Source organism: Candidatus Pelagibacter communis, assembly GCF_001179845.1.
Classification (GTDB): domain Bacteria; phylum Pseudomonadota; class Alphaproteobacteria; order Pelagibacterales; family Pelagibacteraceae; genus Pelagibacter; species Pelagibacter ubique_Q.
On sequence record NZ_CVSB01000035.1, the window covers coordinates 1 to 57,671 of the forward strand.

Below are 57,671 nucleotides of genomic sequence, written 5' to 3' on the forward strand. Positions count from 1 at the left end.
CGAGAGCATGGTCATCAATGATTGTAAAAAGAATGGAAGATTTAAATAAAATTGATTTTAGAGCTGATGGATTTCCTGATGAGCTTGTGGATAATGAACCAGAAGAAAAAGGCTATGAAATTTAATTAATATGTTAAGATTAATAAATGTTAGATAAAAGAAAATTTTATATAAATGGAAAATGGGTTGACCCAGTAGAAAAAAATGATTTTGAGGTAATCAATCCTTGTAATGAAGATCCTTGTGCAATTATTTCATTGGGTTCAAAAAAAGACACAGATAACGCAGTTAAAGCTGCAAAAACTGCATTTGAAACCTGGAAAGAAACTAGCAAAGAAGAAAGATTGGATTTGCTGGAAAAATTATTAGTAGTTTATAAAAAAAGATTTGGAGAAATGGCAGAAGCTATTTCACTAGAAATGGGAGCTCCAATGGATTGGGCTACTGATGTTCAAACTGGATCAGGACAAGCACATTTAGAAGATTTTATTTTAAGATTGAAAGAATTTAATTTTGATGAACACTTTGATCAAAAATCTAATAACCACATTTGTTATGAACCAATTGGAGTATGTGGATTAATTACTCCATGGAATTGGCCAATAAACCAAATAGCTCTTAAAGTTGTCCCCGCATTTGCAACTGGGTGTACAATGATACTTAAACCATCTGAAATAGCTCCTATTTCTGGAATGTTGTTTGCTGAGATGATTGATGAAGTTGGGTTTCCTGATGGTGTATTTAATTTAGTAAATGGTGATGGTGCGGGTGTTGGAACACAAATATCTAGTCATCCTGATATTGACATGGTTTCTTTTACAGGATCAACTCGTGCTGGAAGACTTATTTCAAAAAATGCAGCAGAAACTATTAAAAGAGTTTGTTTAGAGCTTGGAGGCAAAGGTGGAAATATAGTTTTCGCAGATAGTTACAAAAATGCTGTTCGTGATGGCATAAGAAATGTAATGAGTAATTCTGGTCAATCTTGTGATGCGCCTACTAGAATGTTGGTTGAAAAATCTATTTATAAAAGAGCAGTTGAGGAGGCAGTTGATGAAGCAAATAAAATAAATGTAGATCAAGCCTCAAAGAAAGGTGATCACATAGGACCTGTAATATCTAAAACTCAATATGACAAGATCATCAATTTAATTGAAAGCGGAATTTCTGAAGGTGCAACGTTAGCAGCCGGTGGTCCGGAGTTACCTAACGGATTAAATAAAGGTTATTTCATAAAACCAACAATTTTTACAAATGTTACAAACGACATGAGAATAGCTAAAGAAGAAATCTTTGGTCCAGTTCTATCTATTATTCCGTTTGAAACTGAAGATGAAGCAGTAAACATTGTTAATGATACTTCTTATGGTTTGGGAAATTATTTACAGACAGAAGATACAAATAAAGCACATAGAGTTGCTAAAAAATTAAGATCTGGTTGTGTTTATATTAATGGCAATGCAGCTGATGCCGGAACCCCTTTTGGAGGTTACAGACAATCAGGAAATGGTAGAGAGGGCGGTGTTTGGGGTCTTGATGAGTATCTAGAAGTTAAAACTGTTACCGGATGGAAATAAAAATTTATGCATTTAATCCATCGTGGGATTGTAAACAAAAAATATAAAGAAAACCTTTTAAATTCATTTAAACAATCATTTAAAAAAGGATTTGGAATAGAAACCGATATACACGCAACTAAAGATAATAAATTTGTCTGTTATCACGACTTCACTTTAACAAGGATTTTCAAAAAAAAACAAAGTATTAAAAACTTAAATTATCAACAGTTAAAAGAATTAAGTCTCAAACAAAATAAACCAATTCCCCTACTCCAAGATTTATTAAAGATATCAAAAAATAAATTCTATTTATTTATTGAAATTAAACCCAAATTCTCAACAAAATTGCTTAAAAAACTAGTTAATGAAACATCTAAATATTCAAAATGTGTATTTATTTCGTTTAAACATCAAAATATTTTTAATCTTTTAAAACTAAATAAGAAAACAAAAGTGGGTTTATCTTTTTCACCACCAACAACTGTGAAATCAATAGAAAAAAAATCAATAATTAAAAATATAGATTGCTTTATTCTTGATAAATCATACATCAAAAACAAAAAAATTCAGAAACTAAAGATTAAAAAATACTTTTATACAATTAAAAATAATTCTGAATTCAAAAAATATAAAAACAATAATCTTATATTCGAAAACTTATAATTGTTGCTTAAGATAATTTAATCTTCCAATTATTTCGTCCCTATCCATATAATAACCTTGAAGATGCCTGTGTCCTGAGTTTGGATCAAATTCTGTTCTTCCATGAAGAAGTCTTCTGTTATTAAATGAAAAAATATCACCTGGTTCTAATCTGAAATTAATTTGGAATTTACTGTCATGTAAGAGATTACCAAATCGATGATGCGCTTTATAAACTGAGTCCATTACATCTGGATGACAATCTAGTGCATCTAAAGTTGCAATACTGTAACGAATATCATTATAATCTCCATCTTTTGTAAGTGAGATTGCTGTTCCATGAACACTTCTAATTGCTTCTTGGGTGTAATCTTTATCTCTAAATTTCAGTGGAGTATTAACTAAAATATCAAAAGTCTCTTTTTCATTTTTTCTTAAAAAGTCTGCCACTGCAAAAGCATCAACTGCAGAAGAGTCTCCTCCTTTTGCAGAATTTACCAAACAATGTAAAAATTGATATCCTGGAGGATTTTCAAACCAGGGTAAATCCATATGATTTCTCAATGCATGAGCTGTGTATGCCGAATTATTTGGTTTTGGAATGTTAATTACTTCAAAAGGTGTTTTAAAAAATGTTTCACGAGTATGACTTATTCGATTTAATACATTTAATCCTGAATTTTTTTCAACTGGTGAATTCTTTACAATGGCTATCCCGGTGTGATGCAAAAGTTCCAACCATTTAATTAATCCCTCATCAGAACTTATAATTTCGTCATGATCGATTTGAATAGACTCTAAATTTTTTTCAAGTGAACTGTCCCAAAGTTTATAGGGAGAAATATATTTTTGTTTGTGTTTTAAGGTATAACAATTTTCTCTTAGCCATTTAGGGTCATAATAACTTGTATGATCTCCTTCACTCCATTCAATCTCTAATTTTCCGTCTGCACTTAGAGAATATTTTTTTGGATTAATATTTTGTGATACATTCAAGATATTAAACATTCGATGTCTTGAGTCTTTGTCATGAGCTGTTGGACAATTATCTCTCAACCAAAGATAATTGAATTTGCTCTCTTCGCCATCACTCCAAATAACTTTTAGATAAGTAGAATTTTTTTCTAGTTTAGAAATTGCACTCACTCTTAATCTTTATATAAATGGATATCCAAATCAACTCAATTGTGGGTTGTATTATAAATTCAAGGCTTGTTTTTTGTCTTTATTCATTATTAAATCTTTGAATTAAAACTTAACCCTAAGGAGATAATTTAATGAAGTTTTTAAAAAGATTAACTATCTCAATTTTCCTTTTATCATCGTTAGTTATTAGTAATGCTAATGCAGGTGACTGTAAGGCTAGATTGGGAGATTTCGACTGGAGTAGTGCGAACATCCATACTGCAATCACACAGTTTATTCTTGAAAAAGGATATGGTTGTGAGGTTTCAGTAACTAAAGGAAGTACTACACCTATCATGGCTGCACACTACGATAAGCAATTAGATGTCATTACTGAAGTATGGTACGACAATATTATCGCAAACTACGAGCCACATGAACAAGCTGGAACAATTCAAAATATTGGAGTGAACACGCCAGACTCACAACAAGCGTTTTATGTTGATAAGGCAACAGCTGATAAATACAACTTAAAATCTGTAGAAGATATGAAAGATCCAAAAATAGCTGCGCTATTTAAAGATCCTGAAGATCCATCTAAAGGTAGAATGACTAGCTGTATTTCTGGTTGGACTTGTTACACAGTTAATATGGTTAAACAAATAGAGTATGGTTTAGACAAATACTATACTAACTTTGACCCAGGTTCTGGTGGTGCGTTAGATGCTGCTATTGCTGGTGCTTTCGCTAAGAAAAAACCTATCTTTACTTACTACTGGGCACCAACTGGTTTAATGGGAAAAGTTGACCTTGTTAGACTAAGCGAACCTGCTTTTGATTCTGACTGCTGGAATAAAATGTCTGCAGTTGTAGAAGATATTAAAGCAAACGGTCCTGATGCTTATAAAAAAAGCTGTGCTTGTGAATATAGAGATATGGCTTTAACAAAATCTGTTTTAACTGATTGGGCAAAAGCTAACCCAGCTGAAACTGAGTTTTTAAAGAAATACACTATTCCAACAGCTACCGTTAACAAAATGTTAGCATTCTACGAAGATGAGTCGGATGGTGACATGGAATTAACTGCTAAGGAGTTTTTAAAAACAGAATCAATGTGGAAAAGCTGGGTTCCAGCTGATGTAGCTTCTAAAGTTACAGCTGCGTTGTAATCTATAATTAAATTTTGAAAGAGCCCTTTTTCGAGGGCTCTTTTATTATTAGGATTAAAAATTCATCTAATGGATATAAAAAAAAATAAAAAACTATTTTTTAATATAGGTCTTTTAGTCTTTTTTGTTTGGCTACTAATAATTAGTTATAGCTCTTCAAAAAGAAAGCCAGAAAATGTAGGTGAATTACTAAACGATTTTTCTTGGCTACAAAAATGGCCCAAATGGTTAGACCTTCCATTAATGAAGTGGATAAATATTGGTTTTAAAAAATTAAATGAAACTTATGGTTTTATTTTTGAAGCAATAAATAATTTTTTACTAGCAATGCTGATGGCTTTAAAGAATTTTTTAATATTAGCTCCATGGCCAGCTGTAGTTTTAGGGGTTACAGTTATAGCTTATTTTGCAAGTGGAAGAAAAATAAGAACAACTGTATTTGTTGGTTTTTGCACTTTTTTTATTGGCTTCTTACATCCAATATTTTGGCAAAAAGCAATAGAAACCACAGCCATCATGTTAATAAGTATTTTTCTTTGTTTGATATTTGGAATGCCTGTGGGAATTTTAATGTCTAGAGCTGAAAGGATTAGAAACAAAATACTCCCAGTTCTTGACTTAATGCAAACTATTCCAGCATTTGTATATTTAATTCCTGGAATAATGCTTTTTGGATTAGGTGCTGTTCCAGCAATTATTGCTACATTTATTTATGCAGTACCTCCTTTGGTCAGACTAACAGATCTAGGAATAAGACTCGTAGATAAAGAGGTAATTGAAGCCGCAGATGCTTTTGGTGCAAGTAAAAAACAAAAATTATGGGGTGTGCAAATGCCATTAGCGTTACCCAATATTATGCAAGGTATAAACCAATGTACAATGATGGCTTTATCTATGGTGGTTATTGCATCAATGATTGGAACAAGAGGTTTAGGTGACGAAGTTCTGCTGGGTTTACAGCAGCTAAATGTTGGTAGAGCTGCAGAAGCAGGAATTGCGATAGTGCTTTTAGCTATTGTACTTGATAGAATAACTCAATCTTACGGAGAAACTTTACAAGAAAGACGGGCTCCAGAAAAAAAGAAAGGTAAATAATGTCTAAAATAGAGATTAAAAATGTTTACAAAATTTTTGGAAATAATCCTCAATCTGTAATGCAGATGGTCAGAGATGGTGCAAACAAAGAAGAGGTTTTGGAACAAACTGGACACACAGTTGGACTTGATAATGTTTCATTGAATATTGAAGAAGGCGAAACGTTTGTATGTATGGGTCTTTCAGGATCAGGAAAATCTACACTGATTAGACATCTTAACAGACTGATTGATCCAACTGATGGTGAAATTTTTGTTGAAGGTACAAATATAATGTCATTCAATAAAGAACAGCTCATTGATTTTAGAAGACACAAAATGAGCATGGTGTTTCAAAGATTTGGTTTATTTCCTCACAAAACTGTTTTGCAAAACGTTGGTTATGGTTTGGAAATGCAGGGCAAACCAGAAGATGAAAGAGACAGAACTGCTATGGAAAAAATTGAAGCTGTTGGCTTAACTGGTTTTGAAAATCAATTTCCTAATCAATTATCAGGTGGTATGCAACAACGGGTTGGTTTAGCAAGAGCACTTGCAACCGATAGTGACATAATGTTGATGGATGAAGCGTTTAGTGCTTTGGACCCTTTAATTAGAAGCGATATGCAAAAACAATTACTTGATCTTCAATCGGAACTAAAAAAAACAATCGTATTTATTACACATGATTTAGATGAATCATTAAGACTTGGAGATCATATTGGAATATTAAATGCTGGTAAATTAGTTCAAGTAGGAACGCCAGTAGATATTATAATGAATCCAGCAGATGATTATGTGAAAGCATTCGTTAAAGATGTAAATAGAGCAAAAGTAATTAAAGCTAAAGTGGTTATGAAAAAAACTGACGAAGCTAATGATATTGATAAATCTAATTTAATTAAAGTAAATGAAGATCAATTTATTGAAGAATTTTTACCTCAAATTGTATGTTCAAATTCAAACTGTGAAGTAGTTGATAAAAGTGGAAATGTTAAAGGATATATATCTAATAAAGAATTACAGACATCACTAACAAAATCTTAATTAATGGTTAACCAATCATTAAAGAATAAAAAAATAATAATTTCTGCAGGAGCATCTGGGATAGGTTTAGCTACGGCTAAAGTATGCCTTGCGCGTGGAGCATATGTTTATCTTTGTGATATTGACACTAAATCTTTAAACAAACTTAATAAACATCCTTTAAAAAATAAAAGATTGTTCTCATATGCATGTGATGCCTCAGATGAAAATCAAGTTTCAGATTTATTTAAGAAAATAAATAAGAAAACAAAAAAAATTGATGCTTTAATAAATAATGTTGGAATCGCTGGACCAACCGGATCACTAGAAAAACTTAAATCTGAAGATTGGGAAAGAACCATTCAAGTAGATGTTAATAGTCATTTTTATTTTACTAAAAAAGCCATACCTTTAATTAAAAAATCTAGAAATGGATCAATAATAAATATTTCATCAACTGCTGGCATATTAGGTTTTCCTTTAAGATCCCCATATGCGGCGAGCAAATGGGCAATCATTGGAGTTACCAAAACATTGGCAATGGAACTAGGTAAATTCAATATAAGAGTTAATGCAGTATGTCCTGGTTCAATAAAAGGCGAAAGAATGAAAAGAGTAATAAGAGATAAAGCAAAGTTTACAAAAGTTTCTTCAAAAAAAGTTGAAAAAGAATTTATTTCAATGAGTTCTATGAAAAAATGGATCCTAGAGGAAGATATAGGAAAAATGTGTGCTTTTTTAATATCCGGTGACTCAAGTAAAGTTTCAGGACAGGTAATTTCTGTAGATGGTCACACTGAAAGAAATGATTAATTTACCTAAGTTTTTTTTCGTATTTCTTTCTTAACTTTTGAATATCAACCAAATACTGATCTCTTATATTGGATATCATTGCAACCGATTTACCTTTAGCCTGTTTTACTGTTCCTGAAATAAGTCTAGAAGATAATTTTTTTGATAACTTAGGGGCCTTTAATTTAGTCCATGGTAATTTTAAAGCAGGTCCAAATTGTTCCAACATATGTTTCATTCCAGTTTTTCCTCCCGCAAGATGAAAGGTTAAAAATGTACCCATCAAAGACCATCTTAATCCTGGGCCATCTTCAATTGCTCTATCTAATTCTTCCGTAGTTGCATATCCCTCATTAATAATATGTAGCCCTTCCCTCCACAAAGCTTCTTGTAATCTATCAGACAAATATCCAGGTAATTCATTTTTAACCATAATTGGATTCATAGAAATTGATTTGTAAAATTTTTTAGCCAAATTTAAATTTTTTTTTGAGGTTCTTTTGCCTGGAACAATTTCTACTGCAGGCAATAAATAAACAGGATTAAATGGATGTCCAATTATTCCCCTTTCTGGATTTTTACATTTTGAATAAATCCTCGTTGGCAACAAACCCGATGAGCTTGAAGCAATTATTGAAGTAGATTTTGCATATTTTCCAATAGTGCTCATTAATTTAGTTTTTAAAGAATAGTTTTCAGTTGCACATTCCTGAATAAAATCTGCGTCTTTTAATGTTTGTTCTATTGAGGTAAAAAAATGAAAATTATTTAAATTTAATTTTTTTTTATTAAATAGTTTTTTTACAAATGGCCAAGTTCTTTTTATTTCAGATAATAAATTTTTTTTTAACTCGAGGTCTTTATCAAATGCATAAACAATTTTGTTATGAGCCAGACAACGAATGATCCAACCTGCTCCGATTACCCCAGTTCCAATTATTGCAACTTTTTTAATTGATGACATTACTTGTGTTTAACAAGTTTTAATTTTTCTCTAGTTTCTGCTGGTGTCATTGGGGTATATCCAAGTTCATCTATAATTCTTACAGCTTTTTCTACTAATTGAGCATTAGTAGCTAATTTACCTTTAGATAAATATAAATTATCCTCTAAACCGACTCTTGGGTTACCTCCCATCAAAACAGTTTGAGCAACAAATGGCATTTCATTTTTTGAAATTGCAAATCCTGACCAAACACCTTCTTTTGGCATTATATCTTTCATGGCTTGCATAGCTAATGTTGTAGCAGGTGCTCCCCATGGAATTCCTAAACACATTTGAAACATCGGTGGATCACTTAATAACCCTTCTTTATATAGTTGTGCACCAAACCACATGTTTCCTAAATCAAAAGCTTCTATTTCTGGCTTAACTTTTATCTCTTTTAATTTCTTTGCTGCTTTTCTTAAATCATTTGGTGTATTAACTGTGATTACTGAGCTATCACCAAAATTTAAAGTACCTGCATCTAGAGTACAAATTTCTGGGAGAAATTGTTCAGCATTTGCAATTCTTTCCATTACATTTGCCATATCAGTCATTGGTCCAAACTCTAACGGGTCTTTGCCTTGACCAATGTCTAAATCTCCACCCATTCCAGTTGTTAAATTTAATATTACATCTGTATCGCTTGATCTAATTCTGTCGATTACCTCTTTATATAACTCTAATCTTCTACTTGGAGTTCCATCTTCCTCCCTCACATGAATATGAGCAATAGCAGCTCCAGCTTTTGCAGCTTCAATTGATGCTGTAGCAATTTGTTCTGGTGTTTTTGGTAAATCTGGATGCTTACTTGCGGTATCTCCTGACCCCGTCACAGCACATGATATGAATACCTTGTTGTTCATTTTAAGTAAGATTTATACTATTATAAAAAGGACGAGGGAATAAAAAAATGTCTTTTCATATAACAAACCAAACAATCAAAAAAGAATGGACTGATTATAATAATCATATGAACATGGCTTACTATGTCTTAGTTTTTGATCAGACTTGGGAGATAATTCTAGAAAAATTTAAGATGGGTGAAAAATCTGCAAAGAATACCCAAAGAAGTACCATGGTTGTTGAAACTCGCACTACATATGATGGTGAAGTTAAAGAGGGAGATGAAGTTGAAATTGTTTTAACTTTCTTTGATCATGATAGAAAAAGATTACATTTCAAGATGGAAATGATTGAAAAATCATCAAAAAAATTATCAGCAACTATTGAAATGTTAGCGCTTTATATTGATCTTAGTAAAAGAAAAGTTACAGAATTTGAAGATGAAAAAATTAAAATTATGGATGATTTTATAAATGAAAATAAAAATGAATTTAATTATGACAATTTATCCATTATTGGAAAGCTTAAAAAATGATTGATGTAAAATTATTATCAGGAGCATTAGGTGCAGAAATAAATGGAATTGATTTAACTGATGTATCAGATGAAAATTTTAAGAAAATAAACGACCTATTGTTAGAACACAAAGTTATTTTTTTTAGAGATCAACCTTTAGCAACAGAACAACACATAGCTTTGGCTGCAAAGTTTGGGCCTCTAGAAACGCATGCTTATGTTAAAGGCCGAAGTGAATTTCCTGAGATAGTAAGAATAATTAAAAAACCTTATGAAAAAACACAATGGGGCGAAGGTTGGCATTCAGATGTTAGTTACAATAAAAAGCCAACAAAAGCTGTTGTTTTAAAATCAATTAAAATTCCTCCAGTTGGAGGGGATACTGTTTTTTCAAATATGGAACTTGCTTGGGAAACATTAGATGATGAAATAAAAAATAAAATTAAAGATAAAAAAGCGGTTCATTCATCAAGAGGTGGGGGATTTTTCCTTGATAAATATAAAGCAATGGAGAGCAATGGAAATATGGATGAATACTCAAATACTCATCCAATCTTAAGAACTCATCCAGAAACAGGTAAAAAAATTCTTTTTGTTAACTGGACCTATACAAAAGAAATAGTTGGAATAGATAAAAAAGAAAGTGATGAGATATTAAATTATTTATTTGAACATCAAGCTAGATTAGATCTTACTTGTAGATTTAAATGGACAGAAAATGCAATTGCGATCTGGGATAATAGAAGTGTTCAACACTATGCGATCGCTGATTTTTACCCAAATAAAGGACTTGGTTTTGAAAGAATAATGGATCGTATTGCTATTGAAGGGGATCATCCACAATAATAAATGAAAATAATTTATAAAATCATTTCAAATTTTATAAACAACAAATCTTTGTACATTGGTGAAAAAGTGACTATGTCGGAACATATGATTCAATCAGCTATGCTAGCTGAGAAAGCTAAGTGTAGCGATGATTTAATTTGTGCATGTTTACTGCATGATTATGGTCACTTTCTTTTAGAAGATCCTGATGAATTGGTTAAAAATAAATTAGACGGAGAGCATGAAAATATTGGATATCAATATCTAAAAAAATTTTTTGGACAAAAAATTGTTGAGCCAATTAAATACCATGTTTTAGCTAAACGTTATTTAGCTAGAGAAAAAAAATATTTTGATTTTTTATCAGATGCGTCAAAAATTAGCCTTAAGTTACAAGGAGGAGTTTTAAATGCTAAAGAGAGTAAAGAATTTGAAAATAAATCTTACTTTAAGCCATCTATTCTTCTTCGAAAATTTGATGAAGCTGCTAAAAGAACCGATATGAAAATGAAATCTATTCATGACTATGAAAAATTGTTAAGTTCCAAACTTATATGAATTTCGATTATTTAATAATTGGTGCTGGAAGTGCAGGCTGTGTACTTGCAAATCGATTAACAGAAAACAATCAAAACAATGTAGCGATATTTGAAGCTGGGAAACCCAGTGATATTTGGAAAGTCAACATGCCACTTGCGATTTTATATACAATGCATGATCCAAAATATAATTACAAATATTATTCAGAACCAGAACCTCATTTACATAATAGAAGATTATTTTGTCCAAGAGGAAAAATGATTGGTGGATGTTCTGCTCATAATGGAATGGTATTTGTAAGAGGAAACCCAAATGATTATCAAAGGTGGGCATCTTTTGGATTGGATGACTGGTCGTATGAAAAAGTCCTTCCTTATTTCAAAAAAATCGAAACCTGGTCTGAAGGAGAAAATGAATATCGAGGTGGTAGTGGAATATTGCCAGTAAACCAATCTAAAAATAAAAATCCTTTATTCAAAGCGTTTGTCGATTCAGCTGGCGAAGCTGGTTATAAAATAAACAACGACATGAATGGTAAAGAACAAGAGGGTTTTGGAATGTACGATGTTACTATTCATAAGGGAGAAAGAGCAAGTGTATCTAAGTATTATTTAAATCCTGCTAAAAAAAGAAAAAATCTTAAAGTATTTACAGAAGCTTTTGTTGAAAGAATTATTTTTGATGGAAAAAAAGCAATTGGAATTGAGGTAAAAATTAAAAATAAAATAGAAAAGATTTTTGCCAACAAAGAAGTAATTTTAAGTGGGGGTGCAATCAATTCACCACAATTATTAATGCTTTCTGGAATTGGTCCAAGCCAACACTTAAAAGATAAAGGAATTGATGTTGTTCATAACTTAGAGGGTGTTGGAAAAAACTTACAAGATCACTTAGAAACTTATGTTCAGCAAGAATGCAAAACTAAAGATACCTTATATTCTTACGTTAATAAGTTAAATATGGTTAGAATTGGAATTCAATGGTTTTTGAACAGAAGTGGTCCATGCTCTACCTCTTTTTTAGAAGCTGGAGGTTTTTGTAAATCATCTCCAGAAAGAGAATATCCAAATATTCAATTTCATTTTTTTCCTGCTTTCGTAATTGATCATGGATTAGTTGATCCAGACAGGCATGGTTACCAATTACATGCTAGTCCAAACCATCCAAAAAGTAGAGGTCATATAACTTTAAACAGCTCAAACCCCTATGATTATCCAAAAATTCAATTTAATTATCTAGAACATGAGGATGATTTAATGCAAACCATAGAATGTATTCATGTAGCTAGAAAAATTTTAGGTCAAGACTCTTTGAAGCCTTTTGCAGGAAAAGAAATTGGACCAGGAGAACATGCTCAATCTAATGAGGTATTTGAAGAATACATTAGATCTAAAGCTGAGACTGCTTACCACCCATCTTGTACTTTAAAAATGGGAGTAGACAATATGGCTGTTGTAGATCAAAAACTAAAAGTTCATGGTGTTGAAAATCTAAGAGTAGTTGATGCGTCTGTAATGCCTGAAATTACAAGTGGAAACCTTAACGCTCCAACATTAATGATTGCTGAAAGAGCATCCGAATTTATTTTAAATTAAAATTACTTGTTACGATAAACTGAAATTAAACAAATTATTTCAAACATTATAGAAGCTGCAACCATTGCTGTAATTTGATTTGGACTATCTTTTGTTGGCATTAAACAAGCAACATCACCACCAATAACATTTTTTCCTTTTAAACATTGAATAAGTTTTCTTGCCTCATCCATATTAAATCCTTTATATGCAGGCTCTATATTTGCTACTCCTGGAGCTACTGTTGGATCTAAACAATCTAAATCGAAGGTAACATAAATTGGATTGTCACCTAGTCTATCTAAAATCATTTTCACACATTTTTCATGACCCCATTCTCTATATTCATCCATTGTAATTACTTGATAACCAATATCGTAACTCGCCTGTAACCAATCTAATGTTCTTGGATTTCCTCTTATACCTATCTGAGTACTTGTGTGTGGATCAACATTCCCTTGTTTAACTAAATAAGAAGCCCAATGTGCTGCTGATTTTTTTGCACCTAAAAAATGATCTAATTTTTCAAAACAATCTGTGTGGGCATCAAAATGAAGAAATGTTATTTTTTTTCCTTTAGTTAATTTTGAATTTTTTTTAGCTAAACTTTGAACAATTCCACCAGTTATTGAGTGATCTCCACCAATTGAAACAACTGGCTTTTCAGCTTGTTCAATATGATCATAAAATGCTGAAATTCTCTCTATACATTTTTCATTATCATTAGCTTCTGGAAAAGGAACATCTCCTAAATCGTGAATTTTATTTTCTTTCCAAGGATCAATTTTGTAATCAAAGTGAGATCGTCTCAACATTGCAGAAATATTTCTAACTGCTCTTGGACCTAAATGTTGATCTCTTTCTGTAGTTCCATTTCCTGTGCTATGAGGAACACCAACTAGTGCAATGTCACAATTCTTAGGATCTGGATCATTTTTGCACCTAAATAAAGTTGGAATACCCCACCAATATAGGGTTTCCATCATTATTTTATCTTCTTCAGAAATCATAAATTAAATATGGCACAAATTTAATAAATTTTAAAACATATTCTTTTTTGATATAGAGCATAAATGAGCGCTCAAAACAATAATCCTAAAGGAATAGTTTTCATATTGATTGCTATGATAGTTTTTTCTGTCCAGGACGGAATTATGAAGCATATTTATAATTTTGTTTCTCTTTATGAAATTTACTTAATTAGAACAGTGGTAAGTTTTGTGCTTATATTATTATTTTTAATAATTACAAAAAAACCAATAGTATTTAAAAGCCAATATCCTCTTTTAACTTTTACCCGTGTAATACTTTTTTTCTTTGGTTTCAGTTCTTTTTATGTTTCTTTGACTGTACTACCGCTTGGTACTGCAACAGCTTTATTTTTTGTTACACCATTTTTAATTACAATATTCGCTCATTTGTTTTTAAAAGAAGAAATAGGATTAAGAAGATGGTCTGCTGTGGTTGTTGGATTTATTGGAGTTTATGTAACATTAAATCCTGATTTTAGTAATTTTAACTATTTAAGCTTATTACCTATTTTATGTGCGCTTTGTTACTCATTATCTATGATAATAATTAAAAAAACATCTGATAAGGATAGTGTTTATACACAAACATTTACATTTTATATTGGCGCAATAATTATTAGCATAATTTTTTATTTTATTATTGGTGATGGTCAATATAACAATTCAGATCATCCAGCTTCTCAATTTATATTTAGGGAATGGTTTGTTGATTTTAACTCTAATATTCTTTTAATGGTTGCAACTGGAGTTACAGCAACTCTTGCATTTCTTTTTTTATTTACTGCTTACAGTATAGCTTCTCCAGCTGTCGTTTCACCTTTTGAATATTCAATATTATTTTGGTCACCGCTTGTAGGATGGTTATATTTTGATGAAATTCCTTCATTAAATACAGTGATTGGAATTTTAATAATAGTATCAAGTGGTGTTTATATTTTTATGCGTGAAAAAGCACAAAATCAATCTATTGCTACGGAAAAACCTCTTAGATAAATGACAAAAGATAATAATTCTAAAGGTATTATTTTAATAATCATTGCAATGACATTATTTGCGATGCAGGACTCTTTAATTAAATATATTTTTGAAAAAGCCTCACTTTATGAAATCTTTTTTGGAAGATATTTTGTTGCAGCTATTTTACTTTTTAGTTACATAAAATTTAGAAAACAGAAAGTTTCACTAAAAACTTATTATCCTGTTTGGACAATTATTAGAGTTGTTCTTCACTTTTTAGCGTTTTCAGCTTTCTTTATTTCTCTTACTTACATGCCACTAGCAACTGCAAATGCCTTATTTTTTTCTTGTCCCTTTTTTGTATCTATTTTTGCTAAATTTTTTTTGAAAGAATTTATTGGAATAAGAAGATGGTCAGCAATTGTATTTGGTTTCATAGGAGTTTTTATTGTACTAGACCCAAACTTTTCTGACTTTGAATACAAAAGTTTGCTTCCAGTATTATGTGCTTTTTTTTACGCAGCATCAATGACCATAACAAAATATACGTCTGATAAAGATGACGTGAATACTCAATTATTTTATTTTTATTTAATAGCACTAATTTTATGTGGTCTGATTTATTTGTTCTTGGGAAATGGACAATTAAATAGCTCAGACTTTGATCCAACCACGCAGTTTATTTTTAGAGAATGGTTTTCAAATATTGAATATACTTGGAAATTTATTTTATTTTTTGGTTTTGTTGCCTCTATTGCATTTCTTTGCATATTTTCAGCTTACATTGTTGCTTCTCCTTCAGTAGTTTCTCTGTTTGAATATTCATTAATTATAATGTCTATGATACCTGGATATTTTTTATTTAATGAAATTCCATCTGGTAGAACATTTTTTGGAGTTGCGTGTATAATAGCTGCTGGAATTTATATTTACTTTAGAGAAAAAGCTAGAGATCAATATATTGCAACAGAAACACCAGTAAGAAGATGACTAAAACATATATACCAACCATCGATATATCTTCACTAATTAAAAATAATTTTGAAACTCAGAGAGCATTTAAAACGATTAAAGAAATTGAAAAAGCTTGTATCAAAGTTGGTTTTTTTCAAATTACAGGACATGGAATTAATTTAAAAGTAATTAAAAAAACATGTGGAGTTGGCAATAAATTTTTTAATTTACCAGATAGCAAAAAGAGGAAATTATCACCAAATAAATGGAATAAAAAAAATAAAAATCTATATAGAGGATATTTTCCTAATGATGTAAATGGAAAAGAAGGTTTAGATATAGGTGATTTAAAGGTAACTAAAAAATATTCGTCAAATCTAAACAATCAATACATAGAGCATCTTAATCTGGGGAAATGTTTAAATAAAAGCTCAATAAGCATTTTAAATAAATATTTTGATAACATTTATAGATTGAGTGAAACATTGTTTAAAAGTGTAATAAAACTTAATAAAAGAAATCCTGATATTTCTGGTAAAGCTTTTTCAAGATTAAAAACATTAAGCACATTAAGATTTAATTATTACCCTAACCAAACAAAACCAGTGGAAATATCAAAACAAGATGGGGTTGCTCTTGGGTGTGAAACGCATGTTGATAGTGGAATATTTACACTTCTCTATCAAGATAGAAAAGGTGGATTGCAGGTACAAAATAGAAAAAACAAAAAATGGTATGATGTACCATTCAACAAAAATGCTTTAGTAGTAAATACGGGAAGAGCATTAGAGTTTCTAAGCAAAGGTAAATTTAAAGCAACTAATCACAGAGTTTTATGGAATAAAAGTAAGAGACTATCTGTTCCTTTTTTCTTTGAACCTTCCTATGATTTCAAAATGAACCAATCATTTTTAAATGGAAGTAAATTCAAAAATAATGGTCAAATTTATGAGAAATTTCTTAATAAATCCTTGAAGAAATTTATTGAATATCAACGTTAGTAATAATAAAGTTTAAGTATAAAGCGATACATAACTCGTCGTTAAATTCAAAAATTTACGAAAGTGGGATCGGTCGTCTTTAAATTAATTTTTAAAGGAGGCTTTATGAACTTTGGATATTTTTGTAACACTACTAATTGGGATAAAAAACCTTATACCCAACTTTTAGATGAAGCTAGAGAGATCACTGAATATTGTGATCAAAATAATTGGAATTCTATTTGGTATACCGAACATCATTTTAATCATGAAGGAATGGAGTCGTGCACCAATCCACTAATGATGTGCACTGATGCTGCTGCAAGAACTAAAAATATTCGTTTAGGACAAGCTTGTAACGTAATTACATTTCATAATCCCATAAGACTTGCAGAAGATATTGCAACGCTTGACCAAATGTCAAAAGGGAGAGTTGAAGTGGGTATTGGTAGAGGTGTTTATGGTAGAGAAGCAATCAATATGAATAAAGAAGCTGACTTAAAAGACCAAGCAAAAAATTTTAGACTATTTTCAGAAACATTAGACATAATGAAAAAAGCATGGTCTGAAGACTTTTTCTCTCACCAGGGCGAATTCTATACTTATCCATCTCCTAATTTCATTTGGCAACACGATATGAGTCCTCCAAAAGAAAATGTTGTAGATTTAAAAACAAATGAATTAAAACAAATATCTGTATTACCAAAACCTTATCAAAAACCTTTCCCACCAATTTCTCAAGTAGTTGATGGAGAAAGATCAATTCAGTGGGCAGCAGAAAATGGGCTTAATACAATTATGTGGATACCAACTGTAAAAGCTTTGAAAAAAAGATTTGAAATTTATAAAGATGCAAAATCTAATGCTGAAAATAGAGATGTACCACTAGGGGAAGGTATTAGTTTGGTTAGAGATATGTTTGTTGCAGAAACTATGGAAGAGGCTGAAAAAATGGCTGGAGAACATATTGTAAATTATATGAGATGGGTTTGTCATTGGAGAGGATTGGGAAATCATATGGATCCAGATGAAAAATTACCAGAGACAAAAAATAAACTAGATTTATTAAATTATGAATTTCTTCATAAAAGAAATCTATTGTTTGGAACACCTGAGTTTGTAATTGAAAAAATAAAAGAACTTCAACAAGAATTAAATCTTCAAAATTTACAAGTCTGGTCTAACTTTCCAGGTATTAAACATGAAGATTGTATGAGAAGCATCAAATTATTTACAGAAGAAGTTATTCCAAATATAAAACCGATAGACACAAACATTCAAAGAGCTAGTTAGTAAATGGATTTAAAACTTAGAAAATTTGCAAAATTTGTTGATAAAACTTTTATTGAAGGTGGAAAAAAAGCTAAAGAACCTGTTCTGTTAGTTTCGGTTGCAGCTGTTATAGAAAATCCTTGGGCCGGAAAAGGTTTTGTAGAAGATTTAAAACCAGAAATATTAGATCTTGCGCCTCAATTAGGAGATCTTTTGGTTCCAGAGTTAACAAAAGAAATTGGATCGGGTGAAAAAATTTTAGCTTATGGAAAAGCTGCTATGGTTGGATTAAATGGTGAGATAGAACACGCTTCTGCATTTATTCATACTTTAAGATTTGGAAATAAATTTAGAGATGCTGTTGGTGGAACTTCTTATTTAAGTTTTACAAATACCAGAGGTCCTGCAGGTGCAAAAATTTCAATTCCAATGATGCACAAAACTGATGCTGGATTAAGACCTTTTTATCTTACTCATGAATTTACAATTCATGATGCCCCTAATGAAGATGAAATAGTTATTGCAATTGGAGGTGCTCCTACTGGACGAGCTCATGCTAGAACGGGTGATAGATATCAAGACATGAAAGAGATGGGCATCGATAACTAATTGATGTCTTACAATTTTGATAACAATCAAAATCATTATTATTTTAATAATAAAAATTCGTTACCAATAATCTTCATTCATGGTGTTGGTTTAAATCAGCAAATGTGGAAACCACAAATTGAATTTTTTAAAGAAAATTCATTTATAACTTACGATCTGTTAGGACATGGAAAAACACCCTTTAAAGAGCCAAATTTATCAATGGAAAATTTTACTAATCAATTATCAAATTTAGTAAATAATCTAAAGATAGAGAAATTTAATTTAATTGGGTTTTCTATCGGATCTTTGATTGCAATTGAATTTGCCTCAAAACATGAAAATTATTTAAATTCCTTAACTCTAATTTCCACTACTTACAAAAGGACAACCAAAGAAAGACAAAATGTAATTGATAGAGTTAATTTAGCAAAAAAAAATATGCCAATATCACAAATGGCAATGAAGAGATGGTTTTCAGATGAATATCTTGAGCAAAATCCAGAATTATATGATGAGTTTATGAATATTCTTAATAAGAAAGGAATTGATCAAGACAATTTCATAAAAGCTTATGAGGTATTTGCAAACTATGAGGATAATCTTGAAAATATAAAAAATATTAAAACAAATACCTTAATTATAACAGGGTCAGATGATCCGGGATCTACGCCTGATATGTCAAAAAATTTAAATAAAGATATACAAAATTCAACATATGTTGAAATCAAACATGGAAAACATTTATGCAATATTGAATATGCAGACGAAGTAAATAATGCAATAATGAAACATATAAATAATGCCTGAGTTAAAAAAATATCAAATGTTTATAGATGGTCAGTGGGTAGACTCTGATACAAAAAAAACTTTTGAAACTTTAAATCCAGAAAATAATAAGCCTTGGGCTGTAGTTCCTGAAGCTAGCGGAAATGATGTTGATAGAGCTGTAAAAGCTGCACAAAAAGCTTTTGAAGGTGAATGGCCAAAAATGCTTGCAAGAGATAGAGCAAAATATTTAAGAGCGATTGGAAATAAGCTCAGAGAAAATTCTGAATTATTAGGAAAGATTGAAACAATTGATACAGGTAAACTGTATAGAGAAACTTATCAACAAGCAAAATATATTGCAGAATATTATGATTACTATGCAGGTTTAGCTGACAAAGTTGAAGGAACAGTTCTTCCAATAGATAAACCAAATATTCAAGCAATCACAACAAGAATTCCAATAGGTGTTATTGCAGCTATCATTCCCTGGAATTCTCAAATGTTTTTAACTGCAACAAAAGTTGCTCCTGCTTTAGCTATGGGGAATACGGTTGTAATTAAATGTTCTGAATTAGCGCCAGCAACTATGTTTGAGTTTGCAAAGTTAGTTGAAGAAACTGGAATACCAAAAGGCGTAGTAAATGTAGTTTCTGGTTTTGGAGATCCATGCGGTAAAGCTTTAACTACTCACAACTTAGTTGAGAAAGTAGCTTTTACAGGAGGTCCTGAAACAGCAAGACATATAATTAGAAATTCTGCAGAAAATTTATCTGAGGTAAGTTTAGAGTTAGGTGGAAAAAGTCCTGTAGCTGTTTTTGATGATGCTAAACAAGAAAATGCAATTAATGGAATAACTGCTGGAATATTCGGAGCGAGTGGTCAAAGTTGTATAGCAGGTTCAAGGCTCTATTTACAAAAAGGAATTTATAATGAGTTTTTAGATAAATTATCATCTAGAGCAGAAAAAATAAAAATAGGTGCACCAATGGACTCTGATACTGAAATGGGTCCCTTAAGTAACTTTAAACAATTAGAAGTAATAGAAAAAAATATTAAATTAACAGTTGAACAAGGTGGAAAAATTAAATGTGGTGGTAAAAGACATCCATTTTCAAATGAAGGTTATTATTTTCCTCCAACAATTATTGAGTGTGAAAATCATAATTTACCAGCTGCTGAGAATGAACTTTTCGGTCCAGTATTATCGGTCATGAAATTTGATACTGAAAAAGAAGTAATAGAATTAATGAATGATAATCAATATGGTCTATCTTCAGGTGTTTACACTAGTGATCTCGCAAGAGGAATGAGGGTGTCTAATGCTATCCGAGCAGGAATAACATTTGTAAATACTTATAGATTAATTTCTCCTTCAGCTCCATTTGGAGGTATCAAGGATAGCGGATATGGAAAAGAAGCTGGAATTGACTCAATTAAAGACTACACAAGGGTAAAAACAACTTGGTTCTACACATCTGATGAGCCTTCTTTAGACCCCTTCTCAATCAGATAATTATCAGCGTCAATAAACTGTCTAAAATAGGATAATTTTGTCATTGAATATTAATAATATTCATACTTAAATTGGCTTTTTATAAATTGTTAACAATATAGAGGAAGATAATGAGAAAACTATTTATCGCTGTATTTATGTTTGTATCAAGCTTTGGTTCAAATGTAATGGCAGACGGACATTCGATTAAAATGGGGATCATCTTAGGATTCACAGGTCCTATTGAATCTCTAACTCCAGCTATGGCTGCATCTGCAGAGCTTGCATTTAAGGAAGCTTCTGATTCAGGTTCGCTATTAGGTGGAAAAAAAATTGAGCCAGTAAGAGCAGACTCAACTTGTGTTGACTCGGCAGCAGCAACTGCAGCAGCTGAAGGTTTAATATCAGGTGGTGTAGCTGCAATTATGGGAGCAGACTGTTCAGGTGTAACTGGTGCAATCGCATCAAACGTTGCTGTACCAAATGGTGTAGTAATGATTTCACCTTCAGCTACTTCTCCAGGATTAACAACTCTAGATGACAATGGGTACTTCTTTAGAACTGCTCCATCTGATGCTAGAGGTGGTCAAATTTTAGCTGATATAACTAAAGATAGAAAAGTAAAAAGTGTTGCAATCACTTATACTAACAATGACTATGGTAAAGGTTTAGCTGATGTTTATAAAGCAGCAGTTGAAGCCCATGGTATTAAAGTTACAACTGTAACTGCTCACGAAGATGGAAAAGCAGATTACTCATCTGAAGTAGCAACTCTTGCTTCTGCTGGTGGTGATGCTGTAGCAGTTATTGGTTACCTTGACCAAGGAGGAAAAGGAATTATTCAAGCTTCTTTAGACTCAGGTGCGTTTGATAAATTTATTTTATCAGATGGTATGATTGGTCAATCTTTAGTTGATGCTTTTGGTAAAGATTTAAGTAAATCATTTGGATCAATGCCAGGTTCTACTGGTAAAGGTGCTGGTGTATTTGCAGAAGTTGCAAAAGCAGGTGGAATTGACTCATCAGGACCATACACAGGTGAATCTTATGATGCAGCTGCTTTAATCGTATTAGCAATGCAAGCAGGAAACTCTGCTGACAGAGCGTCTATTGCAAAACATGTAATGGAAGTTGCTAACGGTCCTGGAAAAAAGATTTATCCAGGTGAGCTTAAGAAAGGTCTAGATTTACTAGCAAAAGGTAAAAAGATTAATTACGAAGGTGCTACTGGAGTAACTTTTACTAGTGTTGGTGAAGCTGAAGGTTCTTTCCTAGAGCAAGAAGTTAAAGGTGGAAAATTCAAAACTAAAAAACAAAGATAATTTTTATCTTAATTCAAAAAACCCCAGTAATTTAATTACTGGGGTTTTTTTTTAAATCAGCTCTTATAGTAGATAGAGTTATTATAATTAGAAAAATCAAACATATTAAATTCATAGTTTTCCAACTAGTTAAACTAAGAAATACTCCAGCAGATAAGCTCGCTGCTGCTTGTATGGTATAAACGATCAAATCATTATATCCTTGAGCTCTAAATTTTTCCTCTTCTCTGTAACACAAAACAAGTAAGCTTGTTCCTGAAATAAATAAAAAATTCCATCCTAGACCCAGAAAAATAAGTGCAATCAAATAATTAATAAAATTTTGTTCAAATAAACTAGTAATAATTGTGACTAAAAACATTAAAACTCCCAAATACATAATTTTACTATGACCAAACCTTTTAATTAAATTTCCAGTAACTAATGAAGGTAAAAACATGGCTGCTATATGAAGCTGAATAACAAATCCAGTTTTGGACAAACTTATTTTCTCCATCAAATGCATACTTATAGGTGTGGCTGTCATTAAAAAAGTCATTACAGCATAGGCAAAAGCAGAAGCTACAAGTGCCTGTAGAAATCTAGGTTGTGACATAAGTTCTAAAAAACTTCTTCCAGTTTTATATTGACTGTTTGATGTCTTTTTAGTTTCCTGAAAAAAAAATAAAAATATTGTTGATGAAATAGATAATACTGCAAGAGCAAGATAAGAACCTGCGTACATATGATCTGAAATAAATCCTTTCGAAATGTTTGCAATATTTGGGCCAATAAACGCCGAACCTATTCCCGCTAATAAAATGATAGAAATTGCTTTTGGCGCATAATCCTTATCTACAACTTCGACTGCTGCAAAGCGGTATTGATGACTAAAAGCTATTCCTCCGCCAATTAAAAAGCATCCTAAATTATACAAGACAAAGCTTTCTATTATTATTGAGTACGCTGTTAAAAGAGATGCAAAACATGTACCTATTGATGCATAAATAAATCCTAATTTTCGTCCAATCAAACTCATTAGCTTTGCAGCAAAAAAAGCAAATAAAGCAATTCCAACAACCGACAAAGCCATTGGAAGAGTTGCTAAAGATTTTATTGGACTAAATTTTGAACCAATTATACCGCTTAAAAAAACGGTGACTGGTGCAGCTGTAAAAGCGAAAATCTGGCTTAAAATAAGTAACGAAAGATTTTTATTCATTAAAAGAATAAATACTTGTCAGCTATATACAAAGCCCAAGCAGCGGCAGCACCTAATATAATATATTTCATTTGATTTACTTTATTTCTATTTTTTCAGGAAGTATACCTTTAGGTCGATACCTCATTATAAACAATAATCCTAATCCCATCAGCAAAAATCTGAAATAAGGAACACTTTCAATTAAATGAGCTTTAATTGCATTTGTTTCAGGAATACCTGCTGTAAAGAAATTAATTAAAAACATTGATATTGGTGCAGCTTCAATCCATAAAAACCATACAACGAAACCTCCTAAAATTGCACCAAAGTTGTTTCCACTTCCTCCTACAATTACCATTACCCAAATTAAGAAAGTATATCTCATAGGTCTATAGCTTCCTGGTGTAAACAAACCATCTTGTGTAACCAACATTGCACCAGCAATTCCAACAATAGCTGATCCTAAAATAAAAATTAACAAATGTTGTTTAACAACATTTTTACCCATTGCATTTGCAGCTTCCTCGTTATCTCTTATTGCTCTCATCATTCTTCCCCAAGGAGAATAAAGAGCTTTTTGAGTTAAAATTAAAAGAATAATTACTACTACTAAGAATAATCCTGAATAACACAGTTTTACAAATATTGATGAACCTTCAATAACAAGTTGGTTTAAAGCAGCTTGACGATCCGCTAAATTCTCAATTACACTTAATTTTCCTGAATTAAACTTTTCAACTAATTTAATAAACCAATCGGTAGTTTGGAGATCTACCTCGTAAGGTGCAGGTCTCTTTAAACCAATAACATTTTTTACACCTCTCGTGAGCCAATCTTCATGTTTAATAATTGCAATAACAATTTCAGAAATAAGAAGAGTGGCGATAGCTAAATAGTCTGCTCTAAGACCAAGAGCAACTTTTCCCACTATAAATGCTAACCCACCTGCAAAAAGAGCTCCAACTATCCATGAAAAAATTATTGGTAATCCAAATCCTCCAAGAAAACCTGTTGTTGCAGGATTTACAGCTTCAATTTTTTCAATTCCTGGCTCTGCGGTTACTCTAATAATTATAATCCCTGTTATGATAAGAGCTGCAATACTATAAGTTCTTAATTTTGATTTTTCAAAATTTTTCAAAATAAATCTAATAACTAGAACCATTACAATGATAAGCCATAAGCACATCAAAATATCAAAACCTCCTGCCCTCCAAGCTTCTTGAACAGGGTCTACTGATATCAATACAGCAGCTAAACCGCCTAAAGCTGTATAGCCCATAATTCCAAAATTAATTAAACCAGCGTATCCCCATTGAATATTTGCACCCATTGTCATTACTGCAGAAATCAAACAAAGATTAAATATTGATAAAGCTATATTCCAAGATTGAAATATCCCAACCATAAGAATAAGCACCATCATGATACTATAAGCTGCTATTACATTTAGATTTTTTCTCACAATACTTTCCCCTTAAATATTCCTGAAGGTCTGTAAATTAAAACTATTACCAGAATTGAAAACGAGACTGCAAACTTATAATCTGTGGACAGTAGTTGAACTAGACTATTCGGTTCCATGCTTTCTGGTAAAATATACATAAAGAATTTTTTATAAGCATAAGTTAATAAAATTTCAGAAAATGCTATAACGTATCCTCCTAAAAAAGCTCCAAAAGGATTTCCAATTCCACCTACTATTGCAGCAGCAAAGATAGGAAGCATATTGTTAAAATAAGTAAATGGTTTGAAACTTTTGTCTAAACCATACAAAACACCACCTATAGTAGCTAAAATTCCTGCAATTACCCAAGTCACTAAAACTATTTTTTTTGGATCAATACCTGAAAGTAATGCAAGATCCTCATTATCTGAATAAGCTTTCATACTCTTTCCAGTTTTTGTTCTATTTAAAAACCAAAATAATAAAGAAACTAAAACTATAGTTACAAAAATAGTTATTACTTGAGTTGACTTTAATGCAAGACCTTCATTTAAACCTGTCATCTCTTTAAATTCACGAGCTTTAATAATAAATTTTTCTCCATCAAAAAATCTTCTGTCACTAGGTCCAATAATAATTCTTACCACTGCTTGTGTTACAAACATGACACCAATACTTACCATTGCAAATTGAACTGGAGGGCTTTTCTGATGTCTATAATATTTGAAGACAAATTTATCTATTAAAAGCATATATAGAATCATCAAAATAATTCCAAATGGGATAGCTAATAAAGCAGTAGGTAAAACACCTAAAGAAACACCTAAAGATTGAAAGTACCATGTAAATAAAATTGTAGCCATGGTTCCAAAAGACATCATGTCTCCAGTTGCAAAATTCGCAAATCTTAAAATTCCATAAATAAGTGTTACAAAGATTGCACCTAGTGCTAACTGAGAGCCGTATGTTAATGCGGGGATAAAAATATAATTTAATAAAAGAATTATAGCATTTAAAAAATCCATATTATCCTCCTAAGAAAGAGCTTCTTACTCTTGGATCGTCTAACAATTCTTTTCCAGTTCCTGAATAACGATTTTCCCCAGTAACTAACACATAGCCTCTATCAGATATGCTTAAGGCTTGTTTTGCATTTTGCTCTACCATTAAAATAGCTACGTTCGTTCTTTTAACTTTTACAATATGATCGAATAATTCATCCATAACAATTGGTGATACACCAGCAGTTGGTTCATCTAACATTAAAACACTAGGTTTAATCATTAAAGCTCGACCAAGAGCAACTTGTTGTCTTTGTCCGCCTGAAAGTTCTCCAACCATTTGATTTCTTTTCTCTTTTAAAATTGGAAACAATTCATAGATTTCTTCAATAATGTTCTGAATTTCATCCTTCATAAGAAATGCTCCCATTTCTAAATTTTCTTCAACAGTCATGCCTGCAAAAACATTTTTTGTTTGAGGCACGAAAGAAATACCCTCTTTAACTCTATCTTGTGGTGATAATTTCGAAATATCTTTTCCATCAATCATTACTGATCCAGATTTTAAATTTAATAAACCCAACATTGCTTTCATAGCAGTTGATTTACCAGCTCCATTAGGACCTAAAATAGAAACTATTTCTCCTTTATTTACATTTACAGAACACGAACTAATAATATCTGGACCATTTCCATAACCACCTGTCATTTTTATTCCTTCAAAGTAAGCCATTAGTTTGTATCCTTTAATTTTGATCCTCTTCCAAGATAACTTTCTATTACTTTTTCATCTTTTTTTGCTTCTTCAACTGTTCCTTCAAACAAAACCGAACCTTCAGCCATTACAATCACTGGGTCACATAATCTTCCAATAAAATCCATATCATGTTCAATCATACAAAAAGTGTAACCTTTTTCTTTATTTAACTTTTCTATTGCAGTTCCAAGGTCTTTTAACAAAGTTCTATTAACTCCAGCCCCTACTTCATCTAATAGTACTAATTTTGCATCTACCATCATTGTTCTTCCAAGTTCTAATAATTTCTTTTGTCCACCTGAAAGATTTCCCGCAAGTTCATTAGAAAGATGTCCAAGATTTAAAAATTCAACAACTTCCTTGGCTTTTTCTTTAATTACAGCTTCTTCTTGCGCAACTAAACCTGGTTTAAACAATGCTGTCATTATTTTTTCCCCAGATTGGTTTCCTGGAACCATCATTAAGTTTTCTAAAACGGATAAATTTGAAAACTCATGTGCAATCTGAAATGTTCTTAACAATCCTTTAGAAAATAACTCATAAGATGGCATATCTGTAATATTTTCATCATCAAAAGTAACAATTCCTCCTGAAGATTTTAAGTTTCCTGCAATCAAATTAAATAAAGTTGTTTTGCCAGATCCATTAGGTCCAATGATACCTGTGATTGTTCCTCTTTTTACTTTAATTGAACAATCTGAAACAGCAGCTAATCCACCAAAATATTTAGTTAAATTATTAATCTCTAAAATATTTTCAGACATTCAATTTATTTACTTAATCTTTTGTGAATACTATTTAAAGTTTTTTCTAGAGATTTATAAAATCCAGCTTTAGTTAATTCTTTAATACCCTGTTCATTCAATCCTTTGGGTGTTTGGGATTCTTTGACTAAATTTTTTAAATTATCTTTTGAATTTTCAAATGCATCTTCAGATAAAGCTAAAAATAAAGAAGTAATATATTTTTGAGCATTATTCCTTTTTACTCCTCTTTTTACTAACCAATCAGTCATCACTCTCAATATCTCATAAAAGGGTGCCATCATTCCTGATGTTGACCAGAAGTTAATAGATGATTTTTCATTTTTAATTTCTACGGTTGTTCCGAGTTGATCAAAAAATTTTCTTACTTTTGAATTTGGTGGACAAATAGGCACTGGCCCTTTTTTTAAAGATATAGGTGGTAGGGGTATTGCTCTTACAATTTTTGCTTTTACTTTTACTGCTTTTTTTAATTCTGATAAAGTTATCGTTGAAATAAAACTAATTAACGTTTGACTTGATTTAAACTTTAATTCTTTAATTATTTTTTTTCCAACTGATGGTGTAACTGACAAAAATACCCAATCACATTTATCTATAATTTCTTGATTTTTTTTTAAAACTAAAACTTTATTGTATATTTTTTTTAATTTTTGAGAATTTTTCTTATTTCTTTCTGAGATATAGATTTTCTTGAAAGAAATATTTGATTTAAATATACCTTTAATAACAGCTATTGCAATTGTCCCTGTTCCAATAAAACCTAAATTCATAACTTTAATTATATGATATTTTTACCATCAAGTGTTTAAATTTAGATTAAAAAAAAACCCCCTACCAGAGGGGGTTTTTTTAAATTTCTAGTTAATTAGTAGTTTAGATATACTTAAAACTTCATCCCTACTGATACAGTTCCCATAACAGAACCTAATTCAGCTGTGATTTTGTTTTTTTGACCAGTTGAAGCTCCTGCTTCACTACCACTTGCGCTTATATCTTCCCACATTTGCATTGTACCTTCTGCTCTCCAGAAGGCCATATCACCTAGTGATCCTTCGACACCACCACCAATTTGTGTACCAGTTAAATCAATATCTTCATATTTTGAACCAGTAGCTAAACTTTCTGAAGTGATTAAAGTTGCTTGGATATAACCAGCTTTAACATATGCGCCTGTATCTCCAATTGGCATTGTTAAATATATGCTAGCTAAATCTGAAACTTTACCATTAAGTACTTGGTCACCAGAGTCATTTACAGAACTATCTCCTGTTCCGTAAACATTTTGAATAGTTCTAGTTTCTTTTTCAAGATCTACTACTTCTGGAGCGTAAGAAATACCTATTCCTAATCCCATAATTTCTTCACTTGAAACCTCTACGAATGCAGAAGCAAAAGAAGTAGCTAATACAGCTTCCTCATTAGTGATACGATTGCTGTCTTTAAGCGTTTCTTTAGCATTTGCGTAAGCAGCCATTCCGTTAGCAGATACACCGGCCTTAAATTCTACTGAATTTGCGCTTGTAACTGATAACATCAATAAAGCACCTACTGCAGCTAATATTGTGTTTAGTTTTTTCATATTCGAATCCTTATATATAAGTTAATGGCGTTTAATAACATGTTATGAGAATAAATATGTCATAAAAATAGCTAGTTTACATCATTTATTTAAAGTATTGCAAAAATACAACACTCTATATTGTTCTCATTTTCAAGTTAATTTTGGCTAAATTTTCCCCTAATTCTAAGCAATTCTCTCAATAAGTTTTGATTTTCAACAAATGGTTGTCTTCCATGAAGCCAAAAATAATTGTTAGCAATAATCGAGTATCCAACAGGTAATTTTGTAATAATTTTATTTTTACTTTCCTCTAGCGTGTCTGATAGTTTCTGCAGAAAAATTCCTTGTTCCATATTTTTAGGCTCAGGAAATTGATCAATGTAAGAAATTATAGGTTTTCCATTTTCATCAGAAGAAAAAACTGGATGTTCTACTTTGTACTCAACATTCTTACTTTTTGGTGATCCCCAAGTAAAGTTTTGTCTACCGATTGGATCATTGTATAATTCATGACAATGTTCCCAATCATCAAGATGCAACATAGCTGTCGCCCCACCTTGCACGTTTTGCTCGTCAATTTTAGTCATCAATAGCCAATCAGTAACTTCTTTAACATATGTTCCATCAGTATGAAGATCCATATTTCTATATGCTTTTCTTAAATACGAGTCGCTACTATCTTCGTGTTTCACAACAAATCTTGCATAATATTTTCCTGTCATATTATCATGATTAGGAATTCCAATTAAATGTGAAACTGCAGTAGAGAATTTTACTAAAAAATCAGCATTTATATTTGAAGAAATGTTTTTTGGACCAATTATTAAACATCCTTTAGATCTATCTCTAATTATAGAATTTATTAACTTACTAAGCTTATTATCAGTCAAATCATCTAAACTTTTTGCGATAGTAAATCGAGTAAAAGGTTTTAGTTCTAAAGCAGTTATGTCAAATTTATTAAAAGGAAAAATTAATTTTTCAATTATTTCATTATTTAATCTAATATTTAAAATTCTTTTTGATTTTTCGTGCTCCTGTACATCTACACCAGATATTTTTTCCATAATAAATAATAACCAAATTAGTCAATTAATCAATTTTATTAAAAAAAACCTGCTAATACAGCCATACAGACTGCAGAAAAAATTGTTGGATATACATAGTTTCTTTTTGAAACAAAAAAAACTCCTAGAGACAATATAACAACAGTAAGTCTTATTAAATATCCAGCTTCATTTAAAACTCCTACAGGAAAAATAATTGTTCTTGCTATCAAAGCAGCTAAAGTTGCATAAGCTAAACAATTAAACCATTTAAAAATTTTTGAAGTTTCTTTTATTCCTTGAGAACTTACAGCTCCAAGAAATCTTGATAAAAAAGTTGCAAGCGAAGTAACCAAAATTGCATAAACTATACTAACTGACATTTATTTCTCCAATTAGATAAGCTGCTGTTCCACCTACTACACCACCAAATAGAATCGACCACTCTGGTGAAAAAAAATAAAAAATTGGTCCCAATATAGCCCCCAACAAAACTGATAATGTAATTTGGATTGTTTTAGACGCTCCAACCATCATGCACAAAAAATAAATAGGATTTAAAATTGCTAAACCCATCATTATTTCTTTATTGAGAAACTCTGAAAAATAAAAACCGATAAAAGTACCTAAGACAGCAACACTCCAAGTGGCACTTCCTATTCCTATCCAATAATCAATTCTTTGTTCTTTAGGGATTGATTTGTAATTACTTTTCATAATCAACCAAGCGGATACAGCTATAAAATGACATGAAAAGTAATATTTCCATTTTGGTTGATTTTTATGCATCATTAGTGGAAATAAAGAGACAGCCATTGGATATAAACGAGCATTTACAAACCAAACTGCTAAAAAAATATTTAACAGTGATGCCCCAACTAATAAAGACTCAGCCATAACTAAGGATCCTGGCAAGGCATAAGTCAACATTGTTGAAAAAATACTTTCCTGAATATTAAATCCTAAATTTTTAAGAAGTGCACCAATTGCAATAAAACAGCAGCCTAAAGCAATTGCAGGACTATCGTGAGCTAAAATTGATTTATATCCTTTAAAGAAAATTTTTTTATTAATCATTAACCACCAAGAAATAGTCTACCAACATCTGGGTTTTGTAACAACTCGTCCCCTTTGCCGGCTATTGCAGTTTGTCCTGATACCAAAACGTATCCTATGTCTGCAAATTCTAGACCTTTTTTGGCATTTTGCTCAACTAGAATTATAGTTTTCTTTTCATTTTGCTGAAGATCTCTTAAAATTTCAAAAACCATATCAATATATCTAGGTTCTAAACCAATTGAAGGTTCGTCAACCAATAATACAGATGGTTTCATAACTAAAGCTCTAGATATTTCTAATAATCTTCTTTCACCACCAGATAATACTTTTGCAGGTTGGTTTCTTCTATTTCTTAATCTCTCATATTTTTCTAAAATTCTTTCTGCTTCATGAAATGATTCCTCTGTTTTATCTTTAATATACCCGCCCATTAATAAATTTTCCTCAACTGTCATGTCTGGAAAAACTGAATTATCTTGTAAAATATATGCTATACCAACTGACTTTAATTTTTCAGCAGGTGTTAGATTAGTAATTTCTTTTCCATCTATTTCTATTTGACCTGAAAAAATATTTGTAAAACCATAAATTGAATGAAGTATTGTAGATTTACCTGCTCCATTTGGACCAATCAAACATAATGATTGTGCTTTATTTACAAATAGATCAAAGTTATGCAAAATTTCCATTTTTCCATAACCGGCACTTAAATTTTTAATTGTTAAATGAATTTCTTTTGGAGACAGTTTTTTTAAATCTTCTGGCGTTGGAGCTTTACCTAAAACTTCATATTGATTTGACATTATTGAGCTCCTAAATAAGCATCGATAACACGCTTATCATTTTTAATTTCATCTGGTGAACCATTAGCTAACATTTTACCGTGAGCTAAACAAAATATATTCTCTGCTAATTGCATTATTACTCTCATGTTATGCTCAATAACTAAAAGAGTAATTCCAAAGTCTTGATTTACTTTTATCAATCTATCAATAATTCCATTGATCAAAGTAGGATTAATTCCTGCAGTAGGCTCATCTAATAAAAGCATTTCTGGCTCATTCATTAATGCCATAGCAAGCTCAAGAAGCTTTTGTTGTCCAAAAGATAAATCTCCAGCTCTTAATTTTCTTTTTTGATATAGTCCAACAAAATTCAATAAATTTTCTGCTTTTTCACTTAATTCCTGCGGGATTTTTGAAAATAATTTTAATATGCTTTCATCGCTACCTTTATGACTGATAAGCATGTTATCTATACAATTTAATTTTCCATAAATTCTTGTTTGTTGAAAAGTTCTTAATAAACCAAGTTTAGCTATAACTGGTACTGGAAGCTCTGATACCTCCTTACCATTAAATTTAATTGATCCTTGATCAATAGGATACGTTCCAACAATAGAATTAAACAATGTTGTCTTTCCAGACCCATTTGGACCGATTAATCCAACTATTTTTCCTTTTTCAACAGACATAGAAATATCAACGTTAGCTTTTACTCCTCCAAAAGATTTACTGACATTATTTACTTCAAGAATACTCATTTTATTTCTACTTGTGCCTTTCGGTCCGCTTCATCAACTACTTCTCCAAATCTTTCTGGATATTTTTCTCTTAACCAACCCATCAATCCTTCTGGGAAATAAATAACAATTACTACAATTAAAACTCCTAAAGCTACATACTGCCAACCTAAGAAGAATGTCCAAAAACCTTCTTTAAATACATGGAATATAGTTGCGCCAATAACAGGTCCCCATAAAGTTCCTTTACCACCTAGTATTGCCATTAGAACCATAAACACTCCCATTTCTCGTCCATCAAATGCAACATCAGTTGAGTCTATGTATCCAACTAAACCACCCATAATACCACCTGCTAAACCACAGAAGAAAGCAGATATCATCCAACCAATAATTTTATATTTCATTGTTTCTATTCCCATTGCTTCCGCTTTATCCTCATTATCTCTGATTGCATTTAAGATTAACTTGAATCTAGTAGAGTAGATTGCTTTGACAGCAATAAAGGTAAGAATCAAAACTAAGAAACTTAAAAAATAGAAAAACTCTCCTCTAGCTTCTAATCCTCCTACATTGGGAAAAGGTGGAGTGGTAAAACCTTGTCCTGCTCCAATAATTTCAATTCCTCCAGATATTTCTCCCGCCGCTACACCCAATCCTAGAGTACAAATAGCAAAATAGTGACCTCTTAATCCTAAAATTGCATATCCAATTAAGCCAGCAACAATTGTTGGTACCACGGCAGCAACGACAAGTCCCATAGCCATACCTTGAAAAAATTGAGCTGGAGTATGAACGAAAGTTTTTTCACCACCACTTTCTGTCCATTCAGCTAATGGAAAAAACATCCCAACCTGGACTGAGGCGCACAAATACATGCCCAATCCATAAAACAAAATATTACCAAAAGTATTGTAACCCATCTCACCACCTTGAATATTCCAAGTAGTTGCTAGAACTATTAATATGCAAAGAATTGACAATTGAACTTTAAACGCTGGAAAAACAAAAGGAGCAGCTAACCCAAAAATTAGTATACCTATGTATAATATTAAATTATTTTTGTTCATATAAACTGTTAATTTTATCCCTGAAATTTTGATCTACTGTAAAATAATGACCATCCTCATCGTGAACACTTGATCCTGATGAATGATATTCATCTAAATGTTTTTTAAACTTGTCTATATCAACTTCAATTGATTTACCTTGATTATCATTAATTTTAACCTTTCTCATTTTAAGTACTCTCTTTTTCTAGAAAGTTTAAATCTTCTATAAACAAGGATTAAAACTAATAATAAAAATACTGAACCAATTCTAAATTCTGTACCCAATATATAATCTGCAAACTCCTCAAAAACTCCTAATCCCATTCCCGACATTGCAACACCAGGTAAGTTTCCTAATCCTGCAACAATCACGATCATGAAAGATCTAATTGTGTAAGGTAATCCCATATAAGGATGGATAGTAAATGTTATTGAAATTAATGCTCCTGCAACACCACAAAGAGCAGCATTTATTCCAAATGTTGCAGCATAAACCTTTTCTGTATCAACACCTAAAATTTTTGCAGCTCTCGCGTTTTGAGCTGTAGCTCTAATAGCTCGGCCAAGCTTAGATTTTTTCATGTAAATAACTAAACAAATAGCAAATACAATACTTATAAAAGCTGAAAATATTTTTGAATTAGGCAACACAACGTTGTTATCAAACAACATTGTTGTTCCATAACCAGAGTTGGCAAGAACAACATCTGCACCAAATGCAAAATTCATTAATTGCATGAAAAGAATACTTATTCCAAAAGTCGCTAAAATAGAGATAAATAGATCTCTATCTACCACTTTATTAATTACGAGTTTATAAATCGCTATACCAACAAAATACATTATAACTGGTGCAACAATTACTCCCCATGCTGGATGAATACCGTAGAGATACATAAAGTATGCAATGTATCCTCCTAAAATAACAAGGTCCCCTTGAGCAATGTTAATTATGTTCATTACACCCCATTGAAGTGCCATTCCATATGCAATCAATGCAAACAAAACACCTAACAAAATACCATCTAAGCAAGCTTGAAGAGTTATCATCGGGTATTGAAATACAAGAAAATCCATAAAAAGTATTTTTGGTTTATATAAAAAAAAGCCCCCTATGACTAGGGGGCCTTAATATTTTAATTTATCTTTCTGACCACTTAGGAATTGGATGTATCAACTTAGCAGAAGCCCATTTTAAAGGAGCAACAACTTTGTTTTCACATTTTCCTGAAGCATCACACATTACTTGGAATAGTACCATCGGCTTGTCAACGTTCTGACCACCAGGTGCAAATTTGATATTTCCATAGAATGTTTGCATGTTAGTAGCTGCAAGAGCATCTCTTACTTTCTTTTGATCGAAAGAATTTGCTCTTTCAAATGCATCTTTGAATACCAATAAAGCAGCTGAAGACTCAGCAGATTGGTAAGGTGGATCATATCCAAACTCTTTCTCAAAGTCTGCAGCATAAGTCATACCATCTTTAAAGAAATCATCTTTATAAGTTAGTGACTTGTGCCATTGAGAAGCACAAAGTGCATACTGTGAATTTTTACCATGCTGTTTAGATAATTTTGCAGCATCACAGTGTGTCATAGCTAACATTGGAACATCAACTTTCATTTCAGCAATTTGTCTGATAGCAGTTAAAGCACCTTTTGTATGACCTGAAACAACAAGTACATCTGGTTTCATTTGTTTTACTTTAACCAAAGTAGCAGCCATATCATTTAGCTCTTTAGGCAATTTATCGTCGATTATGATTTTAGAACCAGTTCTTTCTGCAGCATCTAAAATACCTAATCTAACGTCTTGTGAAAAAGCATCTTGTTCAAATGCTTGAGCAATTGTAACTGGTTTTCCACCATTTAACTCAACTGCAGTTTCGATAGCAACATCAAGATATAAGTTAGCTGGAGCTAATACAGCAAATAGATATTTGTAACCTTTTGTAAACAAAGATCTAGATGCACCATTTGCTTCAACCATTGGAACACCATATTTTTCAGTCACTGGCGCAATCGCTTTAGTTAAACCAGAACTGTAAGGGCCAAGCATAAACTCAACACCATCTTGTGAAATTAATCTTTCTGCAAGCTGTGCAGCTCTCTTAGGGTTTGATTCATCATCGTAATAAATAATGTCAAACTTATAAGTCTTTCCACCAACTTTAACACCACCCATGCTGTTAATTCTATCAACGGCCATGTTGTAACCATTTTGAGTATGAACACCATTAGATGAGTATTTACCCGTTAAGGAAATCGCAGCACCTAAAATAATTTTGTCACCAACTACTTTTGCAAAAGATGCAACCGAAGTTGAAAATAAAATTACTAATGCAGAAACAAAACTTAAAATTATTTTATTTAATCTCATTTTATTTCCTCTTTAATTAATTAATTATGTGATGATTTAATAAAGAAATTTTATTTTATGCAAGTGGCAATAAAGACCAGAAATGATTTAATATTGTTGAGTTATAACAATTATTCCAGCAATTATTACTAAAACACTCGCAGAAATTGTATTAATTGTTTTTGGATTTGCAGTGATCCACTTAATTAATTTCTGTGCAAGCAATGCATAACCAATCAAAGATAAAAAATCTAAAACAATGTAAGTTGTAATTAAAATTAAAAATTGTGCCAATAAATTTGAATTAAAGTCAATAAATTGAGGAAATATAAACGGAAAAAACATCCAAGCTTTAGGACTCGTTCCAGCCACCAAGAAACCATCTCGAAAGAATGATAAGTTACTTTTTTTTATTTCACCTTCACTTGAAATAGTTTTTGGACGTGATTTATAAATATCGTAAGCAAGATATAAAATATAAATTACTCCTATCCATTTAAATATATTTAATATTGTTGAGTTCTCAGAAAAAAAAGATCCTATTACAAAAATTACTAAAGTTGCCTGAATAAAATTTGCTGTTACATCACCTAATGCTGACCAAACACATTTTCCAACTCCATAATTCATTGAATACGAGATAATCACAACTCTAGGAGTTCCTGGTGTAATGAATAGAAAAATTATTATCTGAAGATAAAGAATGAAATCTAAGGGGAGCATAAAAAAAGATAGTCCTTAAAAACCGGGAGCTAAAGATGGCTAAGAAGGACTATCTAATACATAATATCAGAGGCTAAAAAAAATGCATTAATTTTTTTTTTCAAATATAAAGGATTTATGAAAAAAAAAGGTCACAGACCGGTTACTAGAATCAAAAACCCAGAGCCCAAAATGGACGATCCCGATTGGATCATTTGGGCAGCCTGGGCAGATAGGATCACTTTTGAGGAAATCGAAAAAAAAACAGGGAAGAAAGAATCTGATGTAATTAAAATTATGCGAACATCTCTAAAACCATCCTCTTTTAGATTGTGGAGAAAAAGAGTAAATCAAAAAAGTATAAAACACCGAAAAAAATTCGAGTACTCTAGAAAAGAAATCACTAGTAAAATTAAAAAAGGTGACTATTTATAACCTATGAAAAAAATTACGATGTATACAGGCCCACTATGTAATTATTGTGAGGCAGCAAAAAGATTATTAGCTAGAAATAATGCTCCCTATAATGAAATTGATATTTCAAAAGTAGATGGTGCAATGGATGAAATGATTAAAAAAGCTAATGGTAAAAGAACTATTCCACAAATTTTTTTTGATGACCAACATATTGGTGGTTATGATGAGGTTAGAGCTTTAGAAAAAGAAAATAAACTTCAAAATCTTTTAAATAATTAACTCCATTCCTCTAAAGCTAACTGTTTCTTTGCTAATAAACTTAAATCTTCTAACTTAACTCTTCCTTTATAATTTATTTCATAATCTTCAGCAGAAAAATCTGGTGGGCTTTTACCTTCTAGAAATTTTTTTGATTGTTTTATTGTATAATCAAGATTTTTTTTACAATAAGGTGTTGCACCAACATAAACAACATTAGAATAATTTTTTCCTGAATGTTTATCTTCAACAGCATGTATGACGTCTGGATGCCACCAAACAGTATCACCTGGTTTCATTTTTGGAATTGAAACTAAACCTTTTAAAAGTAATGAATGATAATCTTTATTTACAGATAATGCTCTACCAAGTTTTGATCCGCACAATTCATTTTCAGGAACATCATCTTGCAATGCTCTTGTTAAAACATATGTCATTGCTTTAGCAATTGGTATTAATTGTAAGGTTCCATCGTTAGGACCTTGTTCTGTTAAAGCTGTCCAACCTTGAAAAGTTCTAAAAACATGTGCAACTGCAGGAGACTCAAACTCTATTGTTTTATCTCTGTATTTTGCTTCAAATGGATTATATTTTTCAAAGTTGTCAGAAAATATATCTCTATAAATTTTTTGATAATGACTATCAGTCCATCTTTCAATAGATCCAGCATCGCAATGAGGAGAAAGCCCCAAAGTATCATCACCTGGCTCTCTTCTTCTAACTCTATCTGCATAAGATAATTCTTTATTAGGATCAAAAACCTCATATTCTACATTTTTATAAACCCAAAGATTATTAAGCCATTTTTTTACTTTAGCCATTTGCTCTGAATGTCTAATTTCTATTTGTGCTTTGGACCAATAAAGGCCGAATATTTGGGGTTTGCCTGATTTAAGATCGCTAAAATATTTATCTAGATCAGCTTTCTTCTTTTGATCTTCATAATAATTATTTTCGTCAATATAATTCTCTAATTGAAGATTTAAATTTTCAATAAATTTGTCTTCAAAAACATCTCGGATTATTACACATCCTCTTTTTTTTATATCTTCTATTACTTTTGTTTTGTCTTGATCTATTTCATTAATACTAATTTCTGGAATTATGGATTTATTTTTTTTTTTGAAATTTAATATTTCTTGTATTTCAGCTTCTATAAACTTTTCAATTTTAACGAAATTTTCTCTGTAATTTTTTGAGTGATTTCTGAGTTCTTCTTTAACTTTTTTAATATCAATATTTTCGAACATTATATTTAGCTCTTAGGTTTAAAGACTAAACATACTCCATTATTACAAAATCGCTTTCCTGTAGGTTTGGGCCCATCATCAAATATATGACCCTGATGACCTCCACATTTTTTACAATGATATTCAGTTCTTGCATAACCTAAATGGTGATCTGTTTTTGTTTCAAACACATCTGGTAGAGACTCATAAAAAGAAGGCCAACCAGAACCACTCTCATATTTTGTTTTTGAATCAAATAATTTTTCTCCACAATTTACACAATGAAAACTTCCTTCTCTTTTTTCATGATTAAGTTCACTAGAACCTGGAAGCTCTGTTCCTTCTTCAAATAAGATTAATTTTTGCTCTGCTGATAAATTTGGATTTATTTTTTTTGTCATGAACCTATATATTTAGCACAAGATTGATGTAACATTGAATGTAATTCAACAAGTTTATTGAAATCCTTATTGTAACCTCCGCCCAAAACCCCACAAAATGGTATTCGTCTTGAAAAAAAGTTTTCTACCACAAGCTCATCCCTTAATTGAATACCCTCGTCAGAGATTTTTAATTTTCCTAATCTGTCATTAAAATGAATATCTACGCCAGCAATATAAAAAACAAAATCAAAATTTTCTTGATTTAACTGTTTTAAATAATGTTTGAGAGTCTTTATATAAGCTTCATCCTCTAAATTATCCTCAAGTTCTACATCTAAATTGCTATTTGATTTTTTTGCTGGATAATTGGTTTTTGAATGCATGCTAAATGTAAAAACACTTCTATTATCTTTAAAAATTTCTGAATTTCCATTTCCTTGATGAACATCTAAATCAACGATTAAAATTTTATTAGCTAGACCTCTATTAAGTAAATAATGTGATGCAACTGCAACATCATTAAATACACAATAACCTGCTCCTCCGTCATAACTTGCATGGTGACTCCCACCTGCGGTATTACATGAGATGCCATAATTTATTGCAAGTTTAGATGCTAGCACAGTTCCACCTGTAGCAACTAAAGATCTTTGTACAACACTATCTACAAGAGGAAATCCAATTTTTTTTACTCTCTCTTTACTTAAAGTTTTGTTTTGAATATCAAAAATATAATTTTTGGAATGTGCATAACTTAATGTTTCAAATGAACATGCTGAAGGTTTATGAAATTTTTTTACTATTTTATTTTGGATTAAGTAGTTTGCTAATTCTCCAAATTTATTAATAGGAAATTTATGATCATCACCAATTTTAGCAAAATAATCCTCATGATTAACGACAGGTAGCTCCATTTTTTACTCTAAAACTCTGATAGGCTTTCCATTTACACAAGCCTCTAATCCTTCGATCATTTGATTATAAAAAATACTATAATTTTCAGCTGTAACATAACCAATGTGTGGAGTAAGCAATGCATTTGGTAAAAATCTAAGCTTATTATTTTCAGGTAAAGGCTCTTTTTCATATACATCAATTCCTGCACCAGCAATTACATTGGTTGATAAAGCAATAATTAAATCATCCTCATTTACAATAGGCCCACGAGATGTGTTTATCAAAAAAGCTGTTTTTTTCATTTTATCTAATTCTTTTAAAGTAATACAGTCTTTATATCTTTCACCTCCTTGAACATGAATTGAAAGAACATCGGAATTTGTAATTAAATCTTCTTTACTGCAAGGTAGCACATCTAATTCTTTACACTTATCTAAGTTAAGATTTTCACTCCAAGCCATTACTTGCATACCAAAAGCTTTTCCGATTTTAGCGACTTCACTGCCTACCCTGCCTAATCCAATTAAACCTAAAATTTTTCCTTTTAGTTCTACACCAATAGTAGTTTGCCAATATCCTTGATACATATTATCAAACTCTTCTTTAAAGTTTCTTGCCAAGCCAAGAATTAATGCCCAAGTTAACTCAGGCGTTGGGTTGATATTTATATCTGTTCCACAAACTATAATTTTTCTTTTCTTAGCAGCCTCTAAATCGATAGATCTATTACGTAATCCACTTGTGATTACAAATTTCAAATCATTTAAATTATCAATTAAATTTTTTGTAATTGGAGTTCTTTCTCTCATTATTAACAAAGCTTCAAAATCAGCTAGTTGATCAATTGCATCTGCTTCATCTAAAAAAGGTTCGCTAAAAATCTTAAATTCATATTTTCCAGATAGTTTTTCTAAATCTACAAATTGTTGAGCAACATTTTGATAATCATCTAATATAGCGACTTTAAGCATTTTTAACTTTCTTATTTGATAACAATATTCCTGTAATAATAAAACAAGCGCCTAAAATATGATAAAACATAAATTTTTCACTAAAAAAAATCATCGCCATTATTGCACTCAAAATTGGCATTAAGTGTAAAAAAACTCCCGATCGATTTGCACCAATCATAGATATTCCTTTTATCCATAAAATAAAAGATGCTAAACCTGGAAACAGAACTACATAAGATAGAATTAAAATAAATGGCAATTCCAAATTAATTCTAAATCCAATTTGATATTCAATAAAATAAACTGGTATCAAAAATATTAAACCAAAAGTAATTACTACTTGAAGTAATGATATTTGAGTTAATTCATATTTTTTTCCTTTTAATAATGTAGAATATAAAGCCCATGAGAACATTGCTATAACCATAGTTATGTCCCCTTTGTTAAAATCTAAATTTTTTAATATCTCTATATTTGCCTTTGTTATAATCATAATTACACCTACAAAAGAAAATACTACCCCTATAATTTGAAAAATATTTGTCTTTTCAATTTTTAAAATTGAAGAAAATAACATGATCATCACAGGTATCGTTGAAATCATTAAAACTCCACTAATCACCTGAGTAAAATTTAATGAGTAATAAACAATTGAATTAAATATTGTAATACTAGTAATTCCCAAAACAATGAAAAGCTTATAGTTTTTAATTATATAATTTCTTTTCTCTAATATTTCAGGAATTGTAAAAGGTGCTAAAATCAACCAAGCGAAAAGCCATCGGTAAAAATTTAGTGAAAAAGGTGGAACTTCATAAAAACTTGCAAGTTTACCTACTACAAAATTTCCTGCCCAGAAAGTTACTGTTAAAAATAGATATAAATAAGCTAAAAAATTATTATCTTTAGTCACTTAACTAAATCTAAGCGAACTATAAGGTTTTAAATCTAAATTTGTATTTTCGTTCGCTATCATCCCTGAAACAATCTTTCCAGAAATTGGACCTAAAGTCCATCCTAAATGATGATGCCCAAAACAATAATAAATATTTTTATAATTTTTTGATGGTCCCATAACAGGTAAAAAATCTGGTAAAGTTGGTCTAAATCCTAGCCACTCATCCTCATGTTCAGGTAAATCACCAAGCATATATTTTGCATTATTTATCAAATTTTTTACTCTTGATTTGGATAATGGATTATCTAATCCACCAAATTCTACAGTTCCAACAACTCTTAAACCTTGTTCCATCGGTGTAATTCCAAATCCACGGTTGGAAAATATTACAGGTCTAGTTAATAAATGATCACAATTTTTAAAATGAACATGATATCCACGCTCTGTATCTAACGGAATTCTTTCACCAAGATTATCTGTTAATTTTTTTGAAAAAGCTCCACAAGCTATTACTGCTTTATCAAAAACATAACTTTGAGTTTCAGTTTTAAAAACTGGTTTTTCTTCATCAAAATTAATATCTTTAACATTTACTTTGTTAAATTTTCCACCTTTTTGCAAAAATAAATCAAATAATTTTAAAAGAATTTTTTTTGGATTTCTTGCATGTCTTGCATAAGGATAATATACGCCAGCATGGTAAAATGGTTTGATGTGTGGTTCAAGATCGTGTATTTCGGCTTTGGTAACTAATTGTTGTTCAACACCTAATTCATCTCTTACTTTAATTTCTAATTCTCTACTTTTTAAATCTTTATCGTTCCATATATAAAGAATTCCTTTGTTTTCAACCAAACCTTCTAAATCTATCTCTTCAAATAATTCATCATAAGCAGGTAAAGCTAAATCTAAAATTTGATGCATATTTTTAGCAGTATGCATCATCTTAGATTTGGTAGTATTCATTATAAATTTTATAAACCATGGAATCATTTTAGGTACATAATTCCATTTTAAAGCAAGTGGACCTGAAGAACTAAGCAACATAGCGGGCACATCTGCTAAAACATCAGTTCTGTTTAAAGAAAGAGACGCATAAGGCGAAAAGTGACCTGCATTACCATAAGAAGCTACATGACTACCTGGGTTCTCTCTGTCAAAGATAGTTACATTGAAACCTTTTTTTTGAAGAAACAAAGCATTAGATACACCTTGAATTCCTGCTCCAACTATTCCTACTTTAAGTTTTTTATTCATGAAATTGTTATACAAGTAAAAATTAATTGATCAGAGTGACAAATTATGCAAATTTCAATTTTTTTATGCAATCATTTGTTTATGATTGATTTTGGCACTCAAAACTATGCCAAAGCCAATCATTGTAGCCAACATAGAAGAACCTCCATAGGACATTATTGGCAATGGAGAACCAACTATAGGTAGTAAACCTAGAACCATAGATAAATTTACAACAATATAAATAAATATTGCAAACGCATAACCAAAACAAAAAAGTCTAGCGAAGTTACTTCTTGAAATAGATCCTATTCGTAAAATTCTAAAAATTATTATTGAGTATAATATTAAAAGGCCAACAGAACCTATAAAACCAAACTCCTCTGAAAATAAAGTAAATATAAAATCTGTATGTTTTTCAGGTAAAAAATCCAAATAACTTTGTGTACCTTTTAAAAAACCTTTTCCATCAAGGCCACCTGAGCCTATGGCTATTTTAGATTGTATAATTTGATATCCAGCACCTAAGGGATCTCTATCTGGGTCTAAAAAAGTTAATATTCTCAGTTTCTGGTATGGTTTAAGAAATGAAATTATAAAAGGTAACGAAATCAAAAAAGTAATAAATGAGTAAATAAAGTACTTTATTTTTACTCCTCCTAACCACAAAATAATTAATCCACTTAAAGCTATTAATATCGAGGTACCAAGATCCGGTTGAGAAATTACAAAAATAATAGGAATTAATATTATCGACAAAACTATTGTTATACTAGTAAATGAATTAACATTTTCTATTTTTAATCTGTGATAATATTTTGCGAGACACATTATAATAGCTACTTTCATAAGTTCTGAGGGCTGTAGAACAAATAAATAAAGATCCATCCATCTTTGTGAACCAGATGACTTAATTCCAAAAAATGAAACATAAATTAATAAAAGTATTACAATAAAGTAAATTAAGTATGAAAAATTGTGCCAAAATTTTATGTTAAAGAAAGCTACAAAAATCATTAAAGGAAAAAAAACTGCAAGTTTTACAAAATGATTTTTAGTATGAAAAAGTATTTCACCTCCATCTGTAGAATACATAACAAAAACACTTAATACAGAAAGGAGGATGATGGAAATCAATAATATATAGTCTAAGTTTTTCATTTTTTGAAATAATGTAATCTCATTACTCAATCTATCGTGTTGAAACATTTAAACAGTAATCCTTTCAAAATTTGATTGTTTGTTTCTCAAATCATGTCTATCAATAATTAATTTAAATAGTTTTTTTGCAATAGGCGCTGCAGCCTTACTTCCTGAGCCACCATGTTCTACAATTATACTTAATGCATATCTTGGATTTATATAAGGACCATAAGCAACATATAACGCATGATCTCTATCTTTGTATGGTATTTGCTCTAATTCTAAATCTAATTCCCTTTCTCTTTTGCTAATTCTCTTGACTTGAGCTGTTCCAGTTTTTCCTACAAATTGATATTTAGGGTCATCAATTCTTGATTTATATGAGGTTCCAAATCTCTCATTTGTTGAAGCAAACATTGCTTCTTGAATAATCTTAATATTTTTTTTATCTTTAAATAACTTTTTGTCTATCAATACCTCGGAGTCGGTATCAAATAATAAGCCACTTTCCATTGATTGTTTTGCATCTTCATAAGAAACTGGATTGCTGTCCACAATTATTTTTGGTTTTATGGCATATCCTCCATTTGCAATTTGTGCAGTCATCATACAAAGTTGTAAAGGAGTTGATTGTATATAGCCTTGTCCAATACCTGTTATTAAGGTCTCTCCTAATACCCAGCCTTTACCAAGATTATTTTTTTTCCATTTTGTATTTGGAAATAATCCTTTTTTTTCATTATCAAAATAATCGCCGAGAACTTTTTTACCTAAGCCAAACTTTTCGGCTGTAATGTTTAATCTATCAACACCTAATAACCTAGCAACCTCATAAAAATATGTATCACAAGATTGTTTCATGGCATTTTTCAGACTAACCCAACCATGTCCCTTTTCCTTCCAACAGTGAAATGTTTGTCCATAAAGCTCCATTTTTCCAGTGCATTTAACTTTAAACTTCGTATTTATTACTTTGTTTTCTAAAGCTGAAAGCGCAACGATAGGTTTTATCGTTGAACCTGGTGAGTATAGACCCGAAAGGGTTTTGTTTATTAGTGGTTTTAATGGATTATTTCTAATTAATTGCCACTCATCTTGACTTATTCCGAATAAAAATAAATTTGGATTATAAGATGGAGATGAATACATAGCTATTATATCTCCAGTATAAATATCCATTACACTTATGGATCCTGCTTTTTCATTTAACAATTCTCCACAAGCTTTTTGTATTTCTGTATCTACAGTTAAACGTATTTTTGATCCTTGCTCACCCTTTTGATGCTCAAGTTGATTAATTCTTTTACCATAAGCATTAACTTCATATCTTTGAATGGCATTTGTTCCAATTAAATGATTTTCAAGTCTTTTCTCTAAGCCTAGTTTTCCAATTTTCATCCCAGGCACAAATCTTTCTTGGATAGTTTGATTGTCTAAAATTTCTTGTTCATTGGGTTGGCTTACGTATCCAAGAACATGGGTGTATACATCATTAAATGGATAATTTCTGGAGATTGTCATCACAGGCTTCACACCCACAAGATCGTATAAATAATTATTAATTTTTACAAATTGACTCCAACTTAAATTTTCAGAAACAATAATACTATCCCAAGGTTTCAGTTCTGATTTTAATTTATTTATATTTGCAATTTTTTTATCACTAAGATTTAAAAGTTTTTTTAATCTTACTAATAAATAATTGAAATTTTCAACTTGCTCTGGAATTATGTGTAATTGATAAACTTTTAAATTTCCTGCAATTACATTTCCAAAATAATCAACAATATTGCCTCTTGTAGGTGGAAGTTTCCATTCCCTTATTCTATTTTTATCTGAGAGAGTTAGATATTTTTTATTTTCGTTTATTTGTAGAGAAAATAAACGTGCAACAATGCCAACAAAAACTAAAATTTTTGCTGCTCCAACAATGAACATACGCCTATTTATTACGTCAGTTTTTCTTATTCCTGAATTAGATTTAATCATTTGTTTGATATGAAATTCTTTCGTTTAAAAAATTAAAAAATAAAAAAAATATTGGATAAAATAAGAAAGTAAAACCTGTGTTAATCAAATAATTTGTATAATCAACTTTAATTAAAAAGACTAAATCTAAAATAATTACTTGAATTGAATTTATTAATAAAATTGTAAATAATAATGATATCCAATCCTTTATAAAGTTTGGAGACAAAGTAATATTTCTGATATAAGCTGTTACTGAGCAAAGAACAAGATAGCAAAAACTACTTATTCCTATTGGTACTCCTATTACAACATCATTAATTATACCTGCAAAGAAAATTGCTAGATAACCTAATTGATCAGGATTTCTTAAAGTCCAAAAAAAAAGCAATAAATGAACAAAATTAAACGCAAAATAATCAAGTTTTAAGTAATTAAAATCAAATTCATTAAATACTGAAAAAAATAACATTATCAAAGGCAGATAAGATAAAAATATTCTTAAAAAAGAACTTTTGTTAAGTGACGACATTATTCTTCTCCACCTATTTTATAAGAAACTATTTTTACATAGTTGAGTTGTGTAAAATCAGAAAAAAAATTAATTTTTCCCTGAGACGCATTATCAATTTTTCCAATTGGTATGCCGGGCTTAAACAAGCCCCCAAGACCAGAAGTGTAAGCAATAATTTCTTTATTTTCAAAACCTTGAGCATAGTCTTTCTGGGTATGTTCAATTTTTCCGTAATCACTTCCTGTTCCAGAAACTACTGCCTGTATATCTTCTGGCTCTAAAACAGACGGTATTTTACTATTAAGATCAGATAATAATAATGCTCTAGAATTAGTATAATTTACCTCAATTATTTGACCAACTAAATAAACCTCATCAATAACAGCCATTCCAATTTTGACTTTATCTTTAGTGCCTTTATTTAGAACTACAGATTTTAAGTATGGACTGTCTTTGTCAATTAAAACTCTAGCAAATATTTCTTCTGAACTTATGCTTTCATCAATCAACTCTCTAAGTTTTTTATTTTCTGCAGTTAAATAATCATTATGTAATTTGATTTGCTCTATATTTTCTATTTTAATTAATTCTTTCTGATGACTTTCATGTAGATCATAATAAGATTTTATTTCAGAAATTAACCCTCCAATTTTTTTTTCTGGAATTGATGCAATATAAGAAGATCTATAAATTACTTCATTAATTCCTAATTTGATAACCTGAATTGCTTTAAAATTAAAATTACTTAGAACAATTACAAAAATTGATAAAATAATTAAAGTTAGTAAAGAAAATTTTTGTTTATCTTTTTTTTTTAAGAAAGCTGACCTAATGGCAATTACAAAATCATCTCTGCCAGTAGCCATTTTTCCTAATATTCAGATAACATAGTAGAAAAAGTTTCTTCTTGATCCAAAGCTTTACCTGTACCGACAGCAACACAAGATAATGGATCATCTGCTATATGAACTGGTAAACCTGTTTCTTTAGAAAACCTTTTATCAATATTTTTTAACAAAGCACCACCACCTGTTAAAGTTAAACCCATATCAACTAAATCAGCTGACAACTCAGGTGGAGTATTTTCCAAAGCATCTTTAATTGCACTAACCATTTGTTTCATAATATCGTTTAGCGCTTCTGCAGTATCTTCTTCTGTAATATTTACTTCCTTAGGCGTACCTGATCTTAAATCTCTTCCTTTGACAGGATAAGTATTGTTACTAGATGGTATAGCTGTTCCAATTTCTTTCTTAATTTTTTCAGCAGTAGTATCACCAATTAACAAATTGTATTCTTTTCTCATATAATCTACTATTGCTGTATCCATTGAGTCACCCGCAACTCTTAAAGATTTTGAATATACTAAACCTCCTAATGACATTACGGCAATTTCACTAGTTCCACCACCAATATCAATAACCATAGATCCGGTTGCTTCAGAAATTGGTAATCCAGCACCAATTGCCGCTGCAATCGGTTCTTCAATTAACTGAACTCTTCTTGCACCTGCTGCTAAGGCACTATCTTGAATTGCTTTTCTTTCGACTGGTGTTGAACCGGTTGGTACGCAAATTAAAATTCTAGGATTAGCAAATGTACTTCCTTTATGAACTTTTTTAATAAAATGTTTAATCATTTCTTCGGTAACTATAAAATCTGCAATAACACCATCTCTTAAAGGTCTAATTGCACTTATGTTTCCTGGTGTTCTTCCAAGCATTGTTTTTGCTTCATCTCCAACAGCTAATACATTTTTTTTTCCACCTTGATCAACTATCGCAACAACTGAAGGTTCATTTAAAACCACTCCTTGACCTTTCAAAACAACAAGTGTGTTTGCTGTTCCAAGATCAATTGCCATATCTTGGCTCCATATTTTTTTAACACTATCAAATAATCCCATTATATTCCTCTTACTTTCTGGCTTTCTTGCTCCATTGGAGCTGTTTTATCTCGTTTAATTATCATTTTATTTAATGCATTTATGTAAGCATTTGCTGATGCAACCAAAGTATCTGTATCAGCTGCCTGACCTACAGTTGTTTTTCCCTTTTCCTCTATTTTTACACTTACTGTTGCTTGTGCGTCTGTTCCTTCTGTGACTGCATGAACTTGATAAAGCTGTAAGTTTACATCGTGAGGATATAAAGTTTTAATGCATTTGAATATTGCATCCACTGGACCATCTCCAGTTTCTGTTGCGTTTTTAACATCACCATAAACATCCAAAGTCATTTCTGCTTTTTGTGGTTCACCTGTTCCAGCAAAAACTTTTAAAGATTTAAGAGTTATTGCATTTACCTTATTATCTACAATTAAACTATCATCTACTAAGGCAATAATATCTTCATCGTAAACATGTTTTTTCTTATCTGCTAAGACTTTGAATTTTGCAAATGCATTTCCTACTACATCGTCAGTTAAATCTGGATAGCCTAAGCTGTTTAACTTATCTTTAAATGCATGTCGACCAGAATGCTTTCCCATCACTAATGATGTTTGTTTAACTCCTACACTTTCAGGTGTCATTATCTCGTATGTTTGTCTATTTTTTAACATTCCATCCTGGTGAATTCCTGCTTCATGAGCAAAAGCATTTTTTCCAACGATGGCTTTATTGTATTGAACAGGAAATCCTGTTGCGTTTGAAACAATTTTTGAAGCTTTGCTTAGAAGTGTTGTATTAATTCCAGTTTCATATGGCATTAAATCAGGTCTTGTTTTAATTGCCATAACAACTTCCTCGAGAGCAGCATTTCCAGCTCTTTCTCCTAATCCATTTATTGTACATTCAATTTGTCTTGCTCCAGCTTGAACTCCAGCTAACGAGTTAGCTACTGCTAAACCTAAATCATTATGACAATGAGTTGATAAAATTGCTTTATCTATATTTGGAACTTTATTTAATAAAGTTTCTATGATTGTGGTAAATTCAGATGGTATAGTGTAACCAACTGTATCAGGAATATTAATTGTTGTAGCTCCATTTTTAATTGCAAGCTCTACAGTTTTACACATGTAATCCATATCTGTTCTTGTTCCATCTTCACAAGACCACTCTACGTCATCAGTAAACTTTCTTGCATAAGCAACATGTTTTCCAATTGATTCATATACGTCTTCTGGGGACATATTTAATTTATGCTTCATGTGTAATGGACTTGTAGAGATAAATGTATGTATTCTAAATCTTGGTGCATGTTTTAGAGCTTCATAAGCTCTATCAATATCTTTTACAGAGTGTCTCGAAAGTCCTGCAGGAATAGAATTTTTTAAAATTTTACTTACTTCTGAAACAGCTTCAAAATCCCCTGGTGAAGCTATAGGAAAACCTGCTTCAATTATATCGATACCTAATTCATCAAACACTCTGGCGATTTGAATTTTTTCCTCTAAACTCATAGATGCACCTGGCGATTGCTCACCATCACGCATAGTAGTATCAAATATAAAGACTCTATCTTTATTGCTCATAACTAAAATTTTTAGAAAATCTATAATACAATCTATGAGAGAGATTGCAAAATAATTAGTTAAATAATTAATTTTAATGGACCATTTTAGGCTTACAAAAAATTAATTATAAATAGACTCAATTTTAGGCATTAACCGTAAAAGTTCTCTTGTGTATTCATGGCCGGGTTTTAAAAATAAATCCTCAGTGTTTGAAACTTCACATAATTTGCCGTCCTTTAAGACTCCAATTCTATCACACATCTGTCTAACAACCGGTAGGTCATGGCTGATAAATAAAATTGTTAAATTTAATTGTTCCTGTAAATCTTTAAGCAAATTTAATATTTGAGCCTGAATACTTACATCCAAAGCAGAAGTAGGTTCATCACAAACTAAAAGTCTTGGTTGTGTGGCAAGTGCTCTTGCAATTGATATTCTCTGTCTCTGTCCTCCTGAAAATTCATGTGGATATCGATCTGCAGATCTTTGAGTTAATTCTACAGACTCGAGCAAATCATAAATATAATTATTTAAATCTAAATTCGATATTGATGGGTTGTGAAGTTTGATTGGTTCTGCAATTATATCTTTTACTTTTAATCTTCCATTTAGTGAAGAATAAGGATCTTGAAATATCATTTGAATTTGTTTTCTAAATTTCATTAATTCAGATCTCTGCTTAATTTTTGTTATACAAACGTTGTCAAAGAAGATATCGCCAGAAGTAGGTTTAAATAAATTTACAATCATTTTAGCAATTGTAGATTTTCCACTCCCACTTTCTCCCACTAAACCAAAAGACTCTCCCTCTTTTATTTCAAATGAAACATCATTAACAGCCATTACAGAATTTTTAGAATTTTCCGTAAAAAAATTGTCATCAAAACTTTTATTCAAATTTTTTATCTGAACTAAATCTTGATTTATAATTTCTTTTTTTGACCATCTATTTAATATTTTGATATTATTTTCTTTTTTATTATTGTTTTTTTTTTCTACAATCACAAATCTTGAAATTTTTTTGTTAGTTGGTGGAACTGAACTTACTAAACTTTTAGTGTAATTTTCTTGAGGATTAGTTAATATTTTTTTAGTTTCACCGATTTCAACCAAATTACCACTTTTCATAACTGCTACACGATCTGCTGTCTCAGCTATAACACCCATATCATGAGTAATTAGAATAACCGCAAGATTTCTTTCTTTTGTTAATTTTTTAATAAGTTCTAAAATCTGAGACTGAATTGATACATCTAATGCTGTTGTTGGTTCATCTGCAATTAACAATTCTGGTTCACAACATAAAGCTAAAGAAATTACTACTCGCTGTCTCATTCCACCTGAGAATTGGTGGGGATAATTATCGAATCTTAACTCTGCATCTTTTATACCAACCTCTTTTAGTAAATTTATAGATTTATTTTTTGCTTCTTCTTTGCTTAATTTAAGATGAGTTTGAATTGTTTCAATTAACTGTTCACCGACTGTAAGAATTGGATTAAGTGAGGTTTGAGGATCTTGAAATATCAATCCAATTTTATTTCCCCTATATCTAACAATACTCTCAGAATTTTCATGAACATTAAGATCACCTAAAATAACTGAGCCACTAGAAACCTTACCTGGTTCATCAATTAAATTTATAATAGCGTTTCCTACAGTACTTTTTCCTGATCCAGACTCTCCAACTAATCCTAAAATTTCTCCTTTGTTAACCTCAATATTTACATTCTTTGCAGCATAAACTGTTTCTTTTCTCATTTGATAATCAACGCTAAGATTATTTATTTTTAAAAATGTCATTTTTTTAATTTTGGATTTAAAGTATCTCTCATCCAATCCCCTAATAAATTTATTGAAAATGCCAAAATAACTAAGAAAATTGCTGGAAAAAAAGTTATCCACCATTCTCCTGAAAATAAAAAGTCATTACCTAGTCTTATCAATGTTCCTAAAGATGGTGTTGTTGGAGGTACACCAACTCCTAAAAAGCTTAAAGTAGACTCAGCTAAAATAGCAAGAGCTAAACCAATAGTTCCAATTACTAATACCGGTCTTAAAATATTTGGTAAAATATGTTTAAACATAATAATTATATTTGAAACCCCGATTATTGTTGATGCTGAAACATAGTCTTTATTTTTTTCCACCAAAGTTGCTGCTCTAGAAACTCTTGCAAATTGTGGCCACTCTGAAATGCCGATTGCAAATATTAAAACATAAATTGCCATTTCATCGTGCATTTCTCTTGAGATTAATCCTCTTGCTATTCCGTCAACTAACAATGCCATCAAAATACTTGGTACTGTTAATTGAACATCGGTTAACCTCATTACTATCATTTCATATTTTCCACCAAAAAATCCAGCCGTTAATCCCAATCCAACTCCAAGGATTAAACTAAAAATTATTGCAGAAAAACCTACAATTAAAGAAATCCTACATCCATACAAAATTGTTGATAACATATCTCTTCCTTGTCCATCAGTACCTAGAATAAATTTAACAAGACCATCTTCTGTCCACGATGGTGGTGTGAATGCATCCATCAGTGAGAGAGAGGATGGATCAAAAGGATTGTAAGGTGTTATCAGCTCAACAAAGAAAGAGCAGAAAAAAATTATAAACAAAATAGTAGATGATACAATTGCAGTAGGAGATTTAATAAAGCTATGATAAATATCGCTATCTTTTATTCTTTGCCAAGTACTTAAAGATTTGTTATCCACTTGCAGTATCTCCTTTAACTCTTATTCTTGGATCAATTAAATAATAAAGAATATCAACTATAAAATTTATCATTACGAAAACAAAAGCTATAAATACTAAATAAGCTGACATGATTGGTATATCTACAAATTGAACTGCTTGAATAAATAAAAAGCCCATTCCAGGCCATTGAAAAACAGTTTCAGTAATAATTGAAAACGCAATTAGTGTACCAATATTTATTCCTGCAATGGTTATGACAGGTATTAATCCATTTTTTAATGCATGTTTATATTTAATACTATTTTCGCTAATGCCCCGAGCACGTGCAAATTTAATATAATCTGTTTGTAATATTTCCATCATCTCTGCTCGCACAAGTCTGATGATATAAGTCATTTGGAAAAGACTTAATGTTACTGAAGGAAGTATAATTGCTTTAAGTCCTGAAACAGTTAAAAAACCTGTGGTCCAAAAACCTAAATCAATAACTTCTCCTCTTCCAAAAGAAGGTAATATTCCTAAGATTACTGCAAACAAATATATAAATAATATACCAATTATAAATGTGGGGAGCGAAACCCCCAGCAAGGAGATGGCTAAAACAAAATCACTTAAAAAACCTTTTCGATTTATACCTGTATAAACTCCCAATAATGTACCAGTTATAAGTGCAATTAGTGCTGAAATAACCACAAGTTCAATAGTTGCAGGCAATCTTTCAACTATTAATTCTGAAACAGGTCTTCTTAATTGATATGAAATTCCAAACTCACCTTTGGAAGCATTAACTATAAATCTTGAAAACTGAACATGAATTGGATCCATTAAACCAAGTGTTTCTCTCAATTCTGCTCTTTCCTCATCAGAAGTCTCTTCTCCAACCATGTTATTAATTGGATCTCCAACAAAATTAAATAATGAGAATGATACAAAGGCGACAACCAACATCACCAAAGCAGATTGAAACAACCTTTTAAAAAAATATTTTATCAATTTGTGAAGGTTTAAACTTACAAGCCCTTTAAATTTTTAAAGGGCTCGTAATAATTTTTAATTAGTTAAAACTAGCAGTTCTGAATAACGGTTCGTTATTCGGTCTGATAGGAACGTTAACATTGCTTTTAGATGCCCAAGAAATTACTTGGTGATGTAAAGGAAGATAAGAAATATCATCTTTTACAATTTTCCAAGCTTTTGCAATTGCAGCATTTCTTTTATCTAAGTCAACTTCACCTTCCATAACTCTAATAGCAGCATCAACATCTGTGTTACTAAAATTAACTTTGTTCCAGCTAGCACCAGATTCATACAAGTAATGAAAAACATAGTGACTATCTAAGGTTGGAACGCCCCATCCTAGCATATAGAAATCACCTTGATCATCCTTAAGCTCTTTGAAGTGTTTACTTTTAGTTTGAGCAAATAAGTTAACGTTAACTCCAATTTTACCTAACATTCCAACAACAGCAGTACAAATTGCTTCATCGTTTACATATCTATCGTTAGGACATCTAAGTTCAACGTCAAAACCATCAGGATAACCTGCATCAGCTAAAAGTTTTTTTGCTGCATCAACATCGTAAGGCAATCTTTTATCAAGTTCAGCTGTATATCCATTTACACCTGGGAAAGTTATAATTCCTGCTGGTTCACTTAAACCTCTCATAACTTTTTTCTTGATCGCCTCAATATCGATTGCTTGATAAAGAGCTTGTCTCACCTCTTTTTTCTTAAATGGATTATCACCAGTATTACCAGTTCTTAACTTGTCGGCTGCCTGGTCCATACCTAAGAAAATTGTTCTCATTTGAGCTGTACTTTCAACCTTGTGTCCAGATGAAGATTCAATTCTTTTTAAATCCTGAACTGGTGCATCAGTAACTATATCAATTTCTCCAGATAATAGTGCCGCAACTCTTGTCGCTGCATTTTTTATAGGCATTAATTCGATTTGAGTTACTTTTTTATCCTTCATTTCACCCCACCAATGTTTATTTCTTTTAAACACAGTTTTAGTATTTGGCTCTCTTAAAGTAATTTTAAAAGGACCAGTACCTAATGCGTTAGTAGCAGAGAATGTTTCTTGACCTGCGTCCCAGTTTTGTGGAGACATTGCAAAATTTTTCTCTGACCAAGCTTTAGACATGATGAATATATTTGATAATTGGTTTAGAAGAATTGGATTTGGTTTACTAGTAGTAATCTTTACTGAATAATCCCCAATTGCTGTTACATCAGATACTGTACTTATGTATTCTTTAAAATCAGATGTTCTTTGTTTAGCTCTTAATATGCTAAAAACAACATCTGCAGAAGTCATTCCTGTACCGTCAGAAAACTTTGCATCTTTTCTTAAATCAAATATCCAAGTATTTGGATCTGTAGTTCTCCATTTTGTTGCTAAAGCAGGTCCTATTTTCATGTCCAAGCCTCTCTGAACTAAAGCTTCGTAAACTTGTCTAGAAACTTGTGTAGTTGGACCCTCATTTTGTGCATGTGGATCTAGTGTTAAACTGTCTCCTTGCATAGACCACTTAATTGTTTTTGCCCACGCAGAAGAAAATCCAAATACTAGAACTAATGACAATAGTATTCTTAATATATTTTTAGTCTTCATTATTCCCCTCGCTTTTAAATTTATTTAAAAAAGTATAGGTGAAATAATCGAATTATTGTAGCAATAATTTACAGATAAAAATTTAACTTTTATCGCTATCAACCAATTTTTTCTTACCAATCCAAGGCATCATAGCTCTTAATTCAGCACCTACTTTTTCAACTGGATGCTCAGCTAATTTTGCTCTTGTAGCAAGGAAGTTTTTTTGACCGTTTTTGCATTCGTCCATCCACTCTTTAGTGAATTTTCCAGATTGAATTTCAGCCAAAACTTCTTTCATTCTTTTTTTGGTTTCTTCTTTATTAACTACTCTTGGTCCAGATTGATATTCACCATATTCAGCAGTATTTGAAATAGAATAATTCATATTCGCAATTCCACCTTCATAAATTAAATCAACAATCAATTTAACTTCATGAACTGTCTCAAAATATGCCATCTCTGGTTCATATCCTGCTTCAACTAAAGTTTCATAACCATTTTTAATTAGCTCAACCAAACCTCCACATAATACAGTTTGTTCACCAAATAAATCTGTTTCAACTTCATCTTTAAATGTAGTTTCAATAATTCCTGACCTTCCCCCACCAACTGCTGAAGCATAAGATAAAGCTAAGTCTCTTGCCTTTCCTGATCCGTCTTGATGAACAGCAAATAAACAAGGTACTCCACCTCCCTTTTCATATTCACTTCTAACTAAGTGACCAGGTCCTTTTGGAGCAACCATAAAAACATCTAGATCTTTTCTAGCTTTAATTAAGTCGTAATGAACATTTAACCCATGAGCAAAGGCAATACTTGTTCCTTCTCTTGCTCTTTGTTCGATATGATTTTTGTAAATTTCTGCTTGTAATTCATCTGGTGTAAGAATCATTACTACATCAGCCCATTCTGCAGCATCTGATAAATTCATTACTTTTAATCCTTTTGACTCTGCTTTTGCTGCACTTGATGAACCTTCTCTTAAAGCTACAACAATATCTTTTACTCCACTATCTTTTAAGTTGAGTGCGTGAGCGTGTCCTTGGCTTCCATAGCCAAAAATAGCAACTTTCTTACTCTTAATCAGATTTACATCGGCATCTTTTTCATAAAACATTTTCATATGGTCTCTCCTATTAAATTAATTAAATATTTTAGCACCTCTGGTCATAGCTACTGCCCCTGTTCTCGAAGTACTTATAAGTCCCAAAGGCTTTAATTTTTTATTCATTATATCTATCTCTCTTCTTAGAGCAGTTATTTGAATTACCGCTGAGGTTTTTGTTTCATCTAATATTACGGGATTAAATTTTTTACAAGCATTTAAGCATTTTTCAATTTTATTTCTTTTTCCCACAACTTTAAATAAAGCCATTTCCTTAAATATTACGTCCTTGTCCTCTCTTTTAAACTCAGCAACTTTATGAACAGGTACTAATTTAGTTAATTGAAGTTTTATTTGATCAATTACTTGTGGCGTTCCAGTAGTAACAATTGTTATTCTTGAAATATTTTTAACTGCATCAACTTCTGCAACTGCCAATGATTCTATGTTATATCCACGCCCAGAAAATAAACCGACTACTCTTGCAAGAACTCCAGCCTCATTATCTACCCAAACAACAAAAATGTATGTATCTGATTTTTGTTTCTTCGTGGGTGCGCTATAAGCTGATTTTGATTTCGGCATTATGATTATACTAAGGCTTTGCCTTTTCCTTTAATTTTATTTTCCTCTTGATCATTTGGGCCCAAGATCATTTGGTTATGAGGTTTTCCAGATGGTATCATTGGGAAGCAATTCTCATTAGGATCCACATGACAATCAAATATAACTGGTCCATCATAATCAATCATTTCTTGAATTTTATCATCAAGCTCAGCTGGATTGTTTGCTTTAATTCCTTTACATCCATATGCTTCTGCCATTTTCATAAAATCAGGTAAAGCCTCAGAATAACTTTCAGAATAATTTTTTTCATGCAGTAATTCCTGCCATTGTCTTACCATTCCCATATATTGATTATTTAATATAAATATTTTTATAGGAAGATTGTATTGAACTGCAGTAGACATTTCTTGCATAGTCATTAAAACTGAAGCTTCTCCAGCAATATCAATTACTAATTTTTCTGGATGAGCAATTTGAACACCAACTGCTGCTGGCAATCCATACCCCATGGTTCCTAAACCACCAGATGTCATCCATCTATTTGGTTTATTAAATTTATAATGTTGAGCAGCCCACATTTGATGTTGGCCAACCTCGGTGGTAACATAAGTATCTTTGTTTTTAGTTAATTCATAAAGTCTTTGAACAGCATGTTGAGGCTTTATACTTTCTTCGCTATTTACGAAATTAAGAGAATTTTTTTCTCTCCATTTTTCAATTTGTTCCCACCACTTAGCTATATTCGATTTATTTGATTTGCTATGACCATTTTTTCTTTTTGAAATTGTCTTATTAATTTTACTGATAACACTCGTAACATCCCCAACTATTGCAA

At 31.0% G+C, this 57,671-nt stretch carries 60 protein-coding genes (1 of these 60 running past the window's edge); 20 read left to right on the forward strand and 40 right to left on the reverse strand.

All coding sequences use genetic code 11. The features are described 5' to 3' along the window. Window positions 1-146: 146 nt before the first annotated feature. Together AMN81_RS03075 and AMN81_RS03080 are read left to right on the forward strand one after the other, a co-directional pair. Window positions 147-1,577, forward strand: coding sequence for an aldehyde dehydrogenase family protein (locus tag AMN81_RS03075; protein ID WP_072090657.1), 1,431 nt, complete (start codon window positions 147-149; stop codon window positions 1,575-1,577). Between the two features lie 6 nt (window positions 1,578-1,583). Beyond that, entirely contained in the window at window positions 1,584-2,222 is a 639-nt protein-coding gene (locus AMN81_RS03080; RefSeq protein WP_072090658.1) for a glycerophosphodiester phosphodiesterase, read from the forward strand. Here the strand turns inward: AMN81_RS03080 and AMN81_RS03085 are convergent. Next, the gene (locus tag AMN81_RS03085) at window positions 2,217-3,347 is read right to left on the reverse strand and encodes a TauD/TfdA family dioxygenase (protein WP_072090659.1); all 1,131 of its coding nucleotides are present in this window, start codon (window positions 3,345-3,347) and stop codon (window positions 2,217-2,219) included. The two genes, AMN81_RS03080 and AMN81_RS03085, sit on opposite strands and share 6 nt — an antisense overlap. Before the next feature lie 131 nt (window positions 3,348-3,478). On the opposite strand from AMN81_RS03085, the gene AMN81_RS03090 reads away from it, so the two are divergent. From AMN81_RS03090 to AMN81_RS03105, 4 genes are all read left to right on the forward strand, one after another. Beyond that, the gene (locus tag AMN81_RS03090; protein WP_072090660.1) at window positions 3,479-4,495 is read left to right on the forward strand and encodes a glycine betaine ABC transporter substrate-binding protein; all 1,017 of its coding nucleotides are present in this window, start codon (window positions 3,479-3,481) and stop codon (window positions 4,493-4,495) included. Window positions 4,496-4,738: 243 nt separating this feature from the next. Beyond that, window positions 4,739-5,590 carry an ABC transporter permease gene (locus AMN81_RS03095; protein ID WP_425304113.1) on the forward strand — a complete coding sequence of 284 codons (852 nt, stop codon included), beginning with the start codon at window positions 4,739-4,741 and terminating at the stop codon, window positions 5,588-5,590. Then, entirely contained in the window at window positions 5,590-6,615 is a 1,026-nt protein-coding gene (locus AMN81_RS03100; RefSeq protein WP_072090661.1) for a quaternary amine ABC transporter ATP-binding protein, read from the forward strand. The genes AMN81_RS03095 and AMN81_RS03100 overlap by 1 nt, the downstream gene beginning before the upstream one ends. Window positions 6,616-6,618: 3 nt before the next feature. Then, complete coding sequence (locus AMN81_RS03105) at window positions 6,619-7,407, forward strand: SDR family oxidoreductase (RefSeq protein ID WP_072090662.1); 789 nt, start codon at window positions 6,619-6,621, stop codon at window positions 7,405-7,407. Between the two features lies 1 nt (window position 7,408). Here AMN81_RS03105 and AMN81_RS03110 read toward each other — a convergent pair whose 3' ends face one another. Further along, window positions 7,409-8,350: a 3-hydroxyacyl-CoA dehydrogenase NAD-binding domain-containing protein gene (locus AMN81_RS03110; protein ID WP_072090663.1), complete on the reverse strand. Its 942-nt coding sequence runs from the start codon at window positions 8,348-8,350 to the stop codon at window positions 7,409-7,411. Beyond that, window positions 8,350-9,237, reverse strand: a complete 888-nt coding sequence (locus AMN81_RS03115; RefSeq protein ID WP_023854215.1) for a beta-keto acid cleavage family enzyme — start codon at window positions 9,235-9,237, stop codon at window positions 8,350-8,352. Before AMN81_RS03115 ends, AMN81_RS03110 begins: the two co-directional genes overlap by 1 nt. 47 nt (window positions 9,238-9,284) lie before the next feature. On the opposite strand from AMN81_RS03115, the gene AMN81_RS03120 reads away from it, so the two are divergent. The 4 genes from AMN81_RS03120 to AMN81_RS03135 are packed head-to-tail and all read left to right on the forward strand — an operon-like array spanning window position 9,285 to window position 12,696. Next, complete coding sequence (locus AMN81_RS03120; protein WP_023854216.1) at window positions 9,285-9,752, forward strand: thioesterase family protein; 468 nt, start codon at window positions 9,285-9,287, stop codon at window positions 9,750-9,752. Then, window positions 9,749-10,579 carry a TauD/TfdA dioxygenase family protein gene (locus tag AMN81_RS03125; protein ID WP_072090664.1) on the forward strand — a complete coding sequence of 277 codons (831 nt, stop codon included), beginning with the start codon at window positions 9,749-9,751 and terminating at the stop codon, window positions 10,577-10,579. The genes AMN81_RS03120 and AMN81_RS03125 overlap by 4 nt, the downstream gene beginning before the upstream one ends. Before the next feature lie 3 nt (window positions 10,580-10,582). After that, entirely contained in the window at window positions 10,583-11,119 is a 537-nt protein-coding gene (locus tag AMN81_RS03130; RefSeq protein ID WP_072090665.1) for an HD domain-containing protein, read from the forward strand. Beyond that, complete coding sequence (locus AMN81_RS03135) at window positions 11,116-12,696, forward strand: choline dehydrogenase (RefSeq protein ID WP_072090666.1); 1,581 nt, start codon at window positions 11,116-11,118, stop codon at window positions 12,694-12,696. Before AMN81_RS03130 ends, AMN81_RS03135 begins: the two co-directional genes overlap by 4 nt. Before the next feature lie 2 nt (window positions 12,697-12,698). Here the strand turns inward: AMN81_RS03135 and AMN81_RS03140 are convergent, their stop codons facing one another. Further along, window positions 12,699-13,685, reverse strand: coding sequence for an arginase family protein (locus AMN81_RS03140; protein ID WP_072090667.1), 987 nt, complete (start codon window positions 13,683-13,685; stop codon window positions 12,699-12,701). A gap of 63 nt (window positions 13,686-13,748) precedes the next feature. Between AMN81_RS03140 and AMN81_RS03145 the strand changes: the two genes are divergently transcribed. The 8 genes from AMN81_RS03145 to AMN81_RS03180 all read left to right on the forward strand — a co-directional run bounded on the left by AMN81_RS03145 (window position 13,749) and on the right by AMN81_RS03180 (window position 22,042). Further along, window positions 13,749-14,699, forward strand: a complete 951-nt coding sequence (locus AMN81_RS03145; protein WP_072090668.1) for a DMT family transporter — start codon at window positions 13,749-13,751, stop codon at window positions 14,697-14,699. Continuing rightward, window positions 14,700-15,653, forward strand: coding sequence for a DMT family transporter (locus tag AMN81_RS03150; RefSeq protein ID WP_072090669.1), 954 nt, complete (start codon window positions 14,700-14,702; stop codon window positions 15,651-15,653). Beyond that, window positions 15,650-16,618: a 2OG-Fe(II) oxygenase family protein gene (locus AMN81_RS03155; protein WP_072090670.1), complete on the forward strand. Its 969-nt coding sequence runs from the start codon at window positions 15,650-15,652 to the stop codon at window positions 16,616-16,618. The genes AMN81_RS03150 and AMN81_RS03155 overlap by 4 nt, the downstream gene beginning before the upstream one ends. A gap of 105 nt (window positions 16,619-16,723) precedes the next feature. Further along, window positions 16,724-17,890, forward strand: a complete 1,167-nt coding sequence (locus tag AMN81_RS03160; RefSeq protein WP_072090671.1) for an LLM class flavin-dependent oxidoreductase — start codon at window positions 16,724-16,726, stop codon at window positions 17,888-17,890. Between the two features lie 3 nt (window positions 17,891-17,893). Beyond that, window positions 17,894-18,478 carry an amino acid synthesis family protein gene (locus tag AMN81_RS03165; RefSeq protein WP_072090672.1) on the forward strand — a complete coding sequence of 195 codons (585 nt, stop codon included), beginning with the start codon at window positions 17,894-17,896 and terminating at the stop codon, window positions 18,476-18,478. 3 nt (window positions 18,479-18,481) lie between these two features. Further along, entirely contained in the window at window positions 18,482-19,267 is a 786-nt protein-coding gene (locus AMN81_RS03170; protein ID WP_072090673.1) for an alpha/beta fold hydrolase, read from the forward strand. After that, window positions 19,260-20,741, forward strand: a complete 1,482-nt coding sequence (locus AMN81_RS03175; protein ID WP_072090674.1) for an aldehyde dehydrogenase — start codon at window positions 19,260-19,262, stop codon at window positions 20,739-20,741. Before AMN81_RS03170 ends, AMN81_RS03175 begins: the two co-directional genes overlap by 8 nt. 110 nt (window positions 20,742-20,851) lie before the next feature. Beyond that, entirely contained in the window at window positions 20,852-22,042 is a 1,191-nt protein-coding gene (locus AMN81_RS03180; protein ID WP_072090675.1) for an ABC transporter substrate-binding protein, read from the forward strand. Window positions 22,043-22,073: 31 nt separating this feature from the next. On the opposite strand, the gene AMN81_RS03185 is transcribed toward AMN81_RS03180, so the two are convergent. The 17 genes from AMN81_RS03185 to AMN81_RS03265 form a co-directional block, all read right to left on the reverse strand. Then, window positions 22,074-23,243, reverse strand: coding sequence for an MFS transporter (locus AMN81_RS03185; protein WP_072090676.1), 1,170 nt, complete (start codon window positions 23,241-23,243; stop codon window positions 22,074-22,076). A 76-nt stretch (window positions 23,244-23,319) separates the two neighbouring features. Further along, on the reverse strand, window positions 23,320-24,651 hold the full coding sequence (locus AMN81_RS03190) for a branched-chain amino acid ABC transporter permease (RefSeq protein ID WP_072090715.1): 1,332 nt from the start codon (window positions 24,649-24,651) through the stop codon (window positions 23,320-23,322). A 35-nt stretch (window positions 24,652-24,686) separates the two neighbouring features. Next, window positions 24,687-25,697, reverse strand: coding sequence for a branched-chain amino acid ABC transporter permease (locus AMN81_RS03195; protein WP_072090677.1), 1,011 nt, complete (start codon window positions 25,695-25,697; stop codon window positions 24,687-24,689). A gap of 1 nt (window position 25,698) precedes the next feature. Further along, window positions 25,699-26,406, reverse strand: coding sequence for an ABC transporter ATP-binding protein (locus AMN81_RS03200; protein ID WP_072090678.1), 708 nt, complete (start codon window positions 26,404-26,406; stop codon window positions 25,699-25,701). Next, complete coding sequence (locus AMN81_RS03205) at window positions 26,406-27,194, reverse strand: ABC transporter ATP-binding protein (protein ID WP_080986905.1); 789 nt, start codon at window positions 27,192-27,194, stop codon at window positions 26,406-26,408. Before AMN81_RS03205 ends, AMN81_RS03200 begins: the two co-directional genes overlap by 1 nt. Before the next feature lie 5 nt (window positions 27,195-27,199). Further along, a complete protein-coding gene (locus AMN81_RS03210) occupies window positions 27,200-27,967 on the reverse strand; it encodes a pyrroline-5-carboxylate reductase (RefSeq protein ID WP_072090679.1) in 768 nt (255 codons plus the stop codon). A 113-nt stretch (window positions 27,968-28,080) separates the two neighbouring features. Further along, the gene (locus tag AMN81_RS03215) at window positions 28,081-28,776 is read right to left on the reverse strand and encodes a hypothetical protein (protein ID WP_072090680.1); all 696 of its coding nucleotides are present in this window, start codon (window positions 28,774-28,776) and stop codon (window positions 28,081-28,083) included. Between the two features lie 137 nt (window positions 28,777-28,913). Beyond that, on the reverse strand, window positions 28,914-29,825 hold the full coding sequence (gene glaH / locus AMN81_RS03220) for a glutarate dioxygenase GlaH (RefSeq protein WP_072090681.1): 912 nt from the start codon (window positions 29,823-29,825) through the stop codon (window positions 28,914-28,916). A 38-nt stretch (window positions 29,826-29,863) separates the two neighbouring features. Next, the gene (locus AMN81_RS03225) at window positions 29,864-30,187 is read right to left on the reverse strand and encodes an AzlD domain-containing protein (RefSeq protein ID WP_072090682.1); all 324 of its coding nucleotides are present in this window, start codon (window positions 30,185-30,187) and stop codon (window positions 29,864-29,866) included. Continuing rightward, a complete protein-coding gene (locus AMN81_RS03230; RefSeq protein ID WP_072090683.1) occupies window positions 30,177-30,881 on the reverse strand; it encodes an AzlC family ABC transporter permease in 705 nt (234 codons plus the stop codon). The genes AMN81_RS03225 and AMN81_RS03230 overlap by 11 nt, the downstream gene beginning before the upstream one ends. Continuing rightward, window positions 30,881-31,666 carry an ABC transporter ATP-binding protein gene (locus AMN81_RS03235; protein ID WP_072090684.1) on the reverse strand — a complete coding sequence of 262 codons (786 nt, stop codon included), beginning with the start codon at window positions 31,664-31,666 and terminating at the stop codon, window positions 30,881-30,883. The genes AMN81_RS03230 and AMN81_RS03235 overlap by 1 nt, the downstream gene beginning before the upstream one ends. Further along, complete coding sequence (locus AMN81_RS03240; RefSeq protein ID WP_072090685.1) at window positions 31,666-32,406, reverse strand: ABC transporter ATP-binding protein; 741 nt, start codon at window positions 32,404-32,406, stop codon at window positions 31,666-31,668. Before AMN81_RS03240 ends, AMN81_RS03235 begins: the two co-directional genes overlap by 1 nt. Next, window positions 32,403-33,455 carry a branched-chain amino acid ABC transporter permease gene (locus AMN81_RS03245; protein WP_072090686.1) on the reverse strand — a complete coding sequence of 351 codons (1,053 nt, stop codon included), beginning with the start codon at window positions 33,453-33,455 and terminating at the stop codon, window positions 32,403-32,405. Before AMN81_RS03245 ends, AMN81_RS03240 begins: the two co-directional genes overlap by 4 nt. Beyond that, window positions 33,442-33,624 (reverse strand): hypothetical protein, encoded by a 183-nt coding sequence (locus AMN81_RS03250; RefSeq protein ID WP_072090687.1) that lies wholly within the window; start codon window positions 33,622-33,624, stop codon window positions 33,442-33,444. The genes AMN81_RS03245 and AMN81_RS03250 overlap by 14 nt, the downstream gene beginning before the upstream one ends. Beyond that, window positions 33,621-34,514 (reverse strand): branched-chain amino acid ABC transporter permease, encoded by an 894-nt coding sequence (locus tag AMN81_RS03255; protein ID WP_072090688.1) that lies wholly within the window; start codon window positions 34,512-34,514, stop codon window positions 33,621-33,623. Before AMN81_RS03255 ends, AMN81_RS03250 begins: the two co-directional genes overlap by 4 nt. 64 nt (window positions 34,515-34,578) lie before the next feature. Further along, window positions 34,579-35,817, reverse strand: coding sequence for an amino acid ABC transporter substrate-binding protein (locus AMN81_RS03260; RefSeq protein WP_072090689.1), 1,239 nt, complete (start codon window positions 35,815-35,817; stop codon window positions 34,579-34,581). Between the two features lie 87 nt (window positions 35,818-35,904). Then, on the reverse strand, window positions 35,905-36,519 hold the full coding sequence (locus tag AMN81_RS03265; protein ID WP_072090690.1) for a LysE family translocator: 615 nt from the start codon (window positions 36,517-36,519) through the stop codon (window positions 35,905-35,907). Between the two features lie 117 nt (window positions 36,520-36,636). Between AMN81_RS03265 and AMN81_RS03270 the strand changes: the two genes are divergently transcribed. Next, complete coding sequence (locus tag AMN81_RS03270) at window positions 36,637-36,933, forward strand: TIGR03643 family protein (protein ID WP_072090691.1); 297 nt, start codon at window positions 36,637-36,639, stop codon at window positions 36,931-36,933. A gap of 3 nt (window positions 36,934-36,936) precedes the next feature. Beyond that, window positions 36,937-37,194: a glutaredoxin 3 gene (gene grxC, locus AMN81_RS03275; RefSeq protein ID WP_072090692.1), complete on the forward strand. Its 258-nt coding sequence runs from the start codon at window positions 36,937-36,939 to the stop codon at window positions 37,192-37,194. Here grxC and AMN81_RS03280 read toward each other — a convergent pair. From AMN81_RS03280 to AMN81_RS03370, 19 genes are all read right to left on the reverse strand, one after another. Next, a complete protein-coding gene (locus AMN81_RS03280) occupies window positions 37,191-38,423 on the reverse strand; it encodes a YbiU family protein (RefSeq protein ID WP_072090693.1) in 1,233 nt (410 codons plus the stop codon). The two genes, grxC and AMN81_RS03280, sit on opposite strands and share 4 nt — an antisense overlap. Window positions 38,424-38,428: 5 nt before the next feature. After that, complete coding sequence (msrB, locus tag AMN81_RS03285) at window positions 38,429-38,803, reverse strand: peptide-methionine (R)-S-oxide reductase MsrB (RefSeq protein ID WP_072090694.1); 375 nt, start codon at window positions 38,801-38,803, stop codon at window positions 38,429-38,431. Further along, window positions 38,800-39,699 (reverse strand): histone deacetylase family protein, encoded by a 900-nt coding sequence (locus AMN81_RS03290; protein WP_072090695.1) that lies wholly within the window; start codon window positions 39,697-39,699, stop codon window positions 38,800-38,802. Before AMN81_RS03290 ends, msrB begins: the two co-directional genes overlap by 4 nt. A 3-nt stretch (window positions 39,700-39,702) precedes the next feature. Beyond that, the gene (locus tag AMN81_RS03295) at window positions 39,703-40,653 is read right to left on the reverse strand and encodes a D-2-hydroxyacid dehydrogenase family protein (RefSeq protein ID WP_072090696.1); all 951 of its coding nucleotides are present in this window, start codon (window positions 40,651-40,653) and stop codon (window positions 39,703-39,705) included. Next, window positions 40,646-41,548: a DMT family transporter gene (locus AMN81_RS03300; RefSeq protein WP_072090697.1), complete on the reverse strand. Its 903-nt coding sequence runs from the start codon at window positions 41,546-41,548 to the stop codon at window positions 40,646-40,648. Before AMN81_RS03300 ends, AMN81_RS03295 begins: the two co-directional genes overlap by 8 nt. Then, a complete protein-coding gene (locus AMN81_RS03305; RefSeq protein WP_072090698.1) occupies window positions 41,549-42,790 on the reverse strand; it encodes an NAD(P)/FAD-dependent oxidoreductase in 1,242 nt (413 codons plus the stop codon). It abuts the gene before it with no gap. A gap of 63 nt (window positions 42,791-42,853) precedes the next feature. Beyond that, the gene (gene rodA, locus AMN81_RS03310) at window positions 42,854-43,978 is read right to left on the reverse strand and encodes a rod shape-determining protein RodA (RefSeq protein ID WP_072090699.1); all 1,125 of its coding nucleotides are present in this window, start codon (window positions 43,976-43,978) and stop codon (window positions 42,854-42,856) included. Next, window positions 43,979-45,901, reverse strand: a complete 1,923-nt coding sequence (gene mrdA, locus AMN81_RS03315) for a penicillin-binding protein 2 (RefSeq protein WP_072090700.1) — start codon at window positions 45,899-45,901, stop codon at window positions 43,979-43,981. Then, window positions 45,894-46,412, reverse strand: coding sequence for a rod shape-determining protein MreD (gene mreD / locus AMN81_RS03320; RefSeq protein WP_072090701.1), 519 nt, complete (start codon window positions 46,410-46,412; stop codon window positions 45,894-45,896). Before mreD ends, mrdA begins: the two co-directional genes overlap by 8 nt. After that, on the reverse strand, window positions 46,412-47,260 hold the full coding sequence (mreC, locus tag AMN81_RS03325) for a rod shape-determining protein MreC (protein ID WP_072090702.1): 849 nt from the start codon (window positions 47,258-47,260) through the stop codon (window positions 46,412-46,414). The genes mreD and mreC overlap by 1 nt, the downstream gene beginning before the upstream one ends. Window positions 47,261-47,265: 5 nt before the next feature. Then, entirely contained in the window at window positions 47,266-48,300 is a 1,035-nt protein-coding gene (locus tag AMN81_RS03330; protein WP_072090703.1) for a rod shape-determining protein, read from the reverse strand. Further along, window positions 48,300-49,871: a 2-isopropylmalate synthase gene (locus AMN81_RS03335; protein WP_072090704.1), complete on the reverse strand. Its 1,572-nt coding sequence runs from the start codon at window positions 49,869-49,871 to the stop codon at window positions 48,300-48,302. The genes AMN81_RS03330 and AMN81_RS03335 overlap by 1 nt, the downstream gene beginning before the upstream one ends. Window positions 49,872-49,973: 102 nt before the next feature. Beyond that, window positions 49,974-51,656: a dipeptide ABC transporter ATP-binding protein gene (locus AMN81_RS03340; RefSeq protein WP_080986907.1), complete on the reverse strand. Its 1,683-nt coding sequence runs from the start codon at window positions 51,654-51,656 to the stop codon at window positions 49,974-49,976. Beyond that, a complete protein-coding gene (locus tag AMN81_RS03345) occupies window positions 51,653-52,582 on the reverse strand; it encodes an ABC transporter permease (protein WP_072090706.1) in 930 nt (309 codons plus the stop codon). Before AMN81_RS03345 ends, AMN81_RS03340 begins: the two co-directional genes overlap by 4 nt. Continuing rightward, complete coding sequence (locus tag AMN81_RS03350; protein WP_256998215.1) at window positions 52,575-53,558, reverse strand: ABC transporter permease; 984 nt, start codon at window positions 53,556-53,558, stop codon at window positions 52,575-52,577. The genes AMN81_RS03345 and AMN81_RS03350 overlap by 8 nt, the downstream gene beginning before the upstream one ends. Before the next feature lie 61 nt (window positions 53,559-53,619). Next, window positions 53,620-55,182: an ABC transporter substrate-binding protein gene (locus tag AMN81_RS03355; RefSeq protein WP_072090707.1), complete on the reverse strand. Its 1,563-nt coding sequence runs from the start codon at window positions 55,180-55,182 to the stop codon at window positions 53,620-53,622. An 82-nt stretch (window positions 55,183-55,264) separates the two neighbouring features. Next, window positions 55,265-56,287: a ketol-acid reductoisomerase gene (gene ilvC, locus AMN81_RS03360; RefSeq protein ID WP_072090708.1), complete on the reverse strand. Its 1,023-nt coding sequence runs from the start codon at window positions 56,285-56,287 to the stop codon at window positions 55,265-55,267. Between the two features lie 18 nt (window positions 56,288-56,305). After that, window positions 56,306-56,854, reverse strand: coding sequence for an acetolactate synthase small subunit (gene ilvN, locus AMN81_RS03365; protein ID WP_072090709.1), 549 nt, complete (start codon window positions 56,852-56,854; stop codon window positions 56,306-56,308). Window positions 56,855-56,859: 5 nt separating this feature from the next. Then, window positions 56,860-57,671: the final stretch of an acetolactate synthase 3 large subunit gene (locus AMN81_RS03370; RefSeq protein WP_072090710.1), read on the reverse strand. Its footprint extends 955 nt past the window's final position; only the last 812 of its 1,767 coding nucleotides appear in the window; the start codon falls outside the window, past its right edge; it ends in the stop codon at window positions 56,860-56,862.

What these genes read in the sequence shown, in the direction of transcription:
- AMN81_RS03075 (WP_072090657.1), top strand. Translation starts at nt 147, where the DNA reads ATGTTAGATAAAAGAAAATTTTATATAAATGGAAAATGGGTTGACCCA.
- AMN81_RS03080 (WP_072090658.1), top strand. Translation starts at nt 1,584, where the DNA reads ATGCATTTAATCCATCGTGGGATTGTAAACAAAAAATATAAAGAAAAC.
- AMN81_RS03090 (WP_072090660.1), top strand. Translation starts at nt 3,479, where the DNA reads ATGAAGTTTTTAAAAAGATTAACTATCTCAATTTTCCTTTTATCATCG.
- AMN81_RS03095 (WP_425304113.1), top strand. Translation starts at nt 4,739, where the DNA reads ATGAAGTGGATAAATATTGGTTTTAAAAAATTAAATGAAACTTATGGT.
- AMN81_RS03100 (WP_072090661.1), top strand. Translation starts at nt 5,590, where the DNA reads ATGTCTAAAATAGAGATTAAAAATGTTTACAAAATTTTTGGAAATAAT.
- AMN81_RS03105 (WP_072090662.1), top strand. Translation starts at nt 6,619, where the DNA reads ATGGTTAACCAATCATTAAAGAATAAAAAAATAATAATTTCTGCAGGA.
- AMN81_RS03110 (WP_072090663.1), bottom strand. Translation starts at nt 8,350, where the DNA reads ATGTCATCAATTAAAAAAGTTGCAATAATTGGAACTGGGGTAATCGGA.
- AMN81_RS03115 (WP_023854215.1), bottom strand. Translation starts at nt 9,237, where the DNA reads ATGAACAACAAGGTATTCATATCATGTGCTGTGACGGGGTCAGGAGAT.
- AMN81_RS03120 (WP_023854216.1), top strand. Translation starts at nt 9,285, where the DNA reads ATGTCTTTTCATATAACAAACCAAACAATCAAAAAAGAATGGACTGAT.
- AMN81_RS03125 (WP_072090664.1), top strand. Translation starts at nt 9,749, where the DNA reads ATGATTGATGTAAAATTATTATCAGGAGCATTAGGTGCAGAAATAAAT.
- AMN81_RS03130 (WP_072090665.1), top strand. Translation starts at nt 10,583, where the DNA reads ATGAAAATAATTTATAAAATCATTTCAAATTTTATAAACAACAAATCT.
- AMN81_RS03135 (WP_072090666.1), top strand. Translation starts at nt 11,116, where the DNA reads ATGAATTTCGATTATTTAATAATTGGTGCTGGAAGTGCAGGCTGTGTA.
- AMN81_RS03140 (WP_072090667.1), bottom strand. Translation starts at nt 13,685, where the DNA reads ATGATTTCTGAAGAAGATAAAATAATGATGGAAACCCTATATTGGTGG.
- AMN81_RS03145 (WP_072090668.1), top strand. Translation starts at nt 13,749, where the DNA reads ATGAGCGCTCAAAACAATAATCCTAAAGGAATAGTTTTCATATTGATT.
- AMN81_RS03150 (WP_072090669.1), top strand. Translation starts at nt 14,700, where the DNA reads ATGACAAAAGATAATAATTCTAAAGGTATTATTTTAATAATCATTGCA.
- AMN81_RS03155 (WP_072090670.1), top strand. Translation starts at nt 15,650, where the DNA reads ATGACTAAAACATATATACCAACCATCGATATATCTTCACTAATTAAA.
- AMN81_RS03160 (WP_072090671.1), top strand. Translation starts at nt 16,724, where the DNA reads ATGAACTTTGGATATTTTTGTAACACTACTAATTGGGATAAAAAACCT.
- AMN81_RS03165 (WP_072090672.1), top strand. Translation starts at nt 17,894, where the DNA reads ATGGATTTAAAACTTAGAAAATTTGCAAAATTTGTTGATAAAACTTTT.
- AMN81_RS03170 (WP_072090673.1), top strand. Translation starts at nt 18,482, where the DNA reads ATGTCTTACAATTTTGATAACAATCAAAATCATTATTATTTTAATAAT.
- AMN81_RS03175 (WP_072090674.1), top strand. Translation starts at nt 19,260, where the DNA reads ATGCCTGAGTTAAAAAAATATCAAATGTTTATAGATGGTCAGTGGGTA.
- AMN81_RS03180 (WP_072090675.1), top strand. Translation starts at nt 20,852, where the DNA reads ATGAGAAAACTATTTATCGCTGTATTTATGTTTGTATCAAGCTTTGGT.
- AMN81_RS03185 (WP_072090676.1), bottom strand. Translation starts at nt 23,243, where the DNA reads ATGAATAAAAATCTTTCGTTACTTATTTTAAGCCAGATTTTCGCTTTT.
- AMN81_RS03190 (WP_072090715.1), bottom strand. Translation starts at nt 24,651, where the DNA reads ATGATGGTGCTTATTCTTATGGTTGGGATATTTCAATCTTGGAATATA.
- AMN81_RS03195 (WP_072090677.1), bottom strand. Translation starts at nt 25,697, where the DNA reads ATGGATTTTTTAAATGCTATAATTCTTTTATTAAATTATATTTTTATC.
- AMN81_RS03200 (WP_072090678.1), bottom strand. Translation starts at nt 26,406, where the DNA reads ATGGCTTACTTTGAAGGAATAAAAATGACAGGTGGTTATGGAAATGGT.
- AMN81_RS03205 (WP_080986905.1), bottom strand. Translation starts at nt 27,194, where the DNA reads ATGTCTGAAAATATTTTAGAGATTAATAATTTAACTAAATATTTTGGT.
- AMN81_RS03210 (WP_072090679.1), bottom strand. Translation starts at nt 27,967, where the DNA reads ATGAATTTAGGTTTTATTGGAACAGGGACAATTGCAATAGCTGTTATT.
- AMN81_RS03215 (WP_072090680.1), bottom strand. Translation starts at nt 28,776, where the DNA reads ATGAAAAAACTAAACACAATATTAGCTGCAGTAGGTGCTTTATTGATG.
- glaH (WP_072090681.1), bottom strand. Translation starts at nt 29,825, where the DNA reads ATGGAAAAAATATCTGGTGTAGATGTACAGGAGCACGAAAAATCAAAA.
- AMN81_RS03225 (WP_072090682.1), bottom strand. Translation starts at nt 30,187, where the DNA reads ATGTCAGTTAGTATAGTTTATGCAATTTTGGTTACTTCGCTTGCAACT.
- AMN81_RS03230 (WP_072090683.1), bottom strand. Translation starts at nt 30,881, where the DNA reads ATGATTAATAAAAAAATTTTCTTTAAAGGATATAAATCAATTTTAGCT.
- AMN81_RS03235 (WP_072090684.1), bottom strand. Translation starts at nt 31,666, where the DNA reads ATGTCAAATCAATATGAAGTTTTAGGTAAAGCTCCAACGCCAGAAGAT.
- AMN81_RS03240 (WP_072090685.1), bottom strand. Translation starts at nt 32,406, where the DNA reads ATGAGTATTCTTGAAGTAAATAATGTCAGTAAATCTTTTGGAGGAGTA.
- AMN81_RS03245 (WP_072090686.1), bottom strand. Translation starts at nt 33,455, where the DNA reads ATGAACAAAAATAATTTAATATTATACATAGGTATACTAATTTTTGGG.
- AMN81_RS03250 (WP_072090687.1), bottom strand. Translation starts at nt 33,624, where the DNA reads ATGAGAAAGGTTAAAATTAATGATAATCAAGGTAAATCAATTGAAGTT.
- AMN81_RS03255 (WP_072090688.1), bottom strand. Translation starts at nt 34,514, where the DNA reads ATGGATTTTCTTGTATTTCAATACCCGATGATAACTCTTCAAGCTTGC.
- AMN81_RS03260 (WP_072090689.1), bottom strand. Translation starts at nt 35,817, where the DNA reads ATGAGATTAAATAAAATAATTTTAAGTTTTGTTTCTGCATTAGTAATT.
- AMN81_RS03265 (WP_072090690.1), bottom strand. Translation starts at nt 36,519, where the DNA reads ATGCTCCCCTTAGATTTCATTCTTTATCTTCAGATAATAATTTTTCTA.
- AMN81_RS03270 (WP_072090691.1), top strand. Translation starts at nt 36,637, where the DNA reads ATGAAAAAAAAAGGTCACAGACCGGTTACTAGAATCAAAAACCCAGAG.
- grxC (WP_072090692.1), top strand. Translation starts at nt 36,937, where the DNA reads ATGAAAAAAATTACGATGTATACAGGCCCACTATGTAATTATTGTGAG.
- AMN81_RS03280 (WP_072090693.1), bottom strand. Translation starts at nt 38,423, where the DNA reads ATGTTCGAAAATATTGATATTAAAAAAGTTAAAGAAGAACTCAGAAAT.
- msrB (WP_072090694.1), bottom strand. Translation starts at nt 38,803, where the DNA reads ATGACAAAAAAAATAAATCCAAATTTATCAGCAGAGCAAAAATTAATC.
- AMN81_RS03290 (WP_072090695.1), bottom strand. Translation starts at nt 39,699, where the DNA reads ATGGAGCTACCTGTCGTTAATCATGAGGATTATTTTGCTAAAATTGGT.
- AMN81_RS03295 (WP_072090696.1), bottom strand. Translation starts at nt 40,653, where the DNA reads ATGCTTAAAGTCGCTATATTAGATGATTATCAAAATGTTGCTCAACAA.
- AMN81_RS03305 (WP_072090698.1), bottom strand. Translation starts at nt 42,790, where the DNA reads ATGAATAAAAAACTTAAAGTAGGAATAGTTGGAGCAGGAATTCAAGGT.
- rodA (WP_072090699.1), bottom strand. Translation starts at nt 43,978, where the DNA reads ATGTTTCAACACGATAGATTGAGTAATGAGATTACATTATTTCAAAAA.
- mrdA (WP_072090700.1), bottom strand. Translation starts at nt 45,901, where the DNA reads ATGATTAAATCTAATTCAGGAATAAGAAAAACTGACGTAATAAATAGG.
- mreD (WP_072090701.1), bottom strand. Translation starts at nt 46,412, where the DNA reads ATGTCGTCACTTAACAAAAGTTCTTTTTTAAGAATATTTTTATCTTAT.
- mreC (WP_072090702.1), bottom strand. Translation starts at nt 47,260, where the DNA reads ATGGCTACTGGCAGAGATGATTTTGTAATTGCCATTAGGTCAGCTTTC.
- AMN81_RS03330 (WP_072090703.1), bottom strand. Translation starts at nt 48,300, where the DNA reads ATGGGATTATTTGATAGTGTTAAAAAAATATGGAGCCAAGATATGGCA.
- AMN81_RS03335 (WP_072090704.1), bottom strand. Translation starts at nt 49,871, where the DNA reads ATGAGCAATAAAGATAGAGTCTTTATATTTGATACTACTATGCGTGAT.
- AMN81_RS03340 (WP_080986907.1), bottom strand. Translation starts at nt 51,656, where the DNA reads ATGACATTTTTAAAAATAAATAATCTTAGCGTTGATTATCAAATGAGA.
- AMN81_RS03355 (WP_072090707.1), bottom strand. Translation starts at nt 55,182, where the DNA reads ATGAAGACTAAAAATATATTAAGAATACTATTGTCATTAGTTCTAGTA.
- ilvC (WP_072090708.1), bottom strand. Translation starts at nt 56,287, where the DNA reads ATGAAAATGTTTTATGAAAAAGATGCCGATGTAAATCTGATTAAGAGT.
- ilvN (WP_072090709.1), bottom strand. Translation starts at nt 56,854, where the DNA reads ATGCCGAAATCAAAATCAGCTTATAGCGCACCCACGAAGAAACAAAAA.